A 46596-nucleotide genomic window follows, 5' to 3' on the forward strand; every position below is an offset into this window, starting at 1 on the left:
AAAGTGTGCTCGCGCCCTGGGGCGCTGAAGGAGTCGTATATCAAAGCGACAGGTAAGGGGTTGGCCACATCATTGAAAAGTTTTTCGTTCGATTTTTCCAATCTAACTCAACAAACGCTGCCAGTTCATTCGTCGGGTTTACGACCAGAGTTACATGGAGGAATCATTGTCCATAACGGTGTAGGGTTGGATGCTGCTGAAAATGACAATACTTCAACAGATTGGCAATGCAGTTTAGGAAGGCTGGATAACCAGTTTCGATTTGCCGTGACGCTTGGTGGTGCAACGCTTCCTATGCAATTAGAGATTAAGTGCTTCCCCAAATCGAAGCTACTTGGCTGAGTTTACGTTCGTTACACTAGAACCTTTAGCTTCTAATCTTGAACACGGCTCGCTCTCAGCCATTCGTAATATTGGTTAACTCGTTTCGCCAAGCATCGCTTTTAATACTTCTGCGGGTACAGGCTGAAGTTGTTTGTCTTTATCTAGGCAAACCATCTCGATATCACCAATCACGGCAGGTTTGGTTGCATCTTTACGCCATACCTCTTGTCGCCATAAGGTTTTGTATTTGCCATCGAGCTCAAAAGAGGTTCGGATATCGCAGATCTCTGCGAACTCAACGCCGTCTTGAAAGGTCATATTGGCTTTATACACCGCAAACCCCAGTCCATGTTCATTCCACAACTCTGCCAGTTTATCGCTGCCCAACACATGCTCGCGCGCACGCTCAAAGTATTTAAGAAAGTTAGGGTGATAAACCACACCTGAGTGATCGGTATCTTCGTAGTAAATCTGTACTGGGTGATGGTAGATCTGACTCATGGGTAGCAACTCTTGGTAAGTAGTGGATCAGTAAATCTGACTAAGTTGTGCAGCACTCTACAGGATAGGTTGAAATTACTTCAAGGCATCATCGTGAAAGGGGCTTTTGGTCAGACCTCATTTATCTCTGATGCTTTGGTCAACTCCCACCCATTTACAAATATTCTATGTGTCATTTTCCACCCATTAATTTTTGTAGCGAGTTAGCGACAACTGCAGGCAGATCTTATGAAGCCTTGCGGTTAAAGGCTTGTTAATGAATTGTGTCAATATGGCGCGCTAATTGCCTTAGTGAAAGCACGCAGTTCCCATTGAAGGGCTGCTTTGTTTACTAAGGAGAATAATAATGTTTAAGCCTCTTACCCTGCTGTCTGTATCAGCTCTGGCGCTCACAAGTTTTAATGCTGCTGCAAACTGTGACCCTGGTGAAATCGTGATTAAATTCAGTCATGTAACCAATACCGATAAGCACCCGAAAGGCATCGCCGCTTCTTTACTGGAAGAGCGAGTAAACACAGAAATGAATGGAAAAGCTTGTATGCAAGTTTTCCCTAACTCAACACTTTACGATGATAATAAGGTACTGGAAGCCCTGTTAAATGGTGATGTTCAAATGGCGGCGCCATCGCTGTCAAAATTTGAGAAGTTCACTAAGAAATACCGCATTTTTGACCTTCCTTTCCTATTTGAAGACGTAGAAGCCGTTGACCGTTTCCAAAACTCAGAATCTGGTGAAAAGCTGAAGAACGCGATGAAGCGTCGTGGCCTGCAAGGTCTTGCGTTTTGGCACAATGGCATGAAACAGATGTCGGCGAACAAACCTCTTATCAGCCCTGAAGATGCAAAAGGTTTGAAATTCCGTGTTCAAGCATCGGATGTATTGGTGGCTCAGTTTGAACAACTAGGCGCTAACCCACAGAAGATGTCTTTCAAAGAAGTGTACGGTGGCTTGCAAACTAAAGTTATCGATGGTCAAGAGAACACATGGTCAAACATCTACGGTAAGAAGTTCTTTGAAGTACAAGACGGCGTGACCGAAACTAATCACGGTATCTTGGATTACCTAGTTGTAACGTCAAACGACTTCTGGAAAGACCTACCTGAAGATGTACGCACACAGCTTGGCACTATCGTTCAAGAAGTGTCTGAGACGCGTAACGCAGAATCTTCAAAAGTTAACCTAGCGAACAAAAACAACATCATCGAAGCGGGTGGTGAGGTTCGTACACTTACGCCTGAACAGCGTGAAGCATGGGTAGCTGCACTTCAACCAGTATGGAAGAAGTTTGAAAAAGACATCGGTTCAGACCTTATCGATGCAGCGTTAGCTTCAAACCAATAACACCGCTAAGGGAGTGGCGAGTATTCGTCACTCCTTATTAAAACAATTATAAGCGGAGTCAATTATGGAAAAGCCTCAAATGGAACAACCAAATTCTAGCGAATCAGCACTGGAAACCTCTCTTTTTTCCAAAGTCGGAAGAGTTACGGATGTGATTGAAGAGTCACTAATCGCATTTTTCCTTGGCGCAATGACGCTACTTACTTTTGCCAACGTGGTATTTCGATACGCATTCAATGACAACATCTTATGGGCACTGGAACTGACCGTGTTCATGTTTGCTTGGATGGTGTTAGTGGGCGCATCTTATGGCGTTAAAAAACACTTCCACATTGGTGTTGATGTGATCATCAACCTTGCCCCAGAAAAGCTACGCAAAGTGTATGCGCTCATCGCCGTGACAAGCTGCCTAGCATTTTCAATCTTACTTCTTATCGGTTCTTGGAATTATTGGTACCCATTCGCGACCGATCGCGCATGGTACGAGACCGACGATATTCCAATGCCAGAGATGCTTCAGTTTCTTGCTGACTGGCTGAATGAAGGCGAGCGATACGAGAAACTGCCACGTTTTATTCCTTATATGGCGCTGCCGATTGGTATGGCAATGCTAACGTTCCGTTTTGCTCAAGTTGCTTACCAAGTCGTCACAGGCAAGCTTGACCGCATGATTGCAGGACACGAAGCCGAAGAAGAGCTGGATGCGTTGAAAGCAGACGTGCTAGCGGGCTCTGACGAAGATGCGACAGCGGTATTGAATTCGACTCCGCAGAACAAAGCGAATGAGTCGAGTACAAAATCTAACGGTAAGGAAGACTAATCATGGCAATGTTATTTCTATTTTTAATGGTAATTGCTTTCATGTTGGTCGGTGTACCAATTGCAATTTCCCTCGGTTTATCGAGCGTAATATTCTTATTGATGCACTCAGATGCGTCATTAGCTTCAGTCGCACAAACGCTGTTTAATGCATTTGCAGGCCACTACACACTCTTAGCGATTCCTTTCTTTATTTTGGCCTCTAGCTTCATGTCTACTGGTGGCGTGGCGAAACGTATTATCCGTTTTGCTATCGCGATGGTAGGTTGGTTCCGCGGCGGCTTGGCGATGGCGTCGGTTGTGGCATGTATGATGTTCGCAGCCCTTTCTGGTTCATCTCCTGCAACGGTAGTGGCGATCGGTAGTATCGTTATCGCAGGTATGATCAAAAACGGTTACTCAAAAGAGTTCGCGGCAGGGGTTATCTGTAACGCGGGTACTTTGGGTATCTTGATTCCGCCGTCCATCGTGATGGTGGTTTACGCGGCTGCGACCGATGTATCGGTAGGTCGTATGTTCTTAGGTGGCGTTATTCCTGGTTTGCTGGCGGGTGTGATGTTGATGATTGCTATCTACATCGCAGCACGTATTAAGAAGATTCCGGCACAGCCATTTGTGGGCTGGGGCGAGATGTTCGCAGCTGCGAAAGATGCGAGCTGGGGCTTGCTGCTGATTGTCATCATTCTAGGTGGTATCTACGGCGGCATCTTTACTCCGACAGAAGCGGCGGCAGTGGCTGCGGTGTATGCCTTCTTCATTGCCAACTTTATCTATAAAGATATGGGGCCTTTCGCTGACAAGAACAATACAAAGCCTGCTTTGGTTAAGGTGTTCCAAACGTTTTTCCATAAAGACACCAAAGACACACTTTACGATGCAGGCAAGCTGACGATCATGCTGCTGTTTATCATTGCCAATGCTCTGATTCTTAAGCATGTACTGACCGAAGAACGCATTCCTCAAATGATCACTGAGTCTATGCTATCTGCGGGCTTGGGTCCGATCACCTTTTTGATTGTAGTAAACGTTTTACTCTTGATTGGTGGGCAGTTCATGGAGCCATCAGGCTTGCTGATCATTGTTGCTCCTTTGGTATTCCCAATTGCAATTGCGCTCGGTATCGACCCAATTCACCTAGGTATCATGATGGTGGTGAACATGGAGATAGGGATGATAACGCCGCCTGTCGGGCTCAATTTGTTTGTGACCGCAGGTGTCGCGAAGATGTCGATGATGAACGTGGTAAAAGCCGCATTGCCGTGGGTTGGGGTGATGTTCTTATTCCTGATTATCGTCACTTACGTACCTTGGGTATCAACATGGTTACCAACCACCTTGATGGGACCAGAGATCATAACCAAGTAGCTATTTGAGTCATTCACTGACATGGAATTTAATCCATAAAAAATGAGGAGGTCGCTAGACCTCCTCATCTATATTTCTGCCACGATTTGAATGAGGCTTTATCTGCTCATACAAAGCGCGTTTTGCCTCTAATTCTGGCGTGTGTAGATCGACATGATTGTCAGCATAAAAAATACCATCTATCTCGAAAGTATCGGTAATCGATGGCACTTTTGTTTTCTCACCCATAACCACTTCCTTATTATATTTATTGCATAACATCCTGTTGTCGAAATAAGTATAGGTGATCTTGCTCCCAAATCTAATTTAGTTTGGTTCTACCTTATAAGATTCTTTCGTTAGCTGGTGCTTTTGCATCTTATCGTAGAGGGTTTTCCTCGGTAATTGCAGCCTCTCCATGGTCTCTTTTATACTGCCATTGCATTCAATAAGTGCCTGCTTCAACGTATTTTTTTCAAAGTCAGATACCAATTCTGCCAAAGACAGTTCTTGAGTAGTTTCAGTGGCGCTGTCTGATAAGTGAGAAAGCTTACCTAAAAGTACAAAACGCTCTGCAGTATTACGTAATTCTCGAACATTTCCCGGCCAATCATGAGCCAAAAGTGCGTGCAGCTCCTTTTGTGGAAGGGCAGGGGCAGTCTTGCCATAACGCGCCGCAGCGACCAGTAGGAAGTGGTGGAAGAGTGCTGGGATATCTTCTTGTCGGCTTCTTAACGGCGGTAAATCTAAGGTCACAACATTGAGTCGATAATAGAGATCTTGGCGGAAAGAGCCTTCTTCAGCGGCTTTCTTTAGGTCGACTTTGGTTGCTGCTATCACTCGAATATCTAGTGGCACTAAACCGTTTGAACCAACTCGCTCAATAACGCGTTCTTGTAAGACGCGTAATAGGCGAATTTGTGCCTGCATCGGCATGGATTCAACTTCATCTAAGAATAGAGTTCCGCCTTGAGCAAACTCGAATTTACCCACTCGCTTGCTTTCTGCGCCCGTGAATGCCCCTTTTTCATGGCCATACAGTTCACTCTCAATCAGGTTTTCAGGAACAGCACCACAGTTGACCGCGACAAAGTTTTGCTCTCGACGGCTGCTTTGTTCATGCAGAGAACGTGCTACTAACTCTTTACCTGTACCTGTCTCGCCAAACAATAATATATCGGCATTGGTGTCGGCAATATGGGTGATGATGGAGCGCAGCTCAGTCATTGATTGCGTGTCACCAATGATCCTTGGGCCAAGTGCTTGGCTGGCTTTGAGTGAACGTTTTAACTCAAGGTTCTCTAGTGTGAGCTGACGTTTTTCTATCGCTCGCTTAGTGGTTTCGATTAGGCGTTCATTAGCGAAAGGTTTTTCAATGAAGTCATAGGCGCCGTATTGGATAGCTTGAACGGCCATTGAAATATCGCCGTGACCAGTAATCATGATCACGGGGATCTCTTTGTCTTTGTGCATCACGGTGTTGAGCAGATCATGCCCGGATAGACCTGGTAGACAGATATCAGTGATGATCACGTGAGGTAAGCCGTTTTCTTGAATCGCGAGCAGAGCAGACTCCGCATCGGGAAAGAATTCGGCATCAATGTCGGCGAGCTCGAAGCTCTGTTCAATCGCCATTCTTAGATCGGATTCATCATCAATGAAATAGACGTGACACATAGTGATTCCTTTACTTCTTTGTATTCTGGTTATTGCTGAGTTTTTGTTTGCTGTTCATGTCCAACAAGGGGCAACTCTATGCTGATTCGAGCACCGCCTTGAGGGCTACTACCGGTAACGAGCTTGCCATTTATTCCGTTGATTATTTGTTGAGAAATCGATAGCCCAAGTCCAAGTCCGTTTTTCTTGGTGGTATGGAAGGGTTCAAAAAAGTTTCCGCTAGAAGGGGAGGTGAAGCCGGGGCCGTTATCATCGACATGAATTAGCAAGGTATTGGCTTGTTGATGGTCGGACTCTCTAATCTCTAACAGAATAGCTAATTGTTTGTCATCTTGTTGTTCCACTGCCTGAATCGCGTTGGTCAGCAGGTTAATGATCACCTGTTCCAGTTGAATGGCGTTGGCGAGCACGCAAGCATCAAAGGTCTCAGGGAGTTCGTTGACCTTAACTCGCTCGCTCTTGAGTTGTGGTTTCATCAGCTCTTTCGATGAATGTAAAACTGGGAGTATTTGTAAGGTGTGTAGCTCTTCCGCAGTAGATTTTTTGGCGAACGAGCGAAGCTGGTGGCTGATTTTCGCCATACGATCAGTGAGTGCCGAGATTCGCGATAGATTGTCATCGACACGATCGGTTTTTTCTTTGGCAAGAAACAATCGCCCGTTGTCGGCATAACTGCGAATCGCGGCAAGCGGGTTATTCAGTTCGTGACTGATGCTCGCTGACATCTGCCCTAGCACTGCTAGTTTGGCGGCTTGGATGAGCTCGTCTTGGGTTTGCCTCAGAACATGCTCGGTTTCGATACGGTGTTTGATCTCAACATGTAACTCCGATGTACGTTCAAGCACTTGAAATTCGAGTTTTTGCTTGGCTTCGGATTGCAGCCTGTCTATCTGTGCTCGTCTTTGTTGTCTATGGTGGTTGAGCTGCATTGTTAGATAAATAATCGCAAAGATTAGGCTCAAAACAACAAGGTAAGCAACCAAGTCCCACCAAACTAAGTGGGTTGGAGAAAATACCCGTAAGGTGAGTCTTGGTTCGGCTAGGAAACGCGAAGAACTAAAGAACTGCTCTTGGACGAGTTTGTGTGGCGACTCAATACGACTGGTGGCACTGTCTAAATCGCCGGAGAAGTGCAGGCTTTCTATTTTTGTATCGAGATACTGCCTGCTTTCTTGAATTCGAGTGTGTTGTACTTCGCTTAGCGGCTGAAGGCTTTTGAACAGCCACTCAGGGTTACTCGACATAAATACAATTTGATCTTTATCGTCAGCAACAAAAAAACTCTGTTTGCCTTTCCAACTTGCTTCAATCAGCGATAAATCCATCTTTACGACAATGACGCCAATAATCTCGGCGGCATAGGAGACGGGGTAAGAATAATAATAGCCTCGCTTTCCAGAGGTTGAACCTAGCGCAAAATATTGATTTTCATTGCCAATAATCGCTTCTTGAAAGTAGGGGCGGAAAGCAAAGTTACGACGAATAAAAGAACGCGGTTGATTCCAGTTACTGGCTGCAATGGTGGTGCCGATACTGTCTAGTAGGTAGGTGTCGGATGCTTGAATCACCGAGTTTACGTGCTCTAGATAACGATTAGTGAGTTCGATTTGCGCAGAGTTACTTGGAGAGTGCAGGGCATCGACCAGCTCTTTGTCTTTTGAAAGCAGCTCGGGAATGTGCGCGAACTTATCCAATTGGCTTGAAATATGAACAGAAAAGCGGTCCAGCTTAGATTGATGATCATTTAACAAACTTTCATGGCTCGTGCTCCACACCCAATGACCGCCAAACACCATCAGTAAACTGTATGTGACCATTAACAGTATTGGGATTTTAAAAGCTTGAAACATGAAGGCTCTCCGCTGATTTCTTTGGTAAACAATCAAGCCTGTCTTCTCTCGTTTATGGTAGCAAATAGCGGTAGTTTTTGCTGAAAGCAGAGAGTGAACAGATGGATGTAGGTTAAGGGTTTGTAACGGGGATTGTTGAAAAAGTTATCGACTCTGAGGGGTAAAACAAGAGCAAGATCTCTTTTTAAGGTTTTTAGCAAAAAAAGCCCTCGATTCCCTTGAAAAAGTCGCTATTGTCCCCATTTCTGTTGTGCTAAGTGATGATTTGATCGTTTTTGTATCACTTAGTTGGACGAATTTAGAGCATTCATCATCATGCAGAGGTGAACGGCTCGACAGAGATTAAACAGATCGCTAGAATGTCGCGTCTAAAATTTCTGTCCTGAGGCTAATCGGAGATACCTTTCTTGTTTCTGAAAACAAGCTTTATTGCGTTTTAATCGACGTGTGAAGAACGAAGATATCGCTGATTAGTCTGGTGTTTGGTTGAATAATCAATTCAGACATCAATGCTCGATTTTAAATTAGGTGTTCGGATAGAGCACTACACAAGGATGCAGCCAACAACGTCTGCTTTTGAATTAAAGCTAAGTTACGGCTCATATGCTCAGATTACTGAGCCAGTTTTGAGGTTTATATAATGCAAGTTACTGTTGAAACGCTAGAAGGCCTAGAGCGCCGTCTTAATATTACTGTTCCTGCTGCTAACATCGAAGATGCAGTTACAGCTGAACTACGCAACATCGCGAAAAACCGTCGTTTCGATGGTTTCCGTAAAGGCAAAGTGCCAATGAAGATGGTTGCTAAAATGTACGGCAAAGCAGTACGTCAAGACGTGATGGGCGAAGTAATGCAACGTCACTTCATCGAAGCGATCGTTAAAGAGAAAATCAACCCAGCTGGCGCACCTACTTTCGCACCAGTTGAAAACAACGAAGGCGCTGACCTAGTATTCAACGCAACTTTTGAAGTTTACCCAGAAGTTGAGCTGAAAGGTCTAGAAAACATCACTGTTGAGAAACCAGCAGTAGAAGTTAAAGAAGCTGACGTTGAAGAGATGATCGAAACTCTACGTAAGCAACAAGCAACTTGGACTGAAGTTGAAGCTGCTGCTGACGCTGGTTCTCGTGCAACTATCGACTTCGTTGGTTCTATCGACGGTGAAGAGTTCGAAGGCGGTAAAGCTGAGAACTTCCCACTAGAGATGGGCGCTGGTCGCATGATCCCTGGTTTTGAAGACGGTATCGTTGGTAAAACAGCAGGTATGGAATTCGAAATCGACGTAAACTTCCCAGAAGATTACCACGCTGAAAACCTAAAAGGTAAAGCAGCTAAGTTTGCAATCAAAGTAAACAAAGTTGAAGCTCGTGAACTTCCAGAACTAAACGAAGAATTCGTTGCTAAGTTCGGCGCAACTGACGGCGTTGAAGGTCTTAAAGCTGAAGTTCGTAAGAACATGGAGCGTGAGCTTAAGCAAGCTGTTAAGAACCGCATCAAAGAGCAAGCTATCGACGGTCTAGTTAACGAAAACAACATCGACGTACCTTCTGCTCTAATCGATCAAGAGATCGGTGTTCTACGTCAACAAGCTGCTCAACGTTTCGGTGGCAACACTGAAGCTGCTGACCAACTTCCACGTGAGCTGTTCGAAGAGCAAGCTAAACGTCGCGTAGTTGTAGGTCTTCTTCTTGGTGAAGTAATCAAGACCGAAGAGCTAAAAGCTGACGACGAGAAAGTTAAAGCTATCATCGAAGAGATGGCTACAGCATACGAAGATCCAACAGAAGTTATTGCTTACTACGAGCAAAACGAGCAAATGATGAACAACATGCGCAACGTTGCTCTAGAAGAGCAAGCTATTGATGCAATCATCGCTAAAGCTCAAGTTTCTGATAAAGAAGTTAGCTTCAACGAGCTAATGAATCAGCAACCTGCTTAATATAGTAATATCTGACGTAGAAGGTTGACGTACGGTCAACAATTCTGCTAACAATGGTCCGTATGATTTAATCATTCGGGCCATTTATTTTAGGGACATAAGAATATGAGCTACCAAGAAAAAAATACAATGCCATCGATTATGGACGCACTAGTTCCTATGGTGGTTGAACAGACTTCCCGTGGTGAACGTTCTTACGATATTTATTCTCGTCTATTAAAAGAACGTATCATTTTCTTAACAGGTCAAGTGGAAGACCACATGGCAAATCTTGTCGTGGCTCAACTGCTTTTCTTGGAATCAGAAAACCCAGACAAAGATATCTATCTTTACATCAACTCACCTGGCGGTAGCGTAACAGCAGGCATGTCTATCTACGACACAATGCAGTTCATCAAGCCAAACGTGAGCACAGTATGTATGGGTCAAGCTTGCTCTATGGGTGCATTCTTACTAGCGGGTGGTACTCCTGGTAAGCGTCACGTGCTTCCAAACTCACGTGTAATGATTCACCAGCCACTTGGCGGCTTCCAAGGCCAAGCGTCTGATATTCAAATTCACGCGCAAGAGATCCTAACGATCAAACAAAAGCTAAACAAACTATTGGCAGAGCACACTGGTCAGCCTCTAGAAGTTGTTGAGCGCGATACAGATCGTGATAACTTCATGTCTGCTGATCAAGCAGTAGAATACGGCTTGGTGGATTCAGTTCTTAATCACCGCGGTCAATAATTGCAGGGCAATTGTTTAACGCAAAGTGATTCAAATTGATATACACTCAAGCATAGAGAGTTAAGGCTAAGAGGTTAGCGAATGACAGATAAAAGCAAAGAGGGTGGTAGCGGTAAACTGCTTTACTGCTCTTTCTGTGGCAAAAGCCAACACGAAGTTCGCAAGTTAATCGCAGGTCCTTCTGTTTACATTTGTGATGAATGTGTCGATCTTTGTAACGACATTATTCGTGAAGAAATTAAAGATGTTCTTCCTAAGAAAGAATCGGAATCGCTGCCAACGCCGCGTGAGATTCGTGAGCATCTTGACGACTATGTAATCGGTCAAGAATACGCGAAGAAAGTGCTAGCAGTTGCAGTTTATAACCACTACAAGCGTTTACGTAATGGTGATACGACAGCTGAAGGCGTAGAGCTAGGTAAGAGTAACATTCTTCTTATCGGTCCTACTGGTAGTGGTAAAACACTACTGGCTGAAACATTGGCTCGTTTCCTAGACGTTCCTTTCACAATGGCAGACGCAACAACACTAACCGAAGCGGGTTACGTGGGCGAAGATGTTGAAAACATCATCCAGAAGTTGCTTCAGAAATGTGATTACGACGTAGCGAAAGCGGAACGCGGCATTGTTTACATCGATGAAATCGACAAGATTTCTCGTAAAGCTGAAAACCCATCAATCACGCGTGACGTGTCTGGTGAAGGTGTACAGCAAGCTCTACTAAAACTTGTTGAAGGTACAGTAGCTTCAGTTCCACCTCAAGGTGGTCGTAAGCATCCACAGCAAGAGTTCTTGCAAGTGGACACGTCTAAGATCTTATTTATCTGTGGTGGTGCGTTTGCAGGCCTAGATAAAGTGATTGAACAGCGTGTAGAAACAGGTTCAGGTATCGGCTTTGGCGCAGAAGTGCGTTCAAAAGATGAAACCAAAACTATCGGTGAATTGTTCACTCAAGTAGAACCTGAAGATCTAGTGAAATATGGTCTGATTCCAGAATTCATTGGTCGTCTACCTGTGACAACAACACTGACAGAGCTTGATGAAGAAGCGCTAATCCAAATCCTATGTGAGCCAAAGAATGCACTTACAAAACAGTACGCAGCATTATTTGAGCTTGAGGATACAGAGTTAGAATTCCGTGAAGATGCTTTACGTGCCATTGCTAAGAAAGCAATGAACCGTAAAACAGGTGCTCGTGGTCTACGTTCTATCTTGGAGGGTGTTCTACTAGAAACTATGTACGAACTGCCATCTTCAACTGATGTAAGCAAGGTTGTGATTGATGAGTCGGTAATTAATGGTGAGTCAGAACCACTATTAATTTACAGCAACTCAGATAACCAAGCAGCTGTTGCAGAGTAGGTCTTTTTTAGACAAGTCACTCAAATTGAAAAAGGAGGTAAGCAATTACCTCCTTTTTTTTATTCTTCCATTGAATCCAGTCGTTTAAGCCCCATATACTGCTTTATAAGTTAAAGCGGAAGAGAGAAATATATGAACTTGGAACGTTCCGAGCGTATCGAAATCCCCGTGCTACCTCTACGTGATGTAGTGGTTTACCCACACATGGTTATTCCATTGTTTGTTGGTCGTGAAAAATCGATTACTTGCCTTGAATCGGCAATGGAAGCTAACAAACAAGTACTACTTGTAGCGCAGAAAGAAGCGGACACTGATGAGCCTTCAATTGACGACCTATTTAAAGTAGGAACTGTCGCTACCATTCTTCAGTTACTAAAGCTCCCTGATGGTACTGTTAAAGTGCTTGTCGAAGGTCAGCAGCGTGCAAAAATTCACCAATTCAAAGAAAGTGAGTTTTTCTTAGCGGACGCAGAATACGTTGTAACCTCAGAACTTGACGAAAAAGAACAAGAAGTGGTTGTTCGCAGCGCGATCAATCAATTCGAAGGCTTTATTAAGCTGAACAAAAAGATTCCACCAGAAGTTCTAACATCTCTGAACGGTATTGATGAGGCAGCTCGCCTTGCTGATACGATTGCTGCACACATGCCACTTAAACTGGTAGACAAGCAGCACGTTCTAGAAATCTTAGATGTGACTGAACGTCTGGAATTCTTGATGGGCCAAATGGAGTCAGAAATTGACATCTTGCAAGTTGAAAAACGTATTCGTGGCCGCGTTAAGAAGCAAATGGAAAAATCTCAGCGTGAGTACTACCTGAATGAGCAAATGAAAGCGATTCAGAAAGAACTTGGCGAGATGGACGACGCTCCTGATGAATTCGAGACTCTGAAGAAGAAGATCGAAGACTCTAAGATGCCTCAAGAAGCTCGTGAAAAAACCGAGCAAGAACTGCAAAAACTGAAAATGATGTCGCCAATGTCTGCTGAAGCAACAGTAGTACGTAGCTACATTGATTGGATGGTGGGCGTTCCTTGGGCTAAGCGTTCAAAAGTGAAAAAGAATCTAGCGAAAGCGGAAGAGATCTTAAACGAAGACCACTACGGCTTAGAGCGTGTTAAAGAACGTATTCTTGAATACTTGGCAGTACAAAACCGTATCAACAAGCTAAAAGGCCCAATCCTTTGTCTTGTTGGTCCTCCTGGTGTAGGTAAAACCTCGCTAGGTCGTTCGATTGCTGCGGCAACGGGTCGTAAGTACACGCGTATGGCACTTGGTGGCGTTCGTGATGAAGCTGAGATTCGTGGTCACCGTCGTACGTACATCGGTTCACTTCCGGGTAAACTGATCCAGAAGATGTCTAAAGTTGGTGTTAAGAATCCACTGTTCCTATTAGATGAGATCGATAAGATGTCTTCTGATATGCGTGGCGACCCATCTTCAGCACTTCTAGAAGTTCTAGATCCAGAACAAAACAACGCATTTAACGATCACTACCTAGAAGTAGATTACGATCTGTCAGATGTTATGTTCGTGGCAACATCGAACTCGATGGACATTCCTGGGCCTCTACTGGACCGCATGGAAGTGATTCGTCTATCTGGTTATACAGAAGATGAGAAGCTGAACATTGCTAAGAGCCATTTACTGGACAAGCAAGTTCAACGCAACGGTCTTAAGCCTCATGAAATTGAGATTGAAGACTCTGCAATCATCGGCATCATTCGTTACTACACGCGTGAAGCGGGTGTACGTAGCCTAGAGCGTGAAATCTCAAAGATCTGTCGTAAAGCAGTGAAGAACATCTTGCTAGACAGCGATCTTAAGTCTGTAACGGTTAACATTGATAACCTGAAAGAGTACTTAGGTGTTCAACGCCACGACTTCGGTAAAGCGGATGAAAGCAACCGTATCGGTCAAGTAACAGGCCTAGCGTGGACTCAAGTGGGTGGTGATCTACTGACTATCGAGACCGAAGCAATGCCGGGCAAAGGTAAGCTAACGCAAACTGGCTCACTTGGCGACGTGATGAAAGAGTCGATTCAAGCGGCAATGACAGTGGTTCGTTCTCGTGCTGAAAAACTGGGTATCAACTCAGATTTCTACGAAAAACGTGACATTCACGTTCACGTACCAGAAGGTGCTACACCGAAAGATGGCCCGAGTGCGGGTATCGCAATGTGTACTGCACTTGTCTCTAGCTTGACGGGTAACCCGGTTAAAGCAGAGGTCGGTATGACAGGTGAAATTACCCTTCGTGGTGAAGTTTTACCTATCGGTGGCTTGAAAGAAAAACTGCTTGCTGCACACCGTGGCGGCATCAAAACTGTACTGATCCCTAAAGACAATGAGCGTGATTTGGAAGAGATTCCAGACAACGTAATCGCTGACTTGAAGGTGATCCCGGTTCAGTGGATTGATGAAGTACTCAAAGTCGCGCTAGAACGAGATCCGTCAGGGGTCGAGTTTGACGTGAAAAAATAGTGATGCATAGCAAAAATAAGTAAAGAATTACGCTGATAGGCCCGAAAAGGCTTGTCAGCGTTTTTTTTGGACGCTAAGTTATTGATCAAAGCGGCAGCCCTTTTGCAATAAGGCTTGCGGCTAAATTAAAACCAAAATGGAACGTACAGTCATCAGAAGTAGTCACAGATGACACATAGGGGAAAAACAGTGAATAAAACACAACTAGTAGAATCAATCGCAGAAAACGCAGACATCTCTAAAGCTTCAGCTGGCCGCGCTCTAGACGCATTCATCGAAGCAGTTGGCACAACGCTACAATCTGGTGACCAAGTTGCACTTGTTGGCTTTGGTACTTTCAGTGTTCGTACTCGTGCTGCTCGTACAGGTCGTAACCCAAAAACTGGTGAAGAGATCCAAATCGCAGAAGCTAAAGTACCTGGCTTCAAAGCGGGTAAAGCACTTAAAGACGCATGTAACTAATTTTCACTGCTGAAACCTCCATTTAAGAGGGGAAGGCAGTAAAATGCGTTTACTGTTTGAAAAATGATGTTTCATTCTTAAACAGTATGTGTACAAAGCACATTGAACTTATTTAAATTATGCGCATCCTACTGATGCGCATTTCTTTTTCTGATAATATCGCGTGAATAGATTTTTATTTTGAAGCCAATGCTTCATATCCGGAGAGCACTTAAATTATGATGGATCGATTACGCGAAGGCGTGAATAGCATCGCGGTAAAAATTATCCTTGGGTTGATTATCCTGTCATTCGTATTCGCAGGTGTAGGCAGCTACATCACCGGTGGCGGTAACAACGCAGCAGCTAAAGTTGGCAACACAGAAATTGCTCGTGGTGAGTTCGAACAGGCTTACCAAAACGAACGTAATCGTATGCAGTCTCAACTTGGCGATTACTTCGCGCAAATGCTTGCAGACCCTACTTACGTAGAGTCTTTCCGTAAATCAGTACTTGATCGCATGATCAATGACGTACTGCTTGAGCAGCAAGCTGAGTCTCTAGGCCTACGAATCAGTGATTCTCAAATCCGCACCATGATTCTAGAAATGCCTCAGTTCCAAACGGCGGGTCAATTCGACCAAGAAGTTTACCAATCGGCACTACGTCGTGCAGGTTTCAGCGCAGAGAGCTTCGCTGAATACATGCGTCGTGACCTTATGCGCAACCAGCTTGTGACTGCACTTCAAGGCAGTGAATTCGTTCTTCAGGGCGAAATCGATACTCAGAGCAAGCTTATCGCACAAACTCGTGACATTCGCACAGTGACACTGTCTGTTGCTGACCTTGCAAAAGACATCGAGTTAACTGACGAGCAAATCGAACAGTACTACCAAGAGAACCCAGCAGCTTACACTCGTCCAGAGCAAGCTAAGGTATCTTACATTGAGCTTTCTGCTGAAGCGCTTAAGTCTCAGCTTGAAGTAAGCGATGAAGAAGCACAGAAATACTACCAAGAGCACCTAGACAAGTACTCAACGGAAGAGCAACGTAAAGTTAGCCACATCCTAGTTCAAGGCGATGACGAAGCGAAAGCTCAGGCAATCCTAGACGAGCTAAATGCAGGCGCTGATTTTGCTACGCTAGCGGAAGAGAAATCTGACGACTTCGGTAGTGCAGACGTTGGCGGTGACCTAGGTTGGATTGAGCGCGATGTTATGGACCCTGCATTCGAAGACGCGGCTTTCGCTCTTGAGAATATTGGCGATACTACTGGCCTAGTTAAATCTGATTTCGGCTACCACATCATCAAGCTAGACGAACTAAAAGCGTCTCAAGCTCAGCCTTACACTGAAGTAGCGGCAGAGATTAAGACAGAGCTTCTAGACCAACACGCAGTTGATCAGTTCTACGAGCAACAAACTGAGCTAGAAAAAGTAGCGTTTGAATTCCCAGATTCTCTAGATGATTCTGCAGAAGCTATCAACGCGAAGATCACAACGACAGATTTCATCTCTCAAGTTGACGCTCCAGAAGTTCTGATGACGCCTGCAGTTATGCAAGCTATCTTGAGCCCTGAAGTGAAAGAAGACGGTCTAAACTCGGAAGTTATCGAAGTTGCACCTGAGCACGTAATTGTTGTTCGTGTAGAAGAGACTCGTGATGAGACAGTTCTTCCTCTAGCTGAAGTGAAAGATCAAGTTGTCGCTGCACTGTCTGCTGTCCAAGCAGAGCAGCAAGCGGTTGAGCTAGGTGTTTCTCTAGTGAACGAACTTGAGCAAGGCAATGAAGCAGTACTAGCGGACAACAACCTTGAGTTCACTGAACTTGAAACGATTGACCGTAACTCGCCATTAGCGGCATCTGTATTCGCTCTAGCGAAACCAGAAGCAGGTCAAGCTGTGTTCGGTCAATCTAAAGACCAAGACGGTAATATCGTTGTTGTTGAGCTTTCTAAAGTAACGGCTGAGATCAACCCAGCCTACAGCACTCAAATTGGTGCACAGTTGGAGCGAGTTGGTAACCAGCAAGACCTGACTAACGTATTAAACGTACTTCGTAAAAACGCAGACGTTGAATACTACGTAGTGGGTCAAGGTCAGTAAGCGTTTGATTACCTCAGTAGCAAGCTCAAGTTAGAGCTTACTACTGAAATCAACACGTGATTGTTAGGCTTTAATTCAGATTTGTGAGCCAACAAACAAGCTGATGAAAATAAGATGTATAACGAAGCGGGTCACTTAGGTGATCCGCTTTATTTTTATCTGGTGATTGTGTTATCTAGCGCGGCAAATGCATAAGTTACGTTTTTTGAACAAAGGAACTATTTATGCGCACGATATATTCAACACTAATTCTTTCATTTCTGATGCTCTTAAGCCCTGCCGTGTTTGCAGACAGCCCAACCAAGGCTGAGCTTTACGAAGGCATTGAGATTACGGTCAACATCAATACCGCGACGGCAGAAGAACTTTCAGCACTATTGGTTGGCGTGGGTGACAAGAAAGCCAAAGAAATCGTCGATTACAGAGATCAGAACGGGGCATTTACTACTGCTGATGATTTGGTGAGTGTCAAAGGGATAGGTGAAGCGACGGTTGAAAAGAACCGCGAAAGAATTCAACTTTGACCCGTTTTTCTACTTGTTAGAAATGAAGCGATAGATATGAAGCCTCCGGCCAATGCACCTGCTAGGTGGGCTTCAATCGCGATACGAGCATTAATCAGTTCACCAGTCGTGCTAGAAGGGCCAATAAGCTGCTCCCAAGCGATTTTAGCGACTAATCCGAATACTAACAGCCAACTAGACTTCCTGCCGTTTAAAGCCTCTCTGAGCGCGAATAAGCCAAACAACCCATGCAAAGTGCCCGATAGGCCAACGTAGATCTGAATACTTGAAAACAACAGAGCGACGCCAGTCACTAAACTGATCACAAGCAAAGCAACAACAAGCTGTTTTTTACTCGGTTGAAACAGGTAGCTGATGATCCACAAGCCTGCTAGATTCATCAGAAGATGCGAGTAGTTGGTATGTGAAAAGTTTCCTGTTAGGATTCGCCACCATTGCCCATCGGCAATCGCATTGCTATCCCAAACGACCCAAGCTTGTATTGGCTCAAATTGGAATAAGACGCATAAAAGTGAAATGAAAATTAAAACAGGGTACACATTAAATCCATGTCTCGTTATTGCCCCCAATGCAGCAAGGCTTTGAAAGCTTGTATTTGTCAGTGGGTTACACCACTCGAATCGAATGTTGAGCTTATCATTCTTCAGCACCCATCAGAAGAGCATCGTCCGATGGGAACAGCGCGTATTCTCTCGTTATCTCTTAATAACAGCGTGACGTTTGTTGGCGAAGACTTTTCAGACAACGAACAACTCAACGCATTGTTGTGCGATGAACAGTATCAACATGTGATTTTATACCCAAGCGAAAACTCTGTTTCAGTTGAGTCGGCGACATCTCCCAATAAGAAGCTGCGTGTGATTTTATTGGATGGCACGTGGAAGAAAGCATTCAAGATGTGGCAAGTATCGAGTAACTTGCATGCGTTGAACACGGTTCATTTACCGAAAGATCTCAAGGGTAATTACCGAATTCGCAAAGCACCCAGTGAAAATAGCCTTTCAACCGTTGAAGCTGGCTATCATTTACTTAGCTTGTTAGAGCGTGATGGCGACTTTAGCCCTTTGCTAACGGCATTTGACCAAATGATTCAGTTTCAAATCAATCAAATGCCGCCGGGCGTGTTTGAGAAAAACTACTTAGATTAAGCCGTTTTAGTAAAGTGAGTCAGGAATTAAAACTCGGTATGAGCTGAGAACAGTTGCTGATGCATTTTCTGCGCAAGATCATCAGTCATCGATGAAATGTAATCGGCTATCACGCGCATTTTTCGAGACTCATCTTGATGTTGTAGCCATTGCTTCTTGATGGGCAGTGGCAGCAAGCGTTCAGGATCTGCGCTGAATGCTTCAAACATATCCATGATGATCTGTTGACCTTTGTATTCGATGACCTGAACCTGTGGCACTTGAATAACGAACTCGCTGACAAAGTGTTTCAGCTTATCGAGTGTGCCGTCCATGCTCGGCTCGAGCACCGCATTGTAAGCCAACAGTACATTCTCAAAGTTAGCCTCCACTCGCTTAATCGAGATACTGGTCAACAGTGCGTTGACTATCCCACCAATCGCATCCTTTCGACGATACTGTTCACCAGAGAAAAGCATCTCTGTAATTGAATCTAGGTGTTCACAAATCCATGGGTCGGCCATCTCTTTCAGTTGAGGGTAAGCCGATTCGACCCACTGAGCTTTGGTCACAGAGCCAAGCACAATCGCATCTTCTAAATCGTGCACGCCATACGCGATGTCGTCAGCAAGTTCCATGATCGAACAATCCAGTGACTTATATTTGGTCTTGTTGTGCTCAAGTGGCTCGGTATGCGTTTTTCTTTTCTGTTTTAGGAGCTGTTGGTCGCTGCTTGAAAGCGGTTCAAGCACCCAGTTAAACAACTCTTCATCATGATCGTAGATGCCTTTTGCTGGCATCCAATCTTTAGCTCGGAGTTGTCGTTGATGCTTAACGGGTTCAGACTGCAATTTAGCTTGAACCTCACTCAGCAGAGAAGGGTACTTAATTAGACCTAACAAAGTGCGTCGAGATAGGTTCATCCCGTGATGTTCAGTGTAAGGTTCTAGCTGTGTGACTATGCGAAACGTTTGAGCGTTGCCCTCAAAGCCGCCGTGGTCGCGCATCATGTAGTTGAGTGCGACTTCGCCGCCATGTCCATAGGGTGGATGACCGATGTCGTGAGCCAAACACAGTGAATCAATCAAACTGTCTGAGGGTAATAGGTCTCGAAATTCGGGCTGCTTTTTCTTCAGTTGAGCGACGATACCGGTGCCAAGCTGAGCGGCCTCAAGAGAGTGGGTAAGGCGCGTTCGGTGAAAGTCGTTGACCGTGGTGCCATGGATCTGGGTTTTCGCTTGTAAGCGACGGAAAGCAGCAGAGTGAAGCACGCGCGCACGGTCACGCTGATACGGGCTGCGGTGGTCATCCCGTCTTATTTTATGTTCATCGTCATTTCGATGCTGCCATTCTTGTTCGAGTACAAAGGGTGGTTCGAGTTGAGAATTCAAAATAGCACCTATCAAATTGATTTTATTTAGCTAATTAAAAACAACTTATACCCAGCTAGCTTATCTCGTCTAGTGATAATTCAAAGCTCGGTGCGAATGTGGTGAGAAAGTAGTCCATTTCTGGGCTTTTGCGTTGTTCGAGTGTCTCTTCCAATCGGCGCTTGGCTTGCTCGTATTCATGATTGCCCGCACTGAGCTCTTCCAAGCATTTCAGGTACGCACAGATAGTATCTGCCTGCTTGACGATGCTTTGCTCTTCTTTACTCGCAGTACCAGATATTAAGAAGGGGGCGAAGTCGTCTCTGAACTCTTCTGGCAACATCGAAAGCAGTCTTTGTTCTGCCGCGGCTTCTATTTTCTTATACTCTTGTGCAATATCCGGGTTGTAGTATTTAACTGGCGTTGGCAAATCACCCGTCAGTACCTCACTGGTGTCGTGGTACATGCCAAGCAGAGCAATGTGCTCGGGGTTAAGCTGACCATCAAACTTCTTGTTTTTGATCAGTGCCAAGGCGTGTGCCACGAAAGCAACCTGTAGGCTATGTTCTGAAATGTTCTCGCTTGATACCGAACGCATCAGGGGCCAGCGTTGAATTAGCTTCATGCGTGCGAGATGGGCAAAGAAATGGCTCTGTTTCATAAATGTCCTTTTTAAACAATGCTCCACTCGTATCTTATGTTAACTCAAACCGTACGAGCCAGCGGATACAAAAAAGGCTCCTAAACAGGAGCCTTTTAAGCATAGAAGTGAATGAATACAAGTTAAAGTCTTTTAAAACAGCAAATTGTAGCCATCTTTCTTTGTGCTCATTAACCTTCGATGAGGTCGTCTTGGCTGTAAGTCTGTAAGAAGCGCTCTAAACGACCAATTGCGATTTCTAGATCTTCGATGTGCGGCAGAGTCACGATACGGAAGTGATCCGGTTTCGGCCAATTGAAGCCCGTACCTTGAACCAATAGCACCTTCTCTTGCTTAAGGAAGTCGAGTACAAACTTCTGATCGTCTTTGATGTTGTACATGTTGGTGTCGATTTTAGGGAACAGGTACATTGCACCTTTCGGTTTCACACAAGAAACGCCAGGGATCTTGTTGATCAGTTCCCATGCACGGTCACGCTGTTCAATCAGTCGACCGCCTGGAAGAATCAGCTCATTGATACTCTGATAGCCACCGAGTGCGGTTTGGATAGCGTGTTGCATCGGAACGTTGGCACACAAACGCATTGAGGCCAGCATTTCTAGCCCTTCTACATAGCCTTTCGCTAGGTGTTTAGGGCCTGTTAAGAACATCCAACCACCACGGAAACCACATACACGGTAAGCTTTAGATAGGCCGTTGAACGTGACCATTAATACGTCTTCAGCAAGCGTTGCCACTGAAGTGTGTACCGCACCGTCGTAAAGTACTTTGTCGTAGATTTCATCGGCGAAGATGATCAAACCGTGCTCACGAGCAATCTCAACCACTTGTAATAGGAAATCACGGCTGTATACCGCGCCTGTTGGGTTGTTCGGGTTGATAAGAACGATGCCGCGCGTCTTTGGTGAGATCTTCGCGCGCATGTCGTCTAAATCTGGATACCAATCAGCATCTTCATCACACATGTAGTGAACCGGTGTACCACCAGAAAGCGCAACAGACGCTGTCCATAGTGGGTAATCCGGAGCGGGAACTAAGATTTCATCACCATTATCCAGTAGCGCTTGCATAGACATAACGATAAGCTCTGATGCGCCGTTACCAATGTAAACGTCTTCTACATCAAGGTTACGTAGGCCTTTTTTCTGGTAGTGCTGAACAACCGCTTTGCGGGCTGAATAGATGCCTTTTGAGTCGCAGTAACCTTGAGATGTCGGTAGGTTACGGATTACGTCAACAAGGATTTCATCAGGGGCGTCAAAACCAAATGGGGCGGGGTTACCAATATTAAGCTTCAGTATTTTATGCCCTTCTTCTTCCATGCGCTTAGCATGTTTGAGTACAGGCCCCCTGATTTCGTAGCATACGCTGTTGAGTTTTGACGACATCCCGATATTTTGCATTGCCGATTTCCTGAAATTAATTTAAATACTTTATTAAAGTACCGCAAAATGGCGTTTGATAGAATAAAAATCTGATGAATGTCGCATTTCAGTGTCACGTTTAGCCTTTTTGTTGTCACTCTTTTCTAAATTTTAATTAATCGCTTTCTTGGTTATTGGCTAAGATGAATAAAGGGGCGGGATCGCTTAAAATCACAGGAATGTTGAAAAGATATAGTACATTCTTGATCTAAGTGGGTACTGCCCATAAAGTATCAAACTAATATAATAATAATTTAGATGTGAACGAGGTCGATTTGTCACATTTCCAGCAAACTATCTCCGCTTTGATTGAGCGAGTACAAAATGCCCAAGCAAGCGAAGTTCGTTGTGTTGAAGTTCTAACGCAAAAACCATCGTTTGCATTTATAGAATGGCTTCATGCTCAACCGCTCTTTCCTAAGTTCTACTGGCAGTCACGCGACACTCGTGAAGAGGTTGTTGCGCTCGGACAGTTACATACGTTTTCAGATCCTGCACCCGCGTACGCTATTCTTGGTGAAGACCAACGAATCTGGGGTGGACGCTCGTTTGATGGGCACACCGCAAAGAACCGTCGCTGCATGGAGTCGTTTTTCTTCCTTCCTCAGGTTGAATTGATCCGCTTTGACAATACTTGGTCGCTGGCGGTTAATTTGTCCCCTGATCGCGTTTCTTCTATTAATGCTTTGAATAAGCTTTCTGTAGAAGCCGCGATATTGGCGCCTTTGTCTGCCCATATTGAACAGATCAATCACGTTCCAGAAAGAGAGCAGTGGGGCAACCTTGTCGATAAAGTGCTGCAAGGCATTAGCGATGAAGAGTACAAAAAAGTCGTTTTAGCACGTAAAACCACACTGCAACTCGATGCGCCTATCTGCGCAGCTCAATTACTTAAAGCCAGCTATCTGCAAAATCACCACAGTTTCCACTTTATGTTGGTGCTGGATTCTAAACACAGTTTCATTGGCTCGACACCAGAGCGCTTATATAGCCGACATGGTACGGAGCTTGATACCGAGGCGCTTGCTGGAACCATTGGTCGCGGAGAGAACGCTACTGAGGATATGGAACTGGCCAACTGGCTTTCTCAAGACAGCAAAAACCTCAATGAGAACCAGTATGTGGTCGACGACATCATTGAGCGTCTCACTCCTCATTCTCAAACGGTCCATGTTGAAAAGGATGCGCGTCTAGTGCGCTTGCGTAAGGTGCAGCATTTGAAGCGCAATATCCATGCTCAGCTCAACAATGGCGTTAATGGTGTGCAGTTGCTTGCTGCCTTACAGCCAACTGCTGCGGTGGCGGGTTTACCTCGTAAAGAGGCGATGGATTTCATTCTTGAACACGAACCGTTTGCACGAGGTTGGTATGCAGGCTCTGTAGGCTATATCAGTCATCAGCGAGCAGAATTCTGCGTGGCGATTCGAAGCGCCTTGATTGTAAACGATCAAGTACAACTGTTTGCTGGCGCGGGGATCGTGCCGGGATCGGTTGCCGAACATGAATGGCAAGAGCTGAACAAGAAGATGTCTACTCTGCTTAGCTTAATTTCAGATCACCCTCCATTGGGTGTCGCGTCATGAATCACGACCAAGCCGTATTAAATAGAGTTTGGTGTCACACGTTACTTGAAGAGCTTGCACGCAATGGCGTTGAACATGTTTGTGTTGCTCCGGGCTCTCGCTCAACGCCGCTAACTCTCGAAGCTGAAGCCAACTCCAAGTTAACCTTACACACGCACTTTGATGAGCGTGGTCTTGGGTTTTTAGCTTTAGGCTTAGCAAAGGCTAGCAACAAACCGGTTGCGGTGATTGTGACATCAGGAACCGCTGTGGCAAATTTGCTTCCTGCGACGGCTGAATCTGGGCTGACCCGAGAGAAGCTGATCTTGCTAACCTCTGATAGGCCCATCGACTTGGTCGACTGTGGTGCCAATCAAGCGATTCAGCAGCATGGTATCTTTTCTTCCCATGTAGAAAGTGCTTTAAACCTGCCAAGCCCAACCACACAGATTTCATTGAATTGGCTTCTAACATCGGTTGATAACGCGCTTGCGAAACAACGCAATGTTGGCGGTGCGATTCATATCAATTGTCCGTTCCCAGAGCCGCTCTATTCTAAGAGTAGTGCTGAGATGTATGCGGATTATACAAAGAGCGTGGCAGCTTGGAGAGCTTCAACCTGCCTTTACTCGAACACTTATTTGCCCAGTCATTTAATCGCTCAGCCTGTCTCAGCAAGTGATTATGTCGCTCGTAAAGGCGCAGTGATTATTGGTTCTATCGAGAATGAAGCCGCAATTAAAGCCAAGCAGTTTGCGACAGCTTTGGGCTGGCCAGTATTCTGTGACCCTCAATCGGGTGTCAGTAGTGACTGGAAACACTATGATTTATGGATGCAAAGTGACGCAGCCAAAGCACAGCTTAGTCAGTGTGATTTTATTATCCAGTTTGGTGAGCGCATCGTATCTAAGCGTCTTAACCAATGGGTAAAAGAACAAGCTGCCACATTTTGTTCATCGCAGTACATCGTTGTTTCACCAGATGCACATCGTATTAATCAAGATCATCTGCCTCAAACTCATATTGTCGCTGATATCGAACATTGGTTATCAGAGCAACATCTACCAACGCTGTTGGGAGAACATGCTGGCTGGGCGGCATCTTTGGCGGAAGTCGCGAATACGGTTCAGCAGTTAGCGTTGGCGCAAATCTCTAATAACGACCAACTGACAGAGTTGAGCGTTGCCGTTGACTTGTCGTCTAGACTTAAGGGCAGAGAGCTGTTTGTGGGAAATAGCTTGATGGTAAGGCTGGTGGATATGTTGTCATCAATATCTGCGACTCAAGTGTACAGCAACCGAGGTGCGTCGGGCATTGATGGCTTGGTGGCGACGGCTGCGGGAGTGATAAAAGCCAACCAGAATCCTTTGATGATGCTGATTGGTGACACCTCTTTGTTGTACGACCTAAATTCGCTGGCGCTACTTACTCACAGCACAACACCAATGGTTATTGTGGTTACCAATAACGATGGTGGGGCAATCTTTGATTTTTTGCCGGTTCCTGAGCAACAAAAACAGTCTCTATATCAAATGCCTCATGGTTTCAATTTTGAACATGCTGCTGCGCAATTCCATCTTGGTTATGCGGCGCCAGAAACCTTGAATTGCTATCAAACGCTCATCGAAAAACATTTTGAACAAGGTCAGGGTACCTTGCTCGTAGAAGTTAAGACGCCTCCCGAACAAGCGTCTACTTTGCTGAAGCAATTCAGCTCAATGCTCACCGAGGCATTAGCCTAAGGACTTTACATGCTTTACTCCAATTATTACCCAGCAGTACAAGAATCTTCTGACAAACCTTTGCTTGTTTTTTTACATGGTTTACTCGGAAGCGGGGATGATTGGAGTGCATGCCACCCCTTCCTCGAAGACTTTCCTCGTCTTTGCATAGATTTGCCCGGACACGGACAAAGCCGGTTTATCGACCCTGTAGGCTTTGATCATTGCTGTACCAAGATAGTTCAGTGCATCACATCTCAGCTGGCTCTCAACGATCTTCCTGTCGATTATCCTATCGTGGTGATTGGGTATTCTATGGGGGGAAGGCTTGCCATGTATGGGGTAACAAGCCCTTGCTTCGAAACTCTTAACTTAGAGAAAGTCATCATTGAAGGTGGCAACTTTGGCTTGGAATGTGATGAAGAAAGAGCACAAAGGTTAGTACACGATACGCAATGGGCTGTTCGCTTTGCACAGCAGTCGATTGAAGATGTTTTAGACGATTGGTATCAACAAAGCGTCTTTTCTTCACTAAATCATGAGCAAAGACAAACTTTGGTCATAAAGCGTAGTGGTAACCTTGGAGTATCCGTAGCAAATATGTTGTTATCTACTTCGTTAGCTAAGCAACCGGATTTACGTGCCACATTGAAATCTCATGAGCATTTATTGCATTATGTATGTGGAGAAAAAGATCGTAAATTCATGGAGCTAGCTGAGAATAGTGGCTTTGAATATAGTCAGGTGGATTACGCGGGTCATAATGTTCATTTTGAGCAACCAGAGATGTTTTCAAATCTGATCATCCAATGTATCGCCAGTCGTTGATGAACTGACTGAGCGAACCTCTCGTATCAAGCGCTATAGAAAGCAGAGCAACACCGTCGCGACTCTACGCTAGTCGCGCTCTCTAATAGAATAATGGGAATCATCATGGCTAAAACAGTAGGCATCACAGAAGAAGAACTTTACGCAGCCGTTAACTGGCGCGATGAAAGCAGTCAATATGAAGATATTCAATACCACAAGTCTGATGACGGTATTGCGAAAATCACGATTGCTCGCCCTCAAGTGCACAATGCGTTCCGTCCACAAACCGTAAAAGAGATGATCAATGCACTGGCTGATGCTCGTTATGACGAGAAAGTTGGCGTAATCATTTTGACTGGTCTTGGTGAGAAGGCGTTCTGTTCTGGTGGTGACCAAAGTATCCGTGGTGACTACGGCGGTTACCAAGATGACTCAGGTACGCACCACTTGAATGTACTTGATTTCCAACGTCAAATTCGTACTTGTCCAAAACCAGTTATCGCAGCGGTATCGGGTTGGGCAGTCGGTGGCGGTCATGTACTTCACATGATGGCAGACCTTACTATTGCAGCTGAAAACGCGCAGTTCGGTCAGACGGGTCCTAAAGTGGGTTCTTTCGATGGCGGTTGGGGTGCTTCTTACATGGCTCGTATCGTTGGTCAAAAGAAAGCACGTGAAATCTGGTTCTTGTGCCGCTTCTACGATGCACAAGAAGCACTGGACATGGGCCTTGTAAACACCGTTGTTCCTGTTGCTGACCTAGAAAAAGAGACAGTTCGTTGGTGTCGTGAAGTGCTTCAACACAGCCCAATGGCACTGCGTTGCTTGAAAGCGGCACTGAACGCTGACTGTGATGGTCAAGCAGGCTTACAAGAGTTGGCTGGTAACGCAACCATGATGTTCTACATGACAGAGGAAGGCCAAGAAGGCCGCAACGCATTCAACGAGAAACGTCGACCGGACTTCGACAAGTTCCCGCGTAATCCATAGTCTTTCTCCTCTTCAAAATGAGTCGCTAATAGCGGCTCGTTTTGTTTTGATGTTCCCCGTTTTTTAGGAAACTTTATGAACTCAGTGAATTCTCAGCGTCACGCTAAACTTTACCGTTATCAATTACCTATGGATAGTGGTGTGGTTCTTCGTGACAATAAGTTGAACGAACGTGTTGGCTATATCATCCAACTTGAGTGTGATGGTAAAACTGGTTTTGGCGAAGTTGCGCCTTTGCCCGGTTTTAGCCAAGAAGATGCCGAACAAGCTGGCATTCAGCTTCAACACGAATTAGAGCTTTGGAGCCACAATAAGCCTCAAACGCCTTTCGACGAGCTGTATCCTTCTGTCGCGTTTGGCTTTTCAATGGCGATGATGGAATTGCGAGGCGATCTTAACGCTCAAGGTAACTACCAAGCGGCGCCTTTGTGTACAGGCGATCCAGATGAACTGATTCCTGTATTGAATGAGATGGTAGGCGAGAAGGTCGCGAAAGTGAAAGTCGGCCTCTACGAAGCGATTCGCGATGGCATGTTGGTTAGCTTATTCCTTGAGTCGATCCCTGATTTGATTCTAAGACTTGATGCCAACCGTGCGTGGAAGCCAGAGAAAGCGAAGCAATTCATTAAATACATTTCGCCGTCAATGCGCCAGCGTATAAGCTTTATCGAAGAGCCTTGCCAAAAGCCAGAAGACAGTTTGGCCTTTGCCATTGACCATGGTGTGGCGATTGCGTGGGACGAGACACTGCAAGAAGCGGTGCGCAGCCCGGAATTTGATCTTAGCGACCTTACTGGTGTTAAAGCAGTCGTGATCAAGCCAACTCTTATTGGTTCTGTCGAGCGTTGCGTGGCAATCATTGAGCGAGCACAGAAGCTTGGAATGAAACCTGTATTGAGCTCAAGCATTGAGTCGAGCCTAGGTCTGACTCAGATTGCTCGTCTGGCGCAGCAATATTTGCCAAATGAAGTGCCGGGGTTGGATACGATTGGCTTGTTCAAGCAGCAGCTAGAGGTTTCTTGGCCGGGCTGTCAGTTGCCTGTCTCTACGCTTGAAAAGCAACAATTGATTTGGTCTTCTTAGACCGAGCTATTTGAATGGCTATTTAGTTAGCTTAACAAGTTCTTAATCTATTTTTGGTTATCATATGATGCGCCCACAATCTAATCATCCCCCGCTCTGGGTAAAGTGGGCGCAGCAAAACCCACTTCAACCAGCGTTAGTGACCACTCACCGCACTTATACTTGGCAGCAAGTGTTTGTGTTGGTTAGTGAGTACCAACAACAGCTATCTCATCAAGGCCTATCTGAAGGTGATGTACTGACGATTGTTGGTAAGAATCAAGCTGAAGTGATCCCTGTTTATCTTGCCGCACTCAATTTGGGTATGGTTTGTGCGTTTACGATGCCTCAGCCTAGTTTACGCCTGAAGCAAAAGCTCGATTCCTTATATCAAGCAGATCAACAGAGCTACCTTTGGCTCTTGGGCAATAGCGGAATAGAGCAATCAGAGACTGCCGATTTGAATACTCAGTTGGTGACCTTGCCTTGCCTAAGTGAACTGAAGTTTGATGGTGATGATGAGCAGATAACGACACCTCAAGAATCCAATTTCAATCCGCAAAATCTAGCGAGCATCGTATTCACTTCAGGTTCTACCGGAAACCCAAAAGCGGTCGCTCATACACTTGAGCAGCACCTATGCTCTGCGTCAGGGCTGCTTGAGGTGTTTCGTTATCAACAAGGTGACACGTGGTTACTGAGTTTACCTATGTACCATGTGTCGGGGCTGGCGATAGTTCATCGTTGGTTGGCGGCTGGTGGTTGCATCAAAATAGGCACAGGTCAGCTTGAAACCGATATAGAAGAATGCAGTCATGCTTCATTGGTCGCTACTCAACTACATCGATTGTTAAAGAGTAAGCAAGCACTTACTTTAACGCATGTACTTTTGGGTGGTAGTCATATACCAGAAGCACTTGGGCTCGAAGCTCAACAAATGGGCATCGAAACATGGCTTGGATACGGCATGACTGAAGCGGCTTCAACCGTGACTGCGAAGCCCGTTGATGCCGGCAGCACCGCCGGTTTTGTCCTTAACCATCGCCAGCTAAAAATTGAAGAACAACGTATCTTTATTGGTGGCGAGACGCTCGCGTCCGGGTATTACTATCAAGGTAACTTAACGCCATTAGTTGATAAGAGCGGTTGGTTTGATAGCAAAGATCTTGGTGAGTGGCTTGGCGAACAAGTGTCGATTATTGGCCGTGCCGACAACCAGTTTATTTCTGGTGGTGAGAACATTCATTGCGAAGAAATTGAGCGAGTACTCAATCAATTGTCTGAGGTTAATCAGGCTTTTATTGTTCCCATTGAAGATGATGAGTTCGGATTTCGACCTGCAGCGATTGTCGATTGTGCTGAGTTGCCAACCAAAGAGTGGTTTATCGAGCAGTTAACTGGTCGTCTTGAACGGTTCAAATTTCCTATTGAGTATTATCGAATGCCTGAGCAAGAACTGCAGGGTATTAAGGTTTCACGCGCTGGATTGGCATCTTGGTTGTCTCAGCATAGGAGTTAAAGGTAAGCGCTTACCTCAACGTTATTTGCGAAGTTGTTAGGTGACTAAGTTGGCAGGCGGTTAGTTAATTTAGCAATTAGATAGTTCAAAACAGAATTTATTATCTTTATAACCATCCATCATAATAAGCCATATAAATAACGGATTATAGAATAAGGTCTTATTATGAAAATTGCCCTCATCATTGCGGTTTTACTGCAGATAGGCCAAGCGATCATCTCATCGGGGTTGACTCGTTCGTTGGCTGAGCTCACCGCATTTGTGTTGGTTGTGGTACTTGTTTTAATGAAAAGAGAGAGCAAGAAGAGTGATAAGCCCCTGTTTGATTCGTGATTGTTACAACAAAGAATACCCTTACCACAAACGATAAAGGCAAAGCCCATTGGAGCTTTGCCTTTTTGTTTTTCTGCTCGCTAACCCGAGTGTCTAGGTAACCAGACAATCATCTAAAGTGTTTATTTGCAGGCTAGGCGAGAGTTAACCACGCCAATGAACCCGTTGAGATCATGACCCACATTGTAATACCAAACATCAGTGGTTTCGGCCCTGCCGCTTTTAACTTCTCAACTGAAATACCACAGCCAATTAAGAACAAACACACGACCAGTGCTCGCTTAGACACATCAAAGATTCCTTGATAGACCATCTCAAATTGTGGCAGTAAGTCACTTACCGCAATAGCGGCGCAATAGAAGAAAATGAAGTAGGGAACCGTAATCTTCTTTTGATCGTTCTTGAAGATCATCGCACTAATTAAAGCGATTGGGATGATCCAAAGTGCGCGAGCGAGCTTCAATGTTGTCGCTGTCGTCAGTGCTTCTTCGCCATACGCTGAAGCTGCACCTACTACAGAAGACGTATCGTGAATCGCAATAGCTGCCCAAGTACCAAATGTTTGTTGGCTGAGTTCAAGCGCGTGACCAATCATCGGGAATAAGAATAGAGCAACCGAGTTCAACACGAATACGGTGGCTAATGCCAAGCCAATCTGTTCATCGTCTGCTTTGATCGCGGGTGCCACTGCTGCTATCGCGCTACCACCACAAATCGCGGTACCAGAAGATATAAGATAGCCCGTAGTGCGGTCTAGCCCCATTTGTTTCGCCAAGAACCAACCAATGACTAATGTACCGATAATCGTCGTTACAATGAGCCCAATACCATCGCCTGTTACTGCTAATGCTTTTTCAAACTGAATACCAAAACCCAAGCCAACAATAGAGTAGGCCAGTAGCTTTTTGGTAAGTTTGCCGACTTCCAAGTGTTCAGGGACTAATCCTAAACTAGCAAGCAGGAAACCGATAACCAGGGCTGTCGGTGAGCTAACCCAAGGCGTTAAGCAAAACAGTGCAGCAAGATAAAATGGAGTGGACTTTTTTAGGTTCATTGTATTTAGAGTCTTGTTTTGTTGTGGCGTTATTGTGATGAGACCACTATACGTTCAATAAGATGATAAGTAAGTCTAAATGAATTGAACAAACGTTAAGGAAAACTTAACGCTTGTTCAACTGATATGAATAAAGGGCTGGTTAACTAGCGTAATGATCCGCGAAGGTCAGAGACTGACTGTCGAAGCGTTTCACAAGAGGCTTGTTTAGGTGAAATCGGCTCGCCAGCTTCTATCTCTAGCTTAGTCCAGAAGCGAGTGGGTAACCCTTTGCAGGCACGGCCTTTGTAACGACTAAAGTAGCTACCCCATAATCCTTTAAGAGCCATAGGAATCACTGGGACAGGGGAACGTTTGATGATCAGCTCCATACCACGCATGAACTCAGCCATTTCGCCATCAGAGGTGAGCTTTCCTTCTGGGAAAATACACACGATGTGACCTTCATGCAGGGCACGCTCTACTTCTTTGAAAGCGTTTCGAATCGAGTTGCGGTTGGTCGCGGAGATTGGAATCACCCCAGCTCTTTTCAAGAAGCGTCGAATTGGCGGCAACTTGGTGTAATCCTCTTCCATCACAAAACGGATCAAGCGAGGGCAAACCGCACTAAGCAGCAGTGCATCCATATAACTCACATGGTTGCAGACAATCAACGCACCGCCCTTTTCTGGCAGGTGATGTAAGTTCTTATGTTTAACTCTGTACATGGTGTGAGTGACCACCCACGTAAAGAAGCGGAAAGCGTAGATAGGCACCTGATAAAACAGGTACAGCATCACCAAAGTGTTGCCCACTGCGAGCAAGATAAACAGCTGCGGAATTGAAAGATCTAGAACACTAAGGCAAACAATACCTAATACCGCACTTCCCACCATGAACAGTGAGTTGTAGATATTGAGCCCGGCAATCACTTGGGCACGCTCGTCGGGCTTGGCACGTAACTGCATCAGTGAATACAGAGGAACAATAAAGACACCGCCAGAGATACCCAGAAGCAGAAGGTAAGCAAACAGTGGCCACAGCTCTGAGTAGGTTACGAATTGATGGAAAGAACTAAAGTCAGGCAAAGACTCCGGGATGGATATCGCCATCAGAAGACCGAAGATCGAGATACCTAAGCTGCCCATTGGCACGATGCCGATTTCAATTCGGTGATTAGATAACTTATCACAAGCTAAAGAGCCGATTGCAATGCCTACCGAGAATAGTGCCAGTAAAAAGGCGACGGAGCTTTCAGTGCCGTTTAGATGCAGTTTAGTGAAGTTGGGGAACTGAGTTAGGTAAGCCGCACCAAGGAACCAGAACCAGCTGATAGACATCAGAGCTTGAAAGGTCGGGCGATCTTTTTTGGCAATCGCAAGTGTCGCGCAGGTCAGTTTTACAGGTTGCCACTTTACTTTAAGATCTGGTGCATTACTTGGCGCATGTGGGATAAAGCAGCTTGATGCATAGCCAAGCACGGCGAACGAAACAATACACACCGCAGCAATGAGCTTCGCGCCTTCTTCAGATGCAATGATGCCTGCGCCTAGAGTACCAATCAGGATCGCTAAGAATGTACCTGTCTCGACGAGAGCGTTACCAGATACCAGTTCTTTTGTTTCTAACTGCTGTGGAAGCAGGGCATACTTCACCGGACCAAAGAAAGCACTCTGCGTTCCCATAAGGAACAGGAGCAGAAGTAATATTCCGTAGCTTTCGTAGATAAAACCGACCGCACCCAGTGACATGATCACTACTTCGAGGAGCTTAACTTTACGGATAAACCACGATTTTTCGTATTTGTCGGCCAGTACACCTGCTAAAGCTGAAAATAGGAAGAAGGGCAGAATAAAAAGGCCTGCGGCCAAATTAATGAATAGATTGCTGGAAATAGGCAGCGTGTCTACGCTTGCGAAAGCAACAAACAGTAACAGGACATTTTTGAATATGTTGTCGTTAAAGGCTCCTAGAAATTGGGTAATAAAGTAGGGTAGGAACCTTTTTTGCGTTAACAGCGAAGATTGGCTGCTGTTGTTCATTGTCTTTCCTTGGATGATTACCAGTTGGTTAAGTAGTTTGAGACTAGGTTATTGATCAGCTCTTTACCATCAATAGGCTCAGAGGCGAAAAATTTATCATCAACGCTAAGTAGAGTAATTCCGTGTACTCCAGACCATAATACACGGCTGGCTTTAACGACTTCGCTTTTCGTATGTTCAGGAGCAATCGCTACTAGCAACTGCTCTAGCATGCCTGTCATTCTATCGATGCGGTTCGATTGCCATTCAGGAAGGTTTTCACCGTTCATGTTGTGCTCAAAGATAAGCTGCCAACGGTGAGGGTGTTTTTGTGCAAAATCGTGGTAGCAGTAGGCAAGGTTGAATAGAGCTTGCTGAGGATTGCTCGATTGTTCAACTGCTACAGCAGATTCTGACGCCAGTTCATCTAATGTTTGAGCAACAACATGCAATAGCAATAGGTTGTAGTTGCCGAATACATTCACCAAGGTACTTGGAACATAACCAATCATATTGGCGATTTTGCGTAGACTTAACTCGTGATAAGAGTGCTCTTCTAAGAAGTCGGTCACCGTTTTTAAGGTTAATTGCACTAATTGTTCGCGAGTGTGATCGTTTCGTCTTGCCATGGGTACTTTCTATTAAATGAACATCGTTCAATATTTTAATGGCGCCCCAGAGTGCCGTCAATCCCTTCGCTAGTTTAGTAATCAATTAATAGCCGCAATATTATGATACATGTGTAAACGTCGTGAATATTTCATTGTTCTTTGTTAACGAGTATGATTAAGGTGTCGAAAGATAAAAAACCTATAAAGGATAATAATGAAACGATTTTTCTCACTAGTCGCGATCCTGTTGGTAACAGTCGCGGTGACGCCAATCGCGGAAGCGAAAAAGTTTGGTGGTGGTAAGTCATTTGGCAAAAGCTTTAAAACGGCTCCAGCACCAAAACAACAAAACACGAATTCGATCCGTCAAGATCAAACAGGTAAGAACACAGCAGCTAACTCTAGCAAGAAAGGCCTTATGGGCGGTCTGCTAGGTGGTTTACTTGCTGGTGGTCTTTTAGCTGCATTCTTTGGTGGCGCATTTGAAGGTATCCAGTTCATGGATATTCTGATTATGGGTCTGATTGCTTTCCTAGCGTTTAAATTCCTACGTGGAATGTTGGGTGCGAAGCAGGGCTCAATGAATCAGCAGAGTGCACGTGGCCAACAGCCAGCATTCGGCGGCATGGGTCAGAACAAGTTTGAACAACCTAAGCAACAACCAAATGTTCATAACTTCGAGCAAGCACAACCTCAATCACAAGGCACTGCTGGTGGTTTCGGTTTTGGTGCACAAAGCGATGTTCCACATAACTACCCACCGGGCTTTGATCAAGCAGCATTCATCAACGGTTCTCGTGAGCACTACCGTACACTGCAAGGTGCATGGAACCACAATGAGCTAAACACGATTGAAGAATACGTATCTCCAAGCCTATTTGAAGACCTAAAAGCTGAGCGTAATAAGCTAGACGGTTATCAGCACACAGACGTAATGTACGTTGATGCTGAAATCGTTCGCGCAGACCACGATGGTAGCAAAGCACAGCTAAGCCTTCAGTTTAGCGGTCGTTACCGTGACACAGCGGATGGCGTTGAAGAAGATATCACTGATATCTGGCACCTAGAGCGTGACCTAACAACTAACAATGCACCTTGGTTAATTGTTGGTATTCAAGGTTAATTCCAGGATTTAACTCAACATCAATAGGATGTAGTTATTCGGAATGACACCAAATAATAGAAAGCCCCTGCTGAGAAATCAGCAGGGGCTTTTTTGCGTCTAATGATATGTATCTTAGTTAAAGATTGGATTAACCTGAGACTAACTAACTGATTTTATTTGGATGTAATGAGTAATGACAAAGTTCTTTGAACCCGTATTGGAGCCTGAGGTTACTTTGCAGCAGAAACAGATAATTGCGAACGAATGCGAAGAACATGTATCGACCCATTGTTTAGGCTGCGCTGCTTATCTGGTTTGTGAGCGTCATGCTGAAGTATGGGATCACTGATGTTTGAATGATTTAGCTCGATTAGTTATTTGTAGTAGCGGGTTAGTGTTTAGGAAGTTGAGGGTTGTTTTAGAAGACACGTTTAGTAAGAGATAAAGCTCAGAAACGAAAAAAGCCAACTCAATGAGTTGGCTTTTCGATTTTCCAATTAAGGAGAATATGGTGGAGGGAGACGGATTCGAACCATCGAAGGCAGTGCCGGCAGATTTACAGTCTGCTCCCTTTGGCCACTCGGGAACCCCTCCAGGGTGTGTCTTACTCTTCACAAAGTAAGCCTAAATTGATGTTTTCCCATAAGCCCATCAATCAGGTTGTTCTCTTAACTCTTAAAAGAGGTAAGAAGAATATGGTGGAGGGAGACGGATTCGAACCATCGAAGGCAGTGCCGGCAGATTTACAGTCTGCTCCCTTTGGCCACTCGGGAACCCCTCCAGGGTGTGTCTTACTTTTCACAAAGTAAGCCTAAATTGATGTTTTCCCATAAGCCCATCAATCAGGTTGTTCTCTTAACTCTTAAAAGAGGTAAGAAGAAATATGGTGGAGGGAGACGGATTCGAACCATCGAAGGCGGAGCCGGCAGATTTACAGTCTGCTCCCTTTGGCCACTCGGGAACCCCTCCAGGGTGTTTTTTCCTAACTCATAATGGATAGGCTAAAGAGATGTTTTTCCCAACGCATCTCTCAAGTGCGGAGCGCATCATAGCAAACACGTTAAACCTGTAAAGAGTTTTTCTTATGGTTTTGTGTTGAATGCTGCCTTTTTGGGCAAAGATGGCGAAAAGTACGCATATTGCTCGGGAAGTGAACATCTGTACTAAGGTTTACGTAGTGATAGGTAACACCTTGAGGTAACTCGCTTTCTGCATTGTGTTTGGTTTGTGCAATTCGCCAAGAAACGTAAATGGAATTTAATCTAGATTTACACTTCTTGACGTTACAGCATTCATCAGTTGATAGAATACGGTTAATTTCATTTATAGATATTAAATCTCACTTGCAGACCATTATTATGAAGCATAAATCTGTTTTAACCCTGCTTAGCTTGTCTATTCTTATGGCGTCTCCAGCCGCACTAGCTAAACGCATGGGCCCTAGCACTGTCACTGTTGTTACTGAGCAAGTTGATATTCACCAAGTTAGCCAATCTCTTTCTTTGGTAGGTAAGTTAGAAGCAGAACAATCTGTGATCATTACCTCTGAAGTAGCGGGCAGAGTTGACTCTATCAACATCAAAGCCAATCAAGATGTCACCAAAGGGCAGATGTTGGTTCAATTAGATGACGACAAAGCAAAAGCAGCAGTTGCAGAAGCGCAAGCGTATTTAAAAGACGAGAAACGTAAGCTAGCGGAATTTCAACGCCTAGTGAAACGTAACGCGATCACGCAAACTGAAATTGACGCTCAGAAAACGAACGTAGAGATCGCCAACGCTCGTTTAGCTGCTGCAAATGCCAATCTGAAAGATCTTCACATCAGCGCGCCATTCTCGGGCACTGTTGGTTTTATCGACTTTAGCCGCGGTAAAATGGTGACTGCAGGTACTGAACTCGTGACCTTAGATGACCTATCGGTAATGCAATTAGATCTGCAGATCCCGGAGCGCTACCTTTCTAAACTGTCTAAAGGTATGAAAGTAACGGCTCGCACTAGCGCATGGGGCGACACTCAGTTCACTGGTACTGTAGTAGGCATTGATTCTCGTATTAACGCTGAAACCTTGAACCTTCGAGTTCGAATCCATTTCGACAACAATAATGATTATCTAAAGCCAGGTATGTTAGTGGCGGCGGATATGGACTTCCCACCAGTGGAAGCGCCAATCATTCCAGTTCAAGCGCTTGAGTATTCAGGTACGAAGCGTTTCGTTTATGTTATCGACGAAGATAATAAAGCAACTCGTACAGAAGTTTTCCTTGGGGCACGTATCGATAACGAAGTCGTGATCGACAAAGGCATCGAAATTGGCCAGAAGATCGTGGTGCAAGGTATCGTGAACATGCGTGACGGCGTCTTGGTTCAAGAGCTTGCCGTTAATCGCCCAGCTGATGCAGCAAGTGATAAAAAAGCACAAGAAGGCGCTAACTAATGTTGTTATCTGATGTTTCTGTAAAGAGACCAGTAGCGGCCGTCGTATTGAGCCTACTATTGGTTGTGTTTGGTATTGTCTCTTTCAATAAGCTCGCGGTTCGTGAGATGCCAGATATTGAAAGCCCGGTAGTATCGATCAGTACTCGTTATGAGGGTGCGTCTGCCACCATCATTGAAAGCCAAATAACCTCCAACCTTGAAGACCAGTTATCCGGCATCAGTGGTATCGATGAGATCGAATCCACAACGCGTAACGGTATGTCGCGTATCACGATTACTTTTGAGCTTGGTTACGACCTCAATACCGGTGTGAGTGATGTTCGTGATGCTGTAGCTCGTGCGCAGCGTTCATTGCCCGATGAAGCCGACGACCCAATTGTTTATAAGAACAATGGTAGTGGTGAAGCTTCGGTCTACATCAACTTAAGTTCGACGGAGATGGACCGAACGCAGTTAACCGACTACACCGAACGTGTGTTGATTGACCGCTTTAGTTTGATTTCTGGCGTGAGCTCGGTGGATATCTCAGGTGGCTTGTACAAAGTAATGTACGTAAAGCTGAAACCTGCGCAGATGGCGGGTCGTGGCGTTACTACCTCGGACATCACTTCTGCTCTGAACAGTGAGAACATTGAAAGCCCAGGTGGTGAAGTACGTAACGATGCGATTGTGATGTCGGTTCGTACTGCTCGTTCTTACACTGAAGCGGAAGATTTCGAATATCTAGTCGTTAAACGTGCCTCTGATAACACACCTATCTACTTGAAAGACGTAGCGGATGTTTACATTGGCGCAGAAAACGAGAACTCGACCTTTAAGAGTGACGGCGTTGTTAACGTAAGCATGGGTATCGTGCCTCAGTCAGATGCGAACCCACTTGAGGTGGCTGACTTAGTCCATAAAGAAGTCGAAGCAATTCAAAAGTTCTTGCCAGACGGTACTCGTTTAGCTGTCGATTATGACTCAACAGTCTTTATTGACCGTTCAATCTCAGAGGTATACAGCACACTCTTTATCACGGGTGGCTTGGTTATCCTTGTGCTTTACATCTTTATTGGTCAAGCACGTGCAACACTTATTCCAGCGGTAACCGTACCTGTATCTCTGATCTCGTCGTTTATTGCCGCGTACTACTTCGGTTTCTCCATCAACCTGATTACCCTGATGGCACTTATCCTGTCGATTGGTTTGGTGGTCGATGATGCGATCGTGGTGGTTGAGAACATTTTCCACCATATCGAACGTGGTGAGTCACCGCTGCTTGCGGCCTATAAAGGTACTCGTGAAGTAGGCTTCGCGGTAATCGCAACAACGCTTGTATTGGTAATGGTATTCCTACCAATCTCGTTCATGGACGGCATGGTTGGCCTATTGTTTACCGAGTTTTCTGTATTGCTTGCGATGTCGGTGATCTTCTCGTCGCTAGTCGCATTAACGCTAACGCCAGTGCTAGGCAGTAAGATCCTTAAAGCGAACGTTAAACCAAACCGTTTCAATTTGTTTGTCGAGCGCGTATTTGGCAAGCTTGAGTCTGGATACCGCGCGGTATTGCGCCGTGCTCTTAACTGGCGTTGGGCCGCTCCAATCATCATTATCGCGTGTATGGGCGGTAGTTATGGCTTGATGCAACAAGTGCCGTCGCAACTGACGCCACAAGAAGACCGTGGTGTTATATTTGCGTTTGTTCGTGGTGCCGATGCAACCAGTTACAACCGTATGTCTGCCAACATGGACATCGTTGAAGAACGCTTAATGCCATTGCTTGGTCAGGGCTTCTTGAAGTCATTCAGTATTCAATCACCAGCGTTTGGTGGTAATGCGGGTGACCAAACGGGCTTCGTAATCATGATCCTAGAAGACTGGGATGAGCGTGACGTTACCGCACAAGAAGCGTTGAACGAAGTTCGTAAATCGTTGAACGGCATTCCAGATGTGCGTGTATTCCCGTTCATGCCGGGCTTCAAAGGTGGTTCAAGTGAGCCTGTTCAATTCGTACTTGGCGGTTCTGATTACTCTGAACTTCAGAAGTGGGCAGAGCTCTTAAAGCAAGCGGCTGAAGATTCTCCAATGATGGAAGGCGCGGACATCGATTACTCTGAGAAAACACCAGAGCTATTGGTAACCGTAGATAAGCAGCGTGCAGCAGAGCTAGGTGTTAGCGTTTCAGACATTTCAGATACGTTAGAAATCATGCTTGGCGGCCGCAGTGAAACGACCTTCGTTGACCGTGGTGAAGAGTACGACGTGTATCTGCGTGGTGATGAAAACAGCTTCAACAACGCGAACGATCTAAGCCAAATCTACATGCGAACTCAGTCTGGTGAGCTGGTTACACTTGATACGCTGACGCACATTGAAGAAGTGGCTTCATCGATTCGTTTGTCGCACTACAACAAGCAGAAATCGGTGACCATTAAAGCGAACCTAATGGAAGGTTACACGCTGGGTGACGCGCTCGATTTCCTTGATGAACAAGCGATTGAACAGCTACCGGGTGATATTTCAGTGAGCTACTCTGGCGAGTCAAAAGACTTTAAAGAGAACCAATCAAGTATCCTAGTGGTGTTTGCGCTAGCGATGCTGGTCGCATACTTGGTACTGGCCGCGCAGTTTGAAAGCTTCATTAACCCGCTGGTGGTGATGTTCACCGTACCTATGGGTATCTTCGGTGGCTTCTTAGGCTTGGTGCTGATGAGTCAAGGGCTCAACGTCTACAGCCAGATTGGTATGATCATGTTGATCGGTATGGTAACCAAAAACGGTATCTTGATCGTAGAGTTTGCTAACCAACTTCGTGACCGTGGTATTGAGTTTGAAAAGGCGATCATTGATGCTTCTGCTCGACGCTTACGTCCAATCATGATGACGGCATTCACGACGCTGGCTGGTGCAATTCCATTGATTACTTCAACGGGCGCAGGCTATGAAAGCCGAGTGGCTGTGGGTACGGTTATCTTCTTCGGTATGGGCTTCGCGACATTGGTAACTCTGTTCGTTATCCCTGCGATGTACCGACTGATTTCAGGATCAACACGCTCTCCGGGTCACGTGGAAGCGGAACTTAATAAAGAGCTTAGCCATGACAACGTGGGAAGAAGCAGTCACGGTTAATGAACACGCACGATTAATGAACACGGAATAGTGTAACAATATTGAAAAGCCTGCGTTTGCTCCTAGCGAATTGCAGGCTTTTTTTGTATAACAAACAGAGCTCAACGAATTAATACAATAGATCGAATAAAGGAAAGTAAAGTGGCTGAATTTAAATACAAAGATCTTTCTCAAGAAGAACAAGATAAGCTGGATGCAGCAACCTTTCGTCGCCTGCTAGCACACCTAGATAACAATAAAGATGTGCAGAACATCGATCTGATGATCTTGGCTGGCTTCTGCCGAAACTGTTTCAGTAAATGGTACAAAGCGGAAGCAGAGCAACAAGGCTTAGACTTGGATATCGATGACGCTCGTGAGCGTGTATACGGCATGACTTACGATGAGTGGAAACAAAACCATCAACCAAAAGCGACGCCTGAACAACTTGCGGCATTTGAAGCGAAGCAGAAGCCAGAGTAATTTGTTCTCGTTAGTGGCTGATTAATAGAATGAATAAACAAAAAGGGCCCATCAAGGGCTCTTTTTAGTTTGGAGTCGGTGCTTGCTCTGTATTTAAGCCAACTCACCCGTTTGCGAGAAAGCTTCTAACTTCGCCGCGTACGGCTGTAGGTCACCGATATTCAGATTTACCCACTCGTCATTGAAGTAAGTGTCTAGGTAACGTTCACCGCTATCACATAGCAAAGTCACGATAGAACCTTTTTCTCCACGAGCTTTCATTTCACTGGCTAGCTGAAGCACACCGTACATGTTAGTACCGGTTGATGCACCAACCTTGCGACCAAGAATGTCAGATAACCAATGTGTCGTTGCGATACTTGCTGCGTCTGGGATTTTACGCATTTCGTCAACCACACCAGGAATGAAGCTTGGTTCTGCTCGTGGGCGACCAATGCCTTCAATCTTGCTGAATGTACTACATTTCACGTTCGCATTGCCTGTTTGGAAGTATTCGTGGAATACAGAGTTCTCTGGGTCGACAACACAAAGCTTAGTTTCATGTTGTTGGTAGCGAATGAAACGGCCAATCGTCGCTGAAGTACCGCCAGTACCTGGGCTCATTACTACCCAAACTGGAACTGGGTGATCTTCCATCTGCATTTGATTGAAAATCGAGTTCGCGATGTTGTTGTTACCACGCCAGTCGGTTGCGCGCTCAGCGTAAGTAAATTGATCCATGTAGTGACCATTCAATTCTTCTGCTAAACGGCGAGACTCATCGTAAATTTCATCTGAGCGGTCCACAAGATGCGCTTGGCCGCCGTAGAATTCAATTTGCTCGATCTTTTTCTTCGCTGTGCATTTTGGCATTACCGCGATAAATGGAAGGCCAAGTAGGCGAGCGAAGTAAGCTTCAGACACCGCAGTACTGCCCGATGAAGATTCAATGATCGTGGTTTCTGGGCCAACCCAACCGTTACAGATAGCGTATAAGAAGAGAGAACGCGCTAAACGGTGCTTTAAAGAGCCTGTAGGGTGTGTGCTTTCATCTTTAAGGTAAACATCAATGCCTTCGATACTTGGTAGATCGAGCTTGATAAGGTGCGTATCCGCTGAGCGTTGGTAGTCCGCTTCAATTTTACGAATCGCGTTGTTAATCCATTGATGGTCAGTGCACATAAACGTTCTCCTGATCGAGTGTAGGAATTCTTTGTAATTGGTATGGTTCTAATTTATCTATAATCGGAGAGAAAAACTTTGCCATATTTGCTTTGTTTTGCTTAAATTGTAGAAAATTATTCTCTTTAAATGCGATTTGGTGAAAGTGTGATAGATGCCGTAGATAAAAAAATATTAGGGTTACTGCAAGAAGACAGCACCCTGTCATTGAACGATATTTCTGAAGCGGTCAATCTCACTACAACGCCTTGTTGGAAAAGGCTTAAGCGCCTCGAAGAGAACGGCATTATTGAGAAAAGAGTTGCACTGCTGAACCCGGAAAAACTGGATCTTTCCTTTACTGCGTTCGTATTGGTGAAAACCAGTGATCATTCTCATGAGTGGTATGGTCGTTTTGTGAATACTGTGTCGGAATTTCCAGAAGTGATGGAGTTCTATCGCATGGCTGGCGAATATGATTATATGATGAAGGTTCAGGTTAAAGACATGAAGTGCTTTGATGATTTCTATAAGCGCTTGGTGAATAGCATTGATGGTATCTCTAATGTGACCTCGACGTTTGCGATGGAACCATTGAAGTACACGACAGCATTGCCGCTTTAAGCTGCGCCTAGTAATAGATTAACTATCGCTTTAGTTTAACTATCTTCTCAGTTTAGATCTCGTCTCTGCGATAAAGAAAAGGATTATTCATGTTTGCAAAAGTATCTACCGCTATCCAGCTGGTACTGGCGGTCGCCATTTTTTACTTGGGTTACACCATCTACTCATTGACTAATAAAGTCGGTGAAATCGTTGATACTTACCCGCAAGTTATCGAAGACATATCGGGCCTCACCAAAGGGCTCAAAGTAGAAGAGCTATTAGCGCTTGCAGAACATGTCAGCGATCTTGCTCCTCAGGTGTTAAACACTGTCGAAGAAGTTAGAAAGACGATCGATGATGTGAATCAAACCGTAGCCTCGGTCGACAACAAAATCCCTGCGATATTAGATGAAGTGAAAAATGTTCGAACGGAAGTCGAGCAGGTAAGAACCGATGTTATTCCACCAACATTAACTGAATTAAAGAGATACCGCGTAGACGTAATGCCACCAATGCTCGCTGAAAGTAAGTCTTACCGCGAACAGACTATTCCTGTCATCGTCACGGAATCTGAAATGCTACGAGCGGAAGTCCCAGGTATTTTGGCACAAGCTAATTTGTTAGCTGATAAGAGTAAGGAACTCGCTCAGGGAGCCGCTGAGGGCGCGGTGAAAGGCGTAGTGTTATCGCCATTTAACCTTCTACGAGACGCAGGTGATGGCATTAAAACGCGAGTTCAAGGCGAGTTTGAGCCAACGTTAGAAGTTGAGTAGGTTTTATTGATTTTTGCGTGACGAGTTTTCTTAAGCGTCATTAAAGAAAGAGGCTAGGTATTAAACCTAGCCTCTTTTTGTTTGTGCGTATTTGAGGCTTGTAAGAAGCGTTTATCCGCTATTTATTTGAGTGCTATTTAGTAAAACGCATCACACCTTCTTGTACTGCTGTCGCTACCAGCTCACCTTTCTGGTTGAAGATCTCGCCGCGCACTAGGCCGCGAGTGTTCGCTGCCGTTGGGCTTTCAATCGCATAAAGCAGCCATTCGTCCATTTTGAATGGGCGGTGGAACCAGATTGAGTGGTCAATCGTCGCCACTTGAAAATTTGGCGTCATGATAGAGACTTCATGTGGGTGAAGCGCCGTCACTAAGAATCCCCAATCCGATGCGTAGGCAAGCAGGTATTGGTGGATCAAGTGGTTGTCTGGCATCGCGCCATTCGCTCTTACCCAAAGGTATTGTTTCGCTTCCGTCTTCTTAGGTTTCAGTGGGTTTACCACCGTCACCGGACGCATCTCAATCGGCTTTTCGCCACAGAAGGTTTTGCGCAGTTTCTCTGGTAAGAATTCCGCAATGTGGCTCGCTAATTCAGTTTCTGAGGCAAAGTTCTCTGGTCCCGGAATATCAGGCATTGAAATCTGGTGCTCAAACCCTGGCGCATCGCCATGATAAGAAGCAGTGAGATAGAAAATAGGGCGGCCATTTTGAATCGCTTTTACACGGCGTGTGCTAAAGCTGCGTCCATCTCGTAGGTTCTCAACATCGTAAATGATTGGCTTTTCAGGATCGCCGGGAAACAGAAAATAACTGTGGAACGAGTGAACACTACGGTCGTCTTGAACGGTATAACGAGCAGCAGAAAGCGCTTGTCCCAATACCTGACCGCCGTATACCTGTGGTAGGCCTAGGTTCTCACTTTGCCCACGGAATAAACCTTCTTCCAGTTTTTCTAGCTGAAGTAAACTTAGTAATTCTTGTAAAGGTTGACTCATCGCCAGCATTCCTCTTCGTAAAATGGGTGTCAGATTATGGTGTTAATCATTTAGCTTAGTCAGATATCTGTCAATAAATCATAGGGTTTCAAGACAGAATATGAAAGCTCTCTTATAATTGGTGAGTAGATTTGCCGAGTCCGGCAAACATGTTGAGAGAAATTGAATATGAAAAAGGCTCTAATTCTTATTACGTCTTTAGTATCGTTTGGCCTACTTGTTGGTTGCCAAGCAACATCAGAAACGAGCGCTTCTCAAGAAGTGGTTGCAGAGAACACTCAAGTGATTTCAGGAACAGTAAGCTACCGTGAAAGAATTGCATTGCCAGAGAATGCAGTGGTTACCGTTACGCTAGAAGATATCTCACTGGCTGATGCACCATCGACGGTTATCGCAACTCAAGAGTTCACCACAGACGGTAAGCAAGTACCGTTCGCATTCGAGCTGAGCTACGACAACGACAAAATTAAAGCTAACCACCGTTACAACATGCGCGCATCGATTCATGTTGACGGTAAACTGCGTTTCATAACGGACACGATTAAGTCAGTAATTACTGATGTAGAAAATACACAGCAAGCAGACCTACGTTTGGTTGGTGTTCGTTAATCAGAAATCGATGCCACTGTTAAGGCATCTTGATTGGCTTAACTTAGCCAGTTGAATTGACGATTAGTGGCAGCTCTAGGGCTGCCATTTGTATATTCTGAGTTTAACTTTTCCTGCATCACTCACCTCAACCCCTTCTTTAACCAAATGCTGCTTTTGTCTGTCGAACGAATCAGCCTTTAAAGATATTTCACCCTTGCTGTTTATCACTCGATACCAAGGCAGTTTGCTACCTTCTGGCAGGTTACCCAGCGCTTTACCAACATGGCGCGCATAGCCCGGAAATCCTGAAAAACGTGCTATGTCTCCATAAGTTGTTACTTTCCCATATGGAATTTGGTGAATCACAGCAAAGATTTGGCTTAAAAATTGGTCCATACTAAATGTTCCTAGTTCATAAATACCAATCACAGTAAGTAAGTGTTCAAAAATAGCGCAGGGAAAAAGCTTGAGAGCAAGGCCGCTCTTTTTGATAAGAAGTTTTGATAAGTAGTCATTCTCCAATCAAAAAATCTAACGAGGTTATCGAGTTTTTTAACAAGCTAGGGTGACCAGTTAATTACTACGATTGGTATGGTACCACGGATCGGTAGAAGGAGAGGGCTATGGTATTTTCAACGTTTCAGTTCTTGATCACCACATTATTAGCGGTTGTTTGCGCGAGAGCAATCAGTTTAAGTGAGGGAGATATCCCGGTGCTTGCAATGGTCATTCCTGCCTTATGGATTTTACCGCAGGGGGGCATGGCAGGATTAGCTTTGCTTGTTTCCATGACCACTTATGGTCTAACCCTTCCTTTGCAGCCCATCACGCTGTCTGTCAGTGCGTGGGTACTGTTCCCGCTATTGATGGTGGTCTTTTCAAGACGCAGTAGTTTGTCGGTCGTGATTATTTCCGGCTTGATTGTGACTACTTTGCAGGTCGGGATCATGGTGACACAATCAGCAGGCAAGCTTGAAGGCGTCCCGTGGGTTACCACACTTCAAACCTTATCAATCATCGTGATTTGGTGGGCGGCAAATCATCTTAAGCCTGCTAGCCGACACAGCTGGTGGTCATTAGGCTTAATACTTCCATTATGGATAGCCGATTTACCTTATGCCGCTTTGGTTGCCTTGTGTGTAACGGGCATCATGGCATCGATGGAAACGCTGACGCGCTTGAAAACCTTCCGCTGGAATAAACTATTATGTTGGACACTGCCAACGGTTGGTTTTGCGGCTTTGGTGATTACCCCAAGTATCGAAGTACCTAGTCCAGTTTTTGTAGTATGGTTGTGTCTATTAGGCACCGCGTGGATGACAGACTACATCATTCGCACAGAAGATAACGAAGATATCGATATCTAGTACTCCAGCAATCCAAACCTTCCAAATGCAGGTAAATGGTGAATTTACCTGCGATTTTCTAGTGGTTTGAATAAAGGATAAGCACTTAGACCGCAATTGTTCAAAAATAGGGTGGAAGGGCTTGCAATGGTTGCTGTGATGCTTAATAATCCAATCACTCTTTGAGGCAAGCCTCTTAGAAAACGAATCTATGGGGGCCTGGTCCTCCCGCAACAATAGCTCGTGAACTCGGTCAGGCCTGGAAGGGAGCAGCCGCAGCGAGTGACTTGTGTGCCGGGATGTGGCTGGGTTCCCACCCCTTATGATGTTTGCAAACTAACTT

40 protein-coding genes, 3 tRNA genes, 1 other RNA gene and 2 pseudogenes are annotated in these 46596 nt (G+C 45.2%); 29 read left to right on the forward strand and 17 right to left on the reverse strand.

Features of this window, described 5'->3' with window-relative positions; translation table 11 throughout:
• Positions 1 to 342 (forward strand): annotated as a pseudogene (locus AB4263_RS23450) (4-phosphopantetheinyl transferase); the annotation flags it as partial.
• A gap of 75 nt (positions 343 to 417) precedes the next feature.
• Here AB4263_RS23450 and AB4263_RS23455 read toward each other — a convergent pair.
• Complete coding sequence (locus AB4263_RS23455; protein ID WP_004736070.1) at positions 418 to 825, reverse strand: thioesterase family protein; 408 nt, start codon at positions 823 to 825, stop codon at positions 418 to 420.
• Positions 826 to 1171: 346 nt separating this feature from the next.
• On the opposite strand from AB4263_RS23455, the gene AB4263_RS23460 reads away from it, so the two are divergent.
• From AB4263_RS23460 to AB4263_RS23470, 3 genes are all read left to right on the forward strand, one after another.
• A complete protein-coding gene (locus tag AB4263_RS23460; protein WP_016788636.1) occupies positions 1172 to 2167 on the forward strand; it encodes a TRAP transporter substrate-binding protein in 996 nt (331 codons plus the stop codon).
• A gap of 64 nt (positions 2168 to 2231) precedes the next feature.
• Positions 2232 to 2987, forward strand: coding sequence for a TRAP transporter small permease (locus AB4263_RS23465; RefSeq protein ID WP_048607896.1), 756 nt, complete (start codon positions 2232 to 2234; stop codon positions 2985 to 2987).
• Between the two features lie 2 nt (positions 2988 to 2989).
• Positions 2990 to 4351 (forward strand): TRAP transporter large permease, encoded by a 1362-nt coding sequence (locus AB4263_RS23470; RefSeq protein WP_017060625.1) that lies wholly within the window; start codon positions 2990 to 2992, stop codon positions 4349 to 4351.
• 54 nt (positions 4352 to 4405) lie between these two features.
• Here AB4263_RS23470 and AB4263_RS23475 read toward each other — a convergent pair whose 3' ends face one another.
• The 3 genes from AB4263_RS23475 to AB4263_RS23485 all read right to left on the reverse strand — a co-directional run bounded on the left by AB4263_RS23475 (position 4406) and on the right by AB4263_RS23485 (position 7857).
• Entirely contained in the window at positions 4406 to 4579 is a 174-nt protein-coding gene (locus tag AB4263_RS23475; protein WP_017060624.1) for a hypothetical protein, read from the reverse strand.
• A 78-nt stretch (positions 4580 to 4657) separates the two neighbouring features.
• Positions 4658 to 6007, reverse strand: a complete 1350-nt coding sequence (locus AB4263_RS23480; RefSeq protein WP_102393527.1) for a sigma-54 dependent transcriptional regulator — start codon at positions 6005 to 6007, stop codon at positions 4658 to 4660.
• A gap of 29 nt (positions 6008 to 6036) precedes the next feature.
• Positions 6037 to 7857, reverse strand: coding sequence for an ATP-binding protein (locus AB4263_RS23485; protein ID WP_372098983.1), 1821 nt, complete (start codon positions 7855 to 7857; stop codon positions 6037 to 6039).
• A gap of 163 nt (positions 7858 to 8020) precedes the next feature.
• Here AB4263_RS23485 and AB4263_RS23490 point away from each other — a divergent pair.
• The 8 genes and pseudogenes from AB4263_RS23490 to AB4263_RS23525 form a co-directional block, all read left to right on the forward strand.
• Positions 8021 to 8203: pseudogene (locus tag AB4263_RS23490) on the forward strand (hypothetical protein); the annotation flags it as partial.
• Positions 8204 to 8497: 294 nt separating this feature from the next.
• Positions 8498 to 9796 (forward strand): trigger factor, encoded by a 1299-nt coding sequence (tig, locus tag AB4263_RS23495; RefSeq protein WP_017060621.1) that lies wholly within the window; start codon positions 8498 to 8500, stop codon positions 9794 to 9796.
• A gap of 105 nt (positions 9797 to 9901) precedes the next feature.
• A complete protein-coding gene (clpP, locus tag AB4263_RS23500) occupies positions 9902 to 10528 on the forward strand; it encodes an ATP-dependent Clp endopeptidase proteolytic subunit ClpP (RefSeq protein ID WP_004736080.1) in 627 nt (208 codons plus the stop codon).
• Between the two features lie 81 nt (positions 10529 to 10609).
• The gene (clpX, locus tag AB4263_RS23505) at positions 10610 to 11890 is read left to right on the forward strand and encodes an ATP-dependent protease ATP-binding subunit ClpX (RefSeq protein ID WP_009847283.1); all 1281 of its coding nucleotides are present in this window, start codon (positions 10610 to 10612) and stop codon (positions 11888 to 11890) included.
• A gap of 132 nt (positions 11891 to 12022) precedes the next feature.
• The gene (gene lon, locus AB4263_RS23510; RefSeq protein WP_017060619.1) at positions 12023 to 14374 is read left to right on the forward strand and encodes an endopeptidase La; all 2352 of its coding nucleotides are present in this window, start codon (positions 12023 to 12025) and stop codon (positions 14372 to 14374) included.
• 168 nt (positions 14375 to 14542) lie between these two features.
• Positions 14543 to 14836 (forward strand): HU family DNA-binding protein, encoded by a 294-nt coding sequence (locus tag AB4263_RS23515; protein WP_012604504.1) that lies wholly within the window; start codon positions 14543 to 14545, stop codon positions 14834 to 14836.
• A 218-nt stretch (positions 14837 to 15054) separates the two neighbouring features.
• Positions 15055 to 16920: a peptidylprolyl isomerase gene (gene ppiD / locus AB4263_RS23520; protein WP_372098984.1), complete on the forward strand. Its 1866-nt coding sequence runs from the start codon at positions 15055 to 15057 to the stop codon at positions 16918 to 16920.
• Between the two features lie 224 nt (positions 16921 to 17144).
• Positions 17145 to 17444: a helix-hairpin-helix domain-containing protein gene (locus AB4263_RS23525; RefSeq protein ID WP_017060617.1), complete on the forward strand. Its 300-nt coding sequence runs from the start codon at positions 17145 to 17147 to the stop codon at positions 17442 to 17444.
• Here AB4263_RS23525 and rrtA read toward each other — a convergent pair.
• Positions 17435 to 17983 (reverse strand): rhombosortase, encoded by a 549-nt coding sequence (gene rrtA, locus AB4263_RS23530; protein ID WP_017060616.1) that lies wholly within the window; start codon positions 17981 to 17983, stop codon positions 17435 to 17437. The two genes, AB4263_RS23525 and rrtA, sit on opposite strands and share 10 nt — an antisense overlap.
• A 9-nt stretch (positions 17984 to 17992) precedes the next feature.
• On the opposite strand from rrtA, the gene AB4263_RS23535 reads away from it, so the two are divergent.
• Positions 17993 to 18592, forward strand: a complete 600-nt coding sequence (locus AB4263_RS23535) for a tRNA-uridine aminocarboxypropyltransferase (protein ID WP_017060615.1) — start codon at positions 17993 to 17995, stop codon at positions 18590 to 18592.
• 26 nt (positions 18593 to 18618) lie between these two features.
• Here the strand turns inward: AB4263_RS23535 and AB4263_RS23540 are convergent, their stop codons facing one another.
• The 3 genes from AB4263_RS23540 to AB4263_RS23550 form a co-directional block, all read right to left on the reverse strand.
• Positions 18619 to 19962, reverse strand: a complete 1344-nt coding sequence (locus tag AB4263_RS23540; protein ID WP_017060614.1) for an anti-phage deoxyguanosine triphosphatase — start codon at positions 19960 to 19962, stop codon at positions 18619 to 18621.
• A gap of 55 nt (positions 19963 to 20017) precedes the next feature.
• Complete coding sequence (gene yfbR / locus AB4263_RS23545) at positions 20018 to 20602, reverse strand: 5'-deoxynucleotidase (RefSeq protein WP_017060613.1); 585 nt, start codon at positions 20600 to 20602, stop codon at positions 20018 to 20020.
• A 170-nt stretch (positions 20603 to 20772) separates the two neighbouring features.
• A complete protein-coding gene (locus AB4263_RS23550) occupies positions 20773 to 22005 on the reverse strand; it encodes a pyridoxal phosphate-dependent aminotransferase (RefSeq protein WP_372098985.1) in 1233 nt (410 codons plus the stop codon).
• A gap of 296 nt (positions 22006 to 22301) precedes the next feature.
• Here AB4263_RS23550 and AB4263_RS23555 point away from each other — a divergent pair, with 296 nt between their 5' ends.
• The 7 genes from AB4263_RS23555 to AB4263_RS23585 all read left to right on the forward strand — a co-directional run bounded on the left by AB4263_RS23555 (position 22302) and on the right by AB4263_RS23585 (position 30023).
• Positions 22302 to 23609 (forward strand): isochorismate synthase MenF, encoded by a 1308-nt coding sequence (locus AB4263_RS23555; protein WP_065583685.1) that lies wholly within the window; start codon positions 22302 to 22304, stop codon positions 23607 to 23609.
• Positions 23606 to 25330 carry a 2-succinyl-5-enolpyruvyl-6-hydroxy-3-cyclohexene-1-carboxylic-acid synthase gene (gene menD / locus AB4263_RS23560; protein WP_372098986.1) on the forward strand — a complete coding sequence of 575 codons (1725 nt, stop codon included), beginning with the start codon at positions 23606 to 23608 and terminating at the stop codon, positions 25328 to 25330. The genes AB4263_RS23555 and menD overlap by 4 nt, the downstream gene beginning before the upstream one ends.
• Positions 25331 to 25339: 9 nt before the next feature.
• Positions 25340 to 26137, forward strand: a complete 798-nt coding sequence (gene menH / locus AB4263_RS23565; RefSeq protein ID WP_017065885.1) for a 2-succinyl-6-hydroxy-2,4-cyclohexadiene-1-carboxylate synthase — start codon at positions 25340 to 25342, stop codon at positions 26135 to 26137.
• A gap of 105 nt (positions 26138 to 26242) precedes the next feature.
• A complete protein-coding gene (gene menB, locus AB4263_RS23570) occupies positions 26243 to 27109 on the forward strand; it encodes a 1,4-dihydroxy-2-naphthoyl-CoA synthase (protein WP_017064079.1) in 867 nt (288 codons plus the stop codon).
• A gap of 75 nt (positions 27110 to 27184) precedes the next feature.
• A complete protein-coding gene (gene menC / locus AB4263_RS23575) occupies positions 27185 to 28192 on the forward strand; it encodes an o-succinylbenzoate synthase (RefSeq protein ID WP_065583687.1) in 1008 nt (335 codons plus the stop codon).
• Between the two features lie 64 nt (positions 28193 to 28256).
• Positions 28257 to 29690, forward strand: coding sequence for an o-succinylbenzoate--CoA ligase (gene menE / locus AB4263_RS23580; protein ID WP_372098987.1), 1434 nt, complete (start codon positions 28257 to 28259; stop codon positions 29688 to 29690).
• Between the two features lie 165 nt (positions 29691 to 29855).
• Complete coding sequence (locus tag AB4263_RS23585) at positions 29856 to 30023, forward strand: hypothetical protein (RefSeq protein WP_017068947.1); 168 nt, start codon at positions 29856 to 29858, stop codon at positions 30021 to 30023.
• A 133-nt stretch (positions 30024 to 30156) separates the two neighbouring features.
• Here AB4263_RS23585 and AB4263_RS23590 read toward each other — a convergent pair whose 3' ends face one another.
• The 3 genes from AB4263_RS23590 to AB4263_RS23600 all read right to left on the reverse strand — a co-directional run bounded on the left by AB4263_RS23590 (position 30157) and on the right by AB4263_RS23600 (position 33706).
• Positions 30157 to 31077 carry a YeiH family protein gene (locus AB4263_RS23590; RefSeq protein WP_372098988.1) on the reverse strand — a complete coding sequence of 307 codons (921 nt, stop codon included), beginning with the start codon at positions 31075 to 31077 and terminating at the stop codon, positions 30157 to 30159.
• 146 nt (positions 31078 to 31223) lie between these two features.
• Entirely contained in the window at positions 31224 to 33098 is a 1875-nt protein-coding gene (locus AB4263_RS23595) for an MFS transporter (RefSeq protein WP_372098989.1), read from the reverse strand.
• A 17-nt stretch (positions 33099 to 33115) separates the two neighbouring features.
• Complete coding sequence (locus AB4263_RS23600) at positions 33116 to 33706, reverse strand: TetR/AcrR family transcriptional regulator (RefSeq protein ID WP_372098990.1); 591 nt, start codon at positions 33704 to 33706, stop codon at positions 33116 to 33118.
• Between the two features lie 196 nt (positions 33707 to 33902).
• On the opposite strand from AB4263_RS23600, the gene AB4263_RS23605 reads away from it, so the two are divergent.
• The gene (locus AB4263_RS23605; RefSeq protein ID WP_372098991.1) at positions 33903 to 34811 is read left to right on the forward strand and encodes a Tim44 domain-containing protein; all 909 of its coding nucleotides are present in this window, start codon (positions 33903 to 33905) and stop codon (positions 34809 to 34811) included.
• A 491-nt stretch (positions 34812 to 35302) separates the two neighbouring features.
• Here the strand turns inward: AB4263_RS23605 and AB4263_RS23610 are convergent.
• The 3 genes from AB4263_RS23610 to AB4263_RS23620 form a co-directional block, all read right to left on the reverse strand.
• Positions 35303 to 35387 (reverse strand) — tRNA-Tyr (locus AB4263_RS23610).
• Positions 35388 to 35489: 102 nt separating this feature from the next.
• Positions 35490 to 35574 (reverse strand) — tRNA-Tyr (locus AB4263_RS23615).
• 103 nt (positions 35575 to 35677) lie between these two features.
• Positions 35678 to 35762 (reverse strand) — tRNA-Tyr (locus AB4263_RS23620).
• 389 nt (positions 35763 to 36151) lie between these two features.
• Here AB4263_RS23620 and AB4263_RS23625 point away from each other — a divergent pair.
• The 3 genes from AB4263_RS23625 (at position 36152) to AB4263_RS23635 (ending at position 40803) form a co-directional block, all read left to right on the forward strand.
• Positions 36152 to 37228 carry an efflux RND transporter periplasmic adaptor subunit gene (locus tag AB4263_RS23625; protein WP_372058631.1) on the forward strand — a complete coding sequence of 359 codons (1077 nt, stop codon included), beginning with the start codon at positions 36152 to 36154 and terminating at the stop codon, positions 37226 to 37228.
• Positions 37228 to 40341, forward strand: a complete 3114-nt coding sequence (vexH, locus tag AB4263_RS23630; protein WP_372098992.1) for a vibriobactin export RND transporter permease subunit VexH — start codon at positions 37228 to 37230, stop codon at positions 40339 to 40341. Before AB4263_RS23625 ends, vexH begins: the two co-directional genes overlap by 1 nt.
• Positions 40342 to 40482: 141 nt before the next feature.
• Positions 40483 to 40803, forward strand: a complete 321-nt coding sequence (locus AB4263_RS23635) for a DUF1244 domain-containing protein (protein WP_004736423.1) — start codon at positions 40483 to 40485, stop codon at positions 40801 to 40803.
• 93 nt (positions 40804 to 40896) lie between these two features.
• Here AB4263_RS23635 and AB4263_RS23640 read toward each other — a convergent pair whose 3' ends face one another.
• Complete coding sequence (locus tag AB4263_RS23640) at positions 40897 to 41964, reverse strand: PLP-dependent cysteine synthase family protein (RefSeq protein WP_372098993.1); 1068 nt, start codon at positions 41962 to 41964, stop codon at positions 40897 to 40899.
• A 129-nt stretch (positions 41965 to 42093) separates the two neighbouring features.
• Here AB4263_RS23640 and AB4263_RS23645 point away from each other — a divergent pair, with 129 nt between their 5' ends.
• Together AB4263_RS23645 and AB4263_RS23650 are read left to right on the forward strand one after the other, a co-directional pair.
• Positions 42094 to 42567 (forward strand): Lrp/AsnC family transcriptional regulator, encoded by a 474-nt coding sequence (locus AB4263_RS23645; RefSeq protein WP_017062025.1) that lies wholly within the window; start codon positions 42094 to 42096, stop codon positions 42565 to 42567.
• Positions 42568 to 42656: 89 nt separating this feature from the next.
• A complete protein-coding gene (locus AB4263_RS23650) occupies positions 42657 to 43322 on the forward strand; it encodes a hypothetical protein (RefSeq protein ID WP_017070264.1) in 666 nt (221 codons plus the stop codon).
• Positions 43323 to 43455: 133 nt separating this feature from the next.
• On the opposite strand, the gene tesB is transcribed toward AB4263_RS23650, so the two are convergent.
• Positions 43456 to 44316 (reverse strand): acyl-CoA thioesterase II, encoded by an 861-nt coding sequence (tesB, locus tag AB4263_RS23655; RefSeq protein ID WP_029235187.1) that lies wholly within the window; start codon positions 44314 to 44316, stop codon positions 43456 to 43458.
• Positions 44317 to 44484: 168 nt separating this feature from the next.
• Here tesB and AB4263_RS23660 point away from each other — a divergent pair, with 168 nt between their 5' ends.
• The gene (locus tag AB4263_RS23660; RefSeq protein ID WP_017058951.1) at positions 44485 to 44925 is read left to right on the forward strand and encodes a YbaY family lipoprotein; all 441 of its coding nucleotides are present in this window, start codon (positions 44485 to 44487) and stop codon (positions 44923 to 44925) included.
• A 75-nt stretch (positions 44926 to 45000) separates the two neighbouring features.
• On the opposite strand, the gene AB4263_RS23665 is transcribed toward AB4263_RS23660, so the two are convergent.
• Entirely contained in the window at positions 45001 to 45303 is a 303-nt protein-coding gene (locus tag AB4263_RS23665; RefSeq protein ID WP_017058952.1) for an MGMT family protein, read from the reverse strand.
• Between the two features lie 227 nt (positions 45304 to 45530).
• On the opposite strand from AB4263_RS23665, the gene AB4263_RS23670 reads away from it, so the two are divergent.
• Together AB4263_RS23670 and ffs are read left to right on the forward strand one after the other, a co-directional pair.
• On the forward strand, positions 45531 to 46274 hold the full coding sequence (locus AB4263_RS23670) for a hypothetical protein (RefSeq protein ID WP_372098994.1): 744 nt from the start codon (positions 45531 to 45533) through the stop codon (positions 46272 to 46274).
• 196 nt (positions 46275 to 46470) lie between these two features.
• Positions 46471 to 46567, forward strand: an RNA gene (gene ffs / locus AB4263_RS23675) — signal recognition particle sRNA small type.
• The last annotated feature ends 29 nt before the right edge of the window (positions 46568 to 46596 follow it).

This window comes from Vibrio sp. 10N.261.55.C5 (genome assembly GCF_041470505.1).
GTDB lineage: Bacteria > Pseudomonadota > Gammaproteobacteria > Enterobacterales > Vibrionaceae > Vibrio > Vibrio crassostreae_C.

Coding starts and splice junctions, on each gene's coding strand:
- AB4263_RS23670 (WP_372098994.1), top strand. CDS start 45,531: ATGGTATTTTCAACGTTTCAGTTCTTGATCACCACATTATTAGCGGTT.
- vexH (WP_372098992.1), top strand. CDS start 37,228: ATGTTGTTATCTGATGTTTCTGTAAAGAGACCAGTAGCGGCCGTCGTA.
- AB4263_RS23590 (WP_372098988.1), bottom strand. CDS start 31,077: ATGAACCTAAAAAAGTCCACTCCATTTTATCTTGCTGCACTGTTTTGC.
- AB4263_RS23665 (WP_017058952.1), bottom strand. CDS start 45,303: ATGGACCAATTTTTAAGCCAAATCTTTGCTGTGATTCACCAAATTCCA.
- lon (WP_017060619.1), top strand. CDS start 12,023: ATGAACTTGGAACGTTCCGAGCGTATCGAAATCCCCGTGCTACCTCTA.
- AB4263_RS23660 (WP_017058951.1), top strand. CDS start 44,485: ATGAAAAAGGCTCTAATTCTTATTACGTCTTTAGTATCGTTTGGCCTA.
- menH (WP_017065885.1), top strand. CDS start 25,340: ATGCTTTACTCCAATTATTACCCAGCAGTACAAGAATCTTCTGACAAA.
- AB4263_RS23640 (WP_372098993.1), bottom strand. CDS start 41,964: ATGTGCACTGACCATCAATGGATTAACAACGCGATTCGTAAAATTGAA.
- yfbR (WP_017060613.1), bottom strand. CDS start 20,602: ATGAAACAGAGCCATTTCTTTGCCCATCTCGCACGCATGAAGCTAATT.
- AB4263_RS23515 (WP_012604504.1), top strand. CDS start 14,543: ATGACACATAGGGGAAAAACAGTGAATAAAACACAACTAGTAGAATCA.
- AB4263_RS23645 (WP_017062025.1), top strand. CDS start 42,094: ATGCGATTTGGTGAAAGTGTGATAGATGCCGTAGATAAAAAAATATTA.
- AB4263_RS23585 (WP_017068947.1), top strand. CDS start 29,856: ATGAAAATTGCCCTCATCATTGCGGTTTTACTGCAGATAGGCCAAGCG.
- clpX (WP_009847283.1), top strand. CDS start 10,610: ATGACAGATAAAAGCAAAGAGGGTGGTAGCGGTAAACTGCTTTACTGC.
- AB4263_RS23465 (WP_048607896.1), top strand. CDS start 2,232: ATGGAAAAGCCTCAAATGGAACAACCAAATTCTAGCGAATCAGCACTG.
- AB4263_RS23550 (WP_372098985.1), bottom strand. CDS start 22,005: ATGCAAAATATCGGGATGTCGTCAAAACTCAACAGCGTATGCTACGAA.
- AB4263_RS23485 (WP_372098983.1), bottom strand. CDS start 7,857: ATGTTTCAAGCTTTTAAAATCCCAATACTGTTAATGGTCACATACAGT.
- menC (WP_065583687.1), top strand. CDS start 27,185: ATGAACTCAGTGAATTCTCAGCGTCACGCTAAACTTTACCGTTATCAA.
- tig (WP_017060621.1), top strand. CDS start 8,498: ATGCAAGTTACTGTTGAAACGCTAGAAGGCCTAGAGCGCCGTCTTAAT.
- AB4263_RS23535 (WP_017060615.1), top strand. CDS start 17,993: ATGTCTCGTTATTGCCCCCAATGCAGCAAGGCTTTGAAAGCTTGTATT.
- clpP (WP_004736080.1), top strand. CDS start 9,902: ATGAGCTACCAAGAAAAAAATACAATGCCATCGATTATGGACGCACTA.
- AB4263_RS23475 (WP_017060624.1), bottom strand. CDS start 4,579: ATGGGTGAGAAAACAAAAGTGCCATCGATTACCGATACTTTCGAGATA.
- AB4263_RS23605 (WP_372098991.1), top strand. CDS start 33,903: ATGAAACGATTTTTCTCACTAGTCGCGATCCTGTTGGTAACAGTCGCG.
- AB4263_RS23470 (WP_017060625.1), top strand. CDS start 2,990: ATGGCAATGTTATTTCTATTTTTAATGGTAATTGCTTTCATGTTGGTC.
- menE (WP_372098987.1), top strand. CDS start 28,257: ATGATGCGCCCACAATCTAATCATCCCCCGCTCTGGGTAAAGTGGGCG.
- AB4263_RS23600 (WP_372098990.1), bottom strand. CDS start 33,706: ATGGCAAGACGAAACGATCACACTCGCGAACAATTAGTGCAATTAACC.
- AB4263_RS23455 (WP_004736070.1), bottom strand. CDS start 825: ATGAGTCAGATCTACCATCACCCAGTACAGATTTACTACGAAGATACC.
- AB4263_RS23460 (WP_016788636.1), top strand. CDS start 1,172: ATGTTTAAGCCTCTTACCCTGCTGTCTGTATCAGCTCTGGCGCTCACA.
- AB4263_RS23595 (WP_372098989.1), bottom strand. CDS start 33,098: ATGAACAACAGCAGCCAATCTTCGCTGTTAACGCAAAAAAGGTTCCTA.
- menD (WP_372098986.1), top strand. CDS start 23,606: ATGAATCACGACCAAGCCGTATTAAATAGAGTTTGGTGTCACACGTTA.
- AB4263_RS23525 (WP_017060617.1), top strand. CDS start 17,145: ATGCGCACGATATATTCAACACTAATTCTTTCATTTCTGATGCTCTTA.
- AB4263_RS23480 (WP_102393527.1), bottom strand. CDS start 6,007: ATGTGTCACGTCTATTTCATTGATGATGAATCCGATCTAAGAATGGCG.
- AB4263_RS23625 (WP_372058631.1), top strand. CDS start 36,152: ATGAAGCATAAATCTGTTTTAACCCTGCTTAGCTTGTCTATTCTTATG.
- menB (WP_017064079.1), top strand. CDS start 26,243: ATGGCTAAAACAGTAGGCATCACAGAAGAAGAACTTTACGCAGCCGTT.
- ppiD (WP_372098984.1), top strand. CDS start 15,055: ATGATGGATCGATTACGCGAAGGCGTGAATAGCATCGCGGTAAAAATT.
- AB4263_RS23650 (WP_017070264.1), top strand. CDS start 42,657: ATGTTTGCAAAAGTATCTACCGCTATCCAGCTGGTACTGGCGGTCGCC.
- tesB (WP_029235187.1), bottom strand. CDS start 44,316: ATGAGTCAACCTTTACAAGAATTACTAAGTTTACTTCAGCTAGAAAAA.